Annotated in this window: 55 protein-coding genes and 1 riboswitch (2 of these 56 only partly in view); of the genes, 34 read left to right on the top strand and 21 right to left on the bottom strand. The window is 71.7% G+C overall.

Translation table 11 applies throughout. From position 1 onward, the window contains the following. Together rdgB and hemW are read left to right on the top strand one after the other, a co-directional pair. Positions 1–579: the 3' portion of an RdgB/HAM1 family non-canonical purine NTP pyrophosphatase gene (rdgB, locus tag G472_RS0127225; RefSeq protein WP_029010915.1), read on the top strand. The gene continues 27 nt to the left of window position 1, outside the view; 579 of the gene's 606 nt are visible here — the last part of the coding sequence; its start codon lies off the left edge, out of view; it ends in the stop codon at positions 577–579. Further along, complete coding sequence (gene hemW / locus G472_RS0127220) at positions 576–1,733, top strand: radical SAM family heme chaperone HemW (RefSeq protein ID WP_029010914.1); 1,158 nt, start codon at positions 576–578, stop codon at positions 1,731–1,733. Before rdgB ends, hemW begins: the two co-directional genes overlap by 4 nt. A gap of 7 nt (positions 1,734–1,740) precedes the next feature. Here the strand turns inward: hemW and phoB are convergent, their stop codons facing one another. The 9 genes from phoB to G472_RS0127175 form a co-directional block, all read right to left on the bottom strand. Then, on the bottom strand, positions 1,741–2,445 hold the full coding sequence (gene phoB / locus G472_RS0127215; RefSeq protein ID WP_029010913.1) for a phosphate regulon transcriptional regulator PhoB: 705 nt from the start codon (positions 2,443–2,445) through the stop codon (positions 1,741–1,743). 43 nt (positions 2,446–2,488) lie between these two features. After that, positions 2,489–3,214, bottom strand: a complete 726-nt coding sequence (gene phoU / locus G472_RS0127210) for a phosphate signaling complex protein PhoU (protein WP_029010912.1) — start codon at positions 3,212–3,214, stop codon at positions 2,489–2,491. A gap of 46 nt (positions 3,215–3,260) precedes the next feature. Beyond that, positions 3,261–4,085 carry a phosphate ABC transporter ATP-binding protein PstB gene (gene pstB / locus G472_RS0127205; RefSeq protein WP_029010911.1) on the bottom strand — a complete coding sequence of 275 codons (825 nt, stop codon included), beginning with the start codon at positions 4,083–4,085 and terminating at the stop codon, positions 3,261–3,263. Between the two features lie 5 nt (positions 4,086–4,090). Continuing rightward, positions 4,091–5,389, bottom strand: coding sequence for a phosphate ABC transporter permease PstA (gene pstA / locus G472_RS0127200; protein WP_156927268.1), 1,299 nt, complete (start codon positions 5,387–5,389; stop codon positions 4,091–4,093). 25 nt (positions 5,390–5,414) lie between these two features. Continuing rightward, positions 5,415–6,797 carry a phosphate ABC transporter permease subunit PstC gene (gene pstC / locus G472_RS0127195; protein WP_029010909.1) on the bottom strand — a complete coding sequence of 461 codons (1,383 nt, stop codon included), beginning with the start codon at positions 6,795–6,797 and terminating at the stop codon, positions 5,415–5,417. A 101-nt stretch (positions 6,798–6,898) separates the two neighbouring features. Beyond that, positions 6,899–7,942, bottom strand: a complete 1,044-nt coding sequence (locus G472_RS0127190) for a PstS family phosphate ABC transporter substrate-binding protein (protein ID WP_029010908.1) — start codon at positions 7,940–7,942, stop codon at positions 6,899–6,901. A gap of 184 nt (positions 7,943–8,126) precedes the next feature. Next, a complete protein-coding gene (locus tag G472_RS35945; protein WP_051341387.1) occupies positions 8,127–9,647 on the bottom strand; it encodes an ATP-binding protein in 1,521 nt (506 codons plus the stop codon). 145 nt (positions 9,648–9,792) lie between these two features. Further along, the gene (locus G472_RS0127180) at positions 9,793–12,069 is read right to left on the bottom strand and encodes an NADP-dependent malic enzyme (protein ID WP_029010907.1); all 2,277 of its coding nucleotides are present in this window, start codon (positions 12,067–12,069) and stop codon (positions 9,793–9,795) included. Positions 12,070–12,258: 189 nt separating this feature from the next. Beyond that, complete coding sequence (locus G472_RS0127175; RefSeq protein ID WP_029010906.1) at positions 12,259–13,005, bottom strand: creatininase family protein; 747 nt, start codon at positions 13,003–13,005, stop codon at positions 12,259–12,261. A gap of 178 nt (positions 13,006–13,183) precedes the next feature. Between G472_RS0127175 and G472_RS0127170 the strand changes: the two genes are divergently transcribed. After that, complete coding sequence (locus G472_RS0127170; protein WP_029010905.1) at positions 13,184–14,719, top strand: YifB family Mg chelatase-like AAA ATPase; 1,536 nt, start codon at positions 13,184–13,186, stop codon at positions 14,717–14,719. Positions 14,720–14,837: 118 nt separating this feature from the next. Continuing rightward, complete coding sequence (locus G472_RS0127165; RefSeq protein WP_029010904.1) at positions 14,838–15,050, top strand: hypothetical protein; 213 nt, start codon at positions 14,838–14,840, stop codon at positions 15,048–15,050. Positions 15,051–15,073: 23 nt separating this feature from the next. Here G472_RS0127165 and znuA read toward each other — a convergent pair whose 3' ends face one another. Then, positions 15,074–16,045, bottom strand: a complete 972-nt coding sequence (znuA, locus tag G472_RS0127160) for a zinc ABC transporter substrate-binding protein ZnuA (protein WP_029010903.1) — start codon at positions 16,043–16,045, stop codon at positions 15,074–15,076. 102 nt (positions 16,046–16,147) lie between these two features. On the opposite strand from znuA, the gene znuC reads away from it, so the two are divergent. The 8 genes from znuC to dapB all read left to right on the top strand — a co-directional run bounded on the left by znuC (position 16,148) and on the right by dapB (position 22,957). Continuing rightward, complete coding sequence (gene znuC, locus G472_RS0127155; RefSeq protein WP_029010902.1) at positions 16,148–16,936, top strand: zinc ABC transporter ATP-binding protein ZnuC; 789 nt, start codon at positions 16,148–16,150, stop codon at positions 16,934–16,936. A gap of 16 nt (positions 16,937–16,952) precedes the next feature. After that, positions 16,953–17,741 (top strand): zinc ABC transporter permease subunit ZnuB, encoded by a 789-nt coding sequence (gene znuB / locus G472_RS0127150; RefSeq protein WP_029010901.1) that lies wholly within the window; start codon positions 16,953–16,955, stop codon positions 17,739–17,741. A gap of 465 nt (positions 17,742–18,206) precedes the next feature. Next, positions 18,207–18,962: a (Fe-S)-binding protein gene (locus G472_RS0127135; protein WP_035693785.1), complete on the top strand. Its 756-nt coding sequence runs from the start codon at positions 18,207–18,209 to the stop codon at positions 18,960–18,962. Positions 18,963–18,975: 13 nt separating this feature from the next. Then, positions 18,976–20,403: a lactate utilization protein B gene (locus G472_RS0127130; RefSeq protein ID WP_029010898.1), complete on the top strand. Its 1,428-nt coding sequence runs from the start codon at positions 18,976–18,978 to the stop codon at positions 20,401–20,403. Next, positions 20,400–21,107 carry a LutC/YkgG family protein gene (locus tag G472_RS0127125; RefSeq protein ID WP_029010897.1) on the top strand — a complete coding sequence of 236 codons (708 nt, stop codon included), beginning with the start codon at positions 20,400–20,402 and terminating at the stop codon, positions 21,105–21,107. The genes G472_RS0127130 and G472_RS0127125 overlap by 4 nt, the downstream gene beginning before the upstream one ends. Positions 21,108–21,120: 13 nt before the next feature. After that, on the top strand, positions 21,121–21,684 hold the full coding sequence (locus tag G472_RS0127120) for a Smr/MutS family protein (RefSeq protein ID WP_029010896.1): 564 nt from the start codon (positions 21,121–21,123) through the stop codon (positions 21,682–21,684). Further along, positions 21,681–22,076 carry a helix-turn-helix domain-containing protein gene (locus G472_RS0127115; protein ID WP_029010895.1) on the top strand — a complete coding sequence of 132 codons (396 nt, stop codon included), beginning with the start codon at positions 21,681–21,683 and terminating at the stop codon, positions 22,074–22,076. The genes G472_RS0127120 and G472_RS0127115 overlap by 4 nt, the downstream gene beginning before the upstream one ends. 83 nt (positions 22,077–22,159) lie before the next feature. Continuing rightward, positions 22,160–22,957, top strand: coding sequence for a 4-hydroxy-tetrahydrodipicolinate reductase (dapB, locus tag G472_RS0127110; RefSeq protein WP_029010894.1), 798 nt, complete (start codon positions 22,160–22,162; stop codon positions 22,955–22,957). Here dapB and G472_RS35940 read toward each other — a convergent pair. Beyond that, positions 22,929–23,858: a bifunctional transcriptional activator/DNA repair enzyme AdaA gene (locus G472_RS35940; RefSeq protein ID WP_245593592.1), complete on the bottom strand. Its 930-nt coding sequence runs from the start codon at positions 23,856–23,858 to the stop codon at positions 22,929–22,931. The genes dapB and G472_RS35940 overlap by 29 nt on opposite strands. Before the next feature lie 86 nt (positions 23,859–23,944). Continuing rightward, complete coding sequence (locus G472_RS0127100) at positions 23,945–24,463, bottom strand: DUF2244 domain-containing protein (RefSeq protein ID WP_029010893.1); 519 nt, start codon at positions 24,461–24,463, stop codon at positions 23,945–23,947. Between the two features lie 56 nt (positions 24,464–24,519). Here G472_RS0127100 and nth point away from each other — a divergent pair, with 56 nt between their 5' ends. Continuing rightward, complete coding sequence (nth, locus tag G472_RS0127095; RefSeq protein ID WP_029010892.1) at positions 24,520–25,179, top strand: endonuclease III; 660 nt, start codon at positions 24,520–24,522, stop codon at positions 25,177–25,179. Between the two features lie 38 nt (positions 25,180–25,217). On the opposite strand, the gene G472_RS0127090 is transcribed toward nth, so the two are convergent. Continuing rightward, positions 25,218–26,042 carry a bactofilin family protein gene (locus tag G472_RS0127090; protein ID WP_029010891.1) on the bottom strand — a complete coding sequence of 275 codons (825 nt, stop codon included), beginning with the start codon at positions 26,040–26,042 and terminating at the stop codon, positions 25,218–25,220. 93 nt (positions 26,043–26,135) lie between these two features. Beyond that, complete coding sequence (locus tag G472_RS0127085) at positions 26,136–26,819, bottom strand: EI24 domain-containing protein (protein WP_029010890.1); 684 nt, start codon at positions 26,817–26,819, stop codon at positions 26,136–26,138. Positions 26,820–26,988: 169 nt separating this feature from the next. Between G472_RS0127085 and G472_RS0127080 the strand changes: the two genes are divergently transcribed. The 4 genes from G472_RS0127080 (at position 26,989) to G472_RS0127065 (ending at position 30,275) form a co-directional block, all read left to right on the top strand. Then, on the top strand, positions 26,989–27,984 hold the full coding sequence (locus G472_RS0127080) for an adenosine kinase (RefSeq protein ID WP_029010889.1): 996 nt from the start codon (positions 26,989–26,991) through the stop codon (positions 27,982–27,984). Positions 27,985–28,051: 67 nt separating this feature from the next. Further along, positions 28,052–28,972 (top strand): sulfite exporter TauE/SafE family protein, encoded by a 921-nt coding sequence (locus G472_RS0127075; protein ID WP_029010888.1) that lies wholly within the window; start codon positions 28,052–28,054, stop codon positions 28,970–28,972. Continuing rightward, the gene (locus G472_RS0127070; protein WP_029010887.1) at positions 28,969–29,751 is read left to right on the top strand and encodes a TIGR02186 family protein; all 783 of its coding nucleotides are present in this window, start codon (positions 28,969–28,971) and stop codon (positions 29,749–29,751) included. Before G472_RS0127075 ends, G472_RS0127070 begins: the two co-directional genes overlap by 4 nt. Positions 29,752–29,753: 2 nt before the next feature. Continuing rightward, positions 29,754–30,275, top strand: a complete 522-nt coding sequence (locus G472_RS0127065) for a universal stress protein (protein WP_029010886.1) — start codon at positions 29,754–29,756, stop codon at positions 30,273–30,275. A gap of 19 nt (positions 30,276–30,294) precedes the next feature. Here G472_RS0127065 and G472_RS0127060 read toward each other — a convergent pair whose 3' ends face one another. Beyond that, positions 30,295–31,737, bottom strand: coding sequence for a fused MFS/spermidine synthase (locus G472_RS0127060; protein ID WP_029010885.1), 1,443 nt, complete (start codon positions 31,735–31,737; stop codon positions 30,295–30,297). After that, positions 31,734–32,981 carry an adenylate/guanylate cyclase domain-containing protein gene (locus G472_RS35935; protein WP_084536922.1) on the bottom strand — a complete coding sequence of 416 codons (1,248 nt, stop codon included), beginning with the start codon at positions 32,979–32,981 and terminating at the stop codon, positions 31,734–31,736. The genes G472_RS0127060 and G472_RS35935 overlap by 4 nt, the downstream gene beginning before the upstream one ends. A gap of 112 nt (positions 32,982–33,093) precedes the next feature. Between G472_RS35935 and G472_RS0127050 the strand changes: the two genes are divergently transcribed. Continuing rightward, complete coding sequence (locus G472_RS0127050) at positions 33,094–33,645, top strand: NifU family protein (protein ID WP_029010884.1); 552 nt, start codon at positions 33,094–33,096, stop codon at positions 33,643–33,645. Between the two features lie 45 nt (positions 33,646–33,690). Here G472_RS0127050 and G472_RS35930 read toward each other — a convergent pair whose 3' ends face one another. Together G472_RS35930 and ddpX are read right to left on the bottom strand one after the other, a co-directional pair. Continuing rightward, positions 33,691–34,779 carry a polysaccharide deacetylase family protein gene (locus tag G472_RS35930; protein ID WP_051341385.1) on the bottom strand — a complete coding sequence of 363 codons (1,089 nt, stop codon included), beginning with the start codon at positions 34,777–34,779 and terminating at the stop codon, positions 33,691–33,693. Positions 34,780–34,952: 173 nt separating this feature from the next. Continuing rightward, positions 34,953–35,510, bottom strand: coding sequence for a D-alanyl-D-alanine dipeptidase (ddpX, locus tag G472_RS0127040; protein ID WP_029010883.1), 558 nt, complete (start codon positions 35,508–35,510; stop codon positions 34,953–34,955). Between the two features lie 76 nt (positions 35,511–35,586). On the opposite strand from ddpX, the gene tsaB reads away from it, so the two are divergent. Continuing rightward, on the top strand, positions 35,587–36,288 hold the full coding sequence (gene tsaB / locus G472_RS0127035) for a tRNA (adenosine(37)-N6)-threonylcarbamoyltransferase complex dimerization subunit type 1 TsaB (RefSeq protein ID WP_029010882.1): 702 nt from the start codon (positions 35,587–35,589) through the stop codon (positions 36,286–36,288). Beyond that, positions 36,285–36,764 (top strand): GNAT family N-acetyltransferase, encoded by a 480-nt coding sequence (locus G472_RS0127030; RefSeq protein WP_035693782.1) that lies wholly within the window; start codon positions 36,285–36,287, stop codon positions 36,762–36,764. Before tsaB ends, G472_RS0127030 begins: the two co-directional genes overlap by 4 nt. Here the strand turns inward: G472_RS0127030 and G472_RS0127025 are convergent. Beyond that, positions 36,761–36,967: a sulfurtransferase TusA family protein gene (locus G472_RS0127025; RefSeq protein ID WP_425388016.1), complete on the bottom strand. Its 207-nt coding sequence runs from the start codon at positions 36,965–36,967 to the stop codon at positions 36,761–36,763. The two genes, G472_RS0127030 and G472_RS0127025, sit on opposite strands and share 4 nt — an antisense overlap. A 139-nt stretch (positions 36,968–37,106) precedes the next feature. Here G472_RS0127025 and G472_RS0127020 point away from each other — a divergent pair, with 139 nt between their 5' ends. From G472_RS0127020 to G472_RS35910, 9 genes are all read left to right on the top strand, one after another. Continuing rightward, positions 37,107–37,523 (top strand): Ros/MucR family transcriptional regulator, encoded by a 417-nt coding sequence (locus G472_RS0127020; RefSeq protein WP_029010879.1) that lies wholly within the window; start codon positions 37,107–37,109, stop codon positions 37,521–37,523. A 222-nt stretch (positions 37,524–37,745) separates the two neighbouring features. Beyond that, a complete protein-coding gene (locus tag G472_RS35925) occupies positions 37,746–38,567 on the top strand; it encodes a GNAT family N-acetyltransferase (RefSeq protein WP_035693781.1) in 822 nt (273 codons plus the stop codon). Between the two features lie 25 nt (positions 38,568–38,592). Next, complete coding sequence (locus G472_RS0127010; RefSeq protein ID WP_029010878.1) at positions 38,593–39,435, top strand: lysophospholipid acyltransferase family protein; 843 nt, start codon at positions 38,593–38,595, stop codon at positions 39,433–39,435. Positions 39,436–39,632: 197 nt separating this feature from the next. Beyond that, on the top strand, positions 39,633–41,027 hold the full coding sequence (gene miaB / locus G472_RS0127005; protein ID WP_029010877.1) for a tRNA (N6-isopentenyl adenosine(37)-C2)-methylthiotransferase MiaB: 1,395 nt from the start codon (positions 39,633–39,635) through the stop codon (positions 41,025–41,027). Further along, a complete protein-coding gene (locus G472_RS35920; RefSeq protein ID WP_051341383.1) occupies positions 41,024–42,067 on the top strand; it encodes a PhoH family protein in 1,044 nt (347 codons plus the stop codon). The genes miaB and G472_RS35920 overlap by 4 nt, the downstream gene beginning before the upstream one ends. Then, entirely contained in the window at positions 42,064–42,618 is a 555-nt protein-coding gene (gene ybeY / locus G472_RS35915) for an rRNA maturation RNase YbeY (RefSeq protein WP_425388012.1), read from the top strand. Before G472_RS35920 ends, ybeY begins: the two co-directional genes overlap by 4 nt. A 20-nt stretch (positions 42,619–42,638) precedes the next feature. Then, entirely contained in the window at positions 42,639–43,532 is an 894-nt protein-coding gene (locus tag G472_RS0126990; RefSeq protein WP_245593591.1) for a hemolysin family protein, read from the top strand. A gap of 73 nt (positions 43,533–43,605) precedes the next feature. Continuing rightward, positions 43,606–43,685, top strand: a riboswitch (SAM riboswitch). A gap of 41 nt (positions 43,686–43,726) precedes the next feature. After that, complete coding sequence (metZ, locus tag G472_RS0126985; RefSeq protein WP_029010875.1) at positions 43,727–44,944, top strand: O-succinylhomoserine sulfhydrylase; 1,218 nt, start codon at positions 43,727–43,729, stop codon at positions 44,942–44,944. A gap of 425 nt (positions 44,945–45,369) precedes the next feature. After that, on the top strand, positions 45,370–45,909 hold the full coding sequence (locus G472_RS35910) for a phasin family protein (protein ID WP_051341381.1): 540 nt from the start codon (positions 45,370–45,372) through the stop codon (positions 45,907–45,909). 10 nt (positions 45,910–45,919) lie between these two features. Here G472_RS35910 and G472_RS0126975 read toward each other — a convergent pair whose 3' ends face one another. Together G472_RS0126975 and G472_RS35905 are read right to left on the bottom strand one after the other, a co-directional pair. Next, complete coding sequence (locus tag G472_RS0126975) at positions 45,920–46,834, bottom strand: GGDEF domain-containing response regulator (protein ID WP_029010874.1); 915 nt, start codon at positions 46,832–46,834, stop codon at positions 45,920–45,922. Between the two features lie 92 nt (positions 46,835–46,926). Then, complete coding sequence (locus G472_RS35905; protein ID WP_051341379.1) at positions 46,927–48,990, bottom strand: hybrid sensor histidine kinase/response regulator; 2,064 nt, start codon at positions 48,988–48,990, stop codon at positions 46,927–46,929. 325 nt (positions 48,991–49,315) lie between these two features. On the opposite strand from G472_RS35905, the gene G472_RS0126965 reads away from it, so the two are divergent. The 5 genes from G472_RS0126965 to G472_RS0126945 all read left to right on the top strand — a co-directional run. Continuing rightward, positions 49,316–52,201: a [protein-PII] uridylyltransferase gene (locus tag G472_RS0126965; protein ID WP_051341377.1), complete on the top strand. Its 2,886-nt coding sequence runs from the start codon at positions 49,316–49,318 to the stop codon at positions 52,199–52,201. 123 nt (positions 52,202–52,324) lie between these two features. Next, a complete protein-coding gene (locus G472_RS39900; RefSeq protein WP_029010872.1) occupies positions 52,325–52,816 on the top strand; it encodes a hypothetical protein in 492 nt (163 codons plus the stop codon). A 117-nt stretch (positions 52,817–52,933) separates the two neighbouring features. Next, the gene (gene murJ, locus G472_RS0126955; RefSeq protein WP_029010871.1) at positions 52,934–54,493 is read left to right on the top strand and encodes a murein biosynthesis integral membrane protein MurJ; all 1,560 of its coding nucleotides are present in this window, start codon (positions 52,934–52,936) and stop codon (positions 54,491–54,493) included. 106 nt (positions 54,494–54,599) lie between these two features. After that, on the top strand, positions 54,600–55,610 hold the full coding sequence (trpS, locus tag G472_RS0126950; RefSeq protein ID WP_029010870.1) for a tryptophan--tRNA ligase: 1,011 nt from the start codon (positions 54,600–54,602) through the stop codon (positions 55,608–55,610). A gap of 7 nt (positions 55,611–55,617) precedes the next feature. Continuing rightward, positions 55,618–55,675 carry the 5' portion of a pyroglutamyl-peptidase I gene (locus G472_RS0126945; RefSeq protein ID WP_029010869.1) on the top strand. It continues 569 nt past the right edge of the window, so only the first 58 of its 627 coding nucleotides appear in the window; its start codon is at positions 55,618–55,620; the stop codon falls past the right edge of the window.

The raw sequence follows: 55,675 nt of genomic DNA, 5'->3' as shown, positions 1-55,675 counted from the left end.
ACCGGCGACACGCTGGTCATCGCCAGCCACAACCCCGGCAAGGTGCGCGAGATCGCCGACCTGCTGGGCCCGTACGTGAAGCACTTCCCGTCCTGCATCGAGATCGGCCTGCCCGAGCCGGAGGAGACCGGGGACAGCTTCATCGCCAACGCCGAGCTCAAGGCACGCGCCGCGGCGGCGGGCGGGCACATCGCCCTGGCCGACGACAGCGGGCTGGTGGTGCCGGCGCTGGGCGGCGACCCCGGTATCTACTCCGCCCGCTGGGCCGGGCCGGCCAGGGACTTCCGCGCCGCCATGGAGCGGGTCGAGCGGGGGCTGGCGGGCGTCGCCGACCGCTCCGCCCGCTTCGTTTGCGCCCTGTCCCTGGCCTGGCCGGACGGGCATGTGGAGACGGTGGAAGGCCGGGTCGACGGCACCCTGGTGTGGCCGCCCCGCGGCCAGCGTGGTTTCGGATACGATCCGGTCTTCAAACCGGACGGGTTCGACATCACCTTCGGGGAGATGGACCCGGAGGCGAAGCACCGCATCAGCCACCGGGCCGACGCCTTCCGCCAGCTTGTGGAGCGATGCTTCCGATGACCCGCGATCCCGGCTTCGGGATCTACATCCATTGGCCCTTCTGCAAGGCCAAGTGTCCATACTGCGATTTCAACAGCCATGTGCGCGAGCGGATCGATCAGGCCCGCTGGCGCGACGCCCTGTTGCGCGAACTGGATCATTACGCCAACGCCACGCCCGGCCGCCGGGTCACCTCCGTCTTCTTCGGGGGCGGCACGCCGTCGCTGATGGAGCCGGCGACCGTCGAGGCGCTGATCACCCGGATCGCCACCCGCTGGCCGGTGGCCGAGGCGCTGGAGGTGACGCTGGAGGCCAACCCCACCTCGGTGGAGGCCGACCGCTTCCGCGCCTTCCGCGACGCCGGCGTCAACCGGGTGTCGCTGGGCATCCAGGCGCTGGACGACGGGGCGCTGCGCTTCCTCGGCCGGCAGCACAGCGCCGCCGAGGCGCTGGGCGCCATCGAGCTGGCGGCACGCACCTTCGAGCGGTTCTCCTTCGATCTGATCTACGCGCGGCCGGGGCAAAGCGTGGCGGCGTGGGAGGCGGAGCTGTCCCGGGCGCTGGACTTCGCGGTGGGGCACCTGTCGGTCTACCAGCTCACCATCGAGAACGGCACCGCCTTCTTCCCGCTGCACGCCCGCGGCGCGCTGGTGCTGCCCGACGAGGATCTGGCCGGCGACCTCTACGAGGCGACGCAGGCCCGCCTGGCCGCCGCCGGCCTGCCGGCCTACGAGATCTCCAACCATGCCCGCCCGGGCGAGGCGTGCCGGCACAACCTGACCTATTGGCGTTACGGCGATTACGTCGGCGTCGGCCCCGGCGCCCACGGCCGCCTCACCCTCGACGGCGGCAAGTTCGCCACCCGCGCCCACCGCGCGCCCGAGGTGTGGCTGGAGCGGGGGGCCGGTCACGGGCATGGTGCCCACGCCCCCGAGCCGGTTCCGCCGGCCGAGCGCGGCACCGAGCTGCTGATGATGGGCCTGCGCCTGGCCGAGGGGGTGGAGCGGGCGCGCCTGGTGGCGGAAAGCGGCCGCGACCTGCCCGACCTGGTGGACGGCGCGGCGCTGGACCGCCTGGCCGGGGCCGGCTTCCTGGAGGTGGACGACCGCACCGTGCGCGCCACCGACGCCGGGCGCCAGCGCCTCAACGCCGTCCTCGCGGCGCTTCTCGGGTAGATCCCCCTCAGACCGTCTTCATGTCCAGGGCGTAGCCGGCGGAGCGGACGGTGCGGATCAGGTCGGCGTCCGTCTCTTCGTTCAGCGCCTTGCGCAGGCGGCGGATGTGGACGTCGACGGTGCGCGGCTCGACGTACACGTCGTGACCCCACACCACGTCCAGAAGCTGCTCGCGCGAGAAGACGCGGCCGGGATGCTGCATGAAGTGGCGCAGCAGGCGGAATTCCGTCGGGCCCAGATGGATGTCGCGGTTGTTGCGGCGCACCCGGTGGGCCGCCAGATCCATCACCACATCGCCGAAGCGCAGCGTCTCCTCCGCCAGGCCGGGCGAGGCGCGGCGCAGCACGGCGCGCATGCGGGCGACCAGCTCGGTGGGCGAGAACGGCTTGGCGATGTAGTCGTCGGCACCGGAGTTTAGACCGCGCACGCGGTCCGCCTCCTCACCGCGGGCGGTGAGCATGATGATGGGGACGTCGCGGGTTTTGGGGTTCCGGCGCATCTGCCGGCACACCTCCAGCCCCGACATCAGCGGCAGCATCCAGTCCAGCAGCACGATGTGGGGCGCCTGCTCGTTGGCCAGCAGCAGCGCCTCCTCCCCGTCGCCGGCCGCCGCCACCCGGAAGCCTTCCTTTTCCAGGTTGTACTTCAGCAAGGTGACGATGTCCGCCTCGTCCTCGACGATGAGGACCAGCGGCTTCAACGCCGAATTCATGACTCCCCCGCCCTGTCGGCGCTCATCCTGCGCCCGCGTCTGCTCAAGCACCGTCTGTTGCCTCCGGCGTCACCACCGCAAAACTGCTGGCGTCGCTCTTGGGTCGATCCATCATCAGGGGCTCCCCGACGACGAGAAAATGGATCGTCTCCGCCACGTTGGTGGCATGGTCGCCGATCCGCTCCAGGTTCTTCGCCATGAACAGCAGGTGCGTGCACGGCGTGATGTTGCGCGGGTCTTCCATCATATAGGTGAGGACCTCGCGGAACAGGCTGGTGTAAAGGTCGTCCAGTTCCTCATCGCGCTGCCAGGCGCCGACGGCCTTGTCCACGTCGCGCTCGATGTAGGCGTCGAGCACGTCCTTCATGATCTCCTCGACCAGCCGTCCCATGCGCGGGATGGCCACCGCCGGGCGGACCAGCGGCACCTGGGCCAGCGCCAGGGACCGCTTGGCGATGTTGGCGGCGTAGTCGCCGATGCGCTCCAGATCGGCGGCGACCTTCAGCGCCGACACGATCTCCCGCAGGTCCCGCGCCATGGGCTGGCGCAGGGCGAGCAGCCGGATCGCCTCGGCGTCGATCTCCCGCTCGTACTCGTCCAGGCGCTGGTCGGTCTGCATCACCCGGGCGGCCAGGCCGACGTCGCGGCGGGCGACGGCCTTGACGGCGGAGGCGACCTGCGCCTCCGCCACGCCGCCCATCTGGGTCACCAGGTTGGAGAGGCGCTGCAGTTCCTGCGCAAAGGAACGGACGATGTGCTCGTTGCTCATGACGACCTCCCGGCCCGGCCGTTGCGACGATCGGCGCTGCCCCCGATCAGCCGTAGCGGCCGGTGATGTACCCCTGCGTGCGTTCGTCGCGCGGGTTGGTGAAGATCTCCTCGGTGTCGTCGCACTCCACCATGTCGCCCAGGTGGAAGAACGCCGTCTTCTGCGAGACGCGGGCCGCCTGCTGCATGTTGTGGGTGACGATGACGATGGTGTAGTTCTCGCGCAGCTCGTCGATCAGCTCTTCGATGTGGGCGGTGGCGATGGGATCGAGGGCCGAGCAGGGCTCGTCCATCAGGATCACCTCCGGGCTGACGGCGATGGCGCGGGCGATGCACAGGCGCTGCTGCTGGCCGCCGGACAGGCCGGTGCCCGGCTCGCGCAGGCGGTCCTTCACCTCGTTCCACAGACCGGCGCGCTTGAGCGAGGTCTCCACGATCTCGTCCATCTCGTCGCGGTGGGACGCCAGGCCGTGGATGCGCGGGCCGTAGACGATGTTGTCGTAGATCGACTTCGGGAACGGGTTGGGCTTCTGGAACACCATGCCGACGCGGGCGCGGAGCTGCACGGCGTCGATCCGGCGGCCGTAGACGTCCTCGCCGTCCAGGGAGATCAGGCCCTCGACCCGGCAGTTGTCGATGGTGTCGTTCATCCGGTTGAGGCAGCGCAGGAACGTCGACTTGCCGCAGCCGGACGGGCCGATCAGGGCCAGGACCTTGTTTTCCAGGATGTCGATGTTGATCCCCTTGAGCGCCTGCTTGGCGCCGTAGAAGACCTTGACGTCGCGCGCCACCATCTTGGCGGCCGGGGCGGCGGCGGCTTGCGGATTCGTGGCTTCGGCCGCCTTGACGTGGGTCCGGGTCTGGATGCTCATGGCTCTTACCACCGCCTCTCGAATTTCTTGCGCAGGAGAACCGCCACCGCGTTCATCGCGATGAGGAAGCCCAGCAGGATCATGATCGCCGCCGACGTGCGCTCCAGGAAGGCGCGCTCCGGGCTGTCGGCCCACATGAAGATCTGCACGGGGAGCACCGTGGCGCTGTCGGTGAAGCCGCCGGGGATGTCGACGATGAAGGCGACCATGCCGATCATCAGCAGGGGCGCCGTCTCGCCCAGCGCCTGGGCCATGCCGATGATGGTGCCGGTGAGGATGCCCGGCATGGCCAGCGGCAGCACGTGGTGCAGCACCGCCTGCAGCCGCGACGCCCCGACGCCCAGAGCCGCCTCGCGGATCGAGGGCGGCACCGCCTTCAGCGCGGCGCGGCTGGCGATGATGATGGTGGGCAGCGTCATCAGCGCCAGCACCAGGCCGCCGACCACCGGGGCCGAGCGCGGCATGCCGAAGACGCTGAGGAAGACGGCGAGGCCCAGCAGACCGAAGACGATGGACGGCACCGCCGCGAGGTTGTTGATGTTCACCTCGATCAGGTCGGTCCAGCGGTTCTTCGGCGCGAACTCCTCCAGGTAGATGGCGGCGGCCACGCCGATGGGTACCGACAGGGCGAGCGTGACCAGCAGCGTCAGGAAGGAGCCGACGATGGCGCCGCCGATGCCGGCCAGTTCGGGTTCGCGCGAGTCGCCGCCGGTGAACAGAACCGTGTTGAACTGCTTCTCCACCGCGTTGCGCGACGCCAGCGCGTCCACCGCACGGATCTGCAGGTCACTGACGCGGCGTGCACTCTCCGGAACGTCGCGGGAGATGTACCCCTTGATGAACTGGTCGACGTCGTCGGACGCGGTGAGCCACACCGACCGGGTGGTTCCGATGAGGCTCGGGTCGTCCAGCAGCATCCGGGTGAGCTGGAACGGCGCCCCCGACGACATGATGTCGTACAGCGCGCGGCGCTCCGCCCGTTCGGTGATGTCCGGGAACTGCGCCGCGAGGGAGTCGCGGACCAGCTTCATCGTGTTGGCGGTGGCCAGGACCGAGCGGTCCCGCGTGCCCTGCGGGTCGATCTCGGCCGGGTCGAAATGGATCTCCAGCCGGATCTGCGTCTGCCAGAAGGCGGTGTAGCCCTGCCCCACGATGGTGCCGAGCAGCACCACCAGCATCACCGCCGCCGCCGCGACCGCGGCGATGCCGTAGGCCTTGAACCGTTGCTCTGCGGCGTAGCGGGCGCGCAACCGAGCGGCATAGCCTTCGCTCAGGTAGTACGACCCGGGCCGGGCGATGGCCATGTTCCGGGTCCCTTGTTCGACCATGTCAGTCATACTTTTCCCGGTATTTCTGGACCACCCGCAGGGCGATCATGTTGAGCGACAGGGTGACGACGAACAGGACGAGGCCCAACCCGAAGGCGGACAGCGTCTTGGGACTGTCGAACTCCTGGTCGCCGACCAGCAGCGTGGCGATCTGGGTGGTCACCGTGGTCACCGCCTGCAACGGGTTGGCGGTGAGGTTGGCGGCCAGTCCGGCGGCCATGGTGACGATCATCGTCTCGCCGATGGCGCGGCTGATGGCCAGCATCACGGCGGCGACGATGCCCGGCAGGGCGGCCGGCAGCACCACCTGGCGGATCGTCTCCGACCGGGTGGCGCCCAGCCCGTAGGACCCGTCGCGCAGCGACTGCGGCACCGAGTTGATCACGTCGTCGGACAGGGAGCTGACGAACGGGATGATCATGATGCCCATGACGAAACCGGCGGCCAGCGCCGATTCCGACGAGACGCTCATGCCCATGGATTCACCCAGGCGCCGCACGAAGGGCGCCATGGTGAGCGCGGCGAAGAAACCGTAGACCACCGTGGGGATACCGGCCAGGATCTCCAGGACCGGCTTCATCGTCGCGCGCACCCGCGGCGGGGCGTACTCCGACATGTAGATCGCCGACATCAGGCCGACCGGCACCGCCACCAGCATGGCGATCAGGGTGATCAGCAGCGTGCCGGCGAACAGCGGCACCGCGCCGAACGATCCCGAGGAGCCCACCTGGTCGGCGCGGATCGCCGTCTGCGGGCTCCATTGCAGGCCGAACAGGAAGTCGAAGATGGGGTAGACGGTGAAGAAGCGCATCGCCTCGAAGACCAGCGAGAGGACGATGCCGGCGGTGGTCAGGATGGCGACCAGCGAGCAGCCCACCAGGAACACGTTGATCACGCGCTCCACCAGGTTGCGGGCGCGCAGATCGGGGGCGATGCGGCCGCGGGCGTAGGAGAGGCCGGCCACCGCAAGGGCGCTGCCGATCGCCAGCAGCATCCAGTCGCCGAGCGCGCGCAGCATGTTGTAGCGCTCCGCCGCGGCGAGGACGACGGGGTCGGGCTCGCGTCCGGTGGAAATGCCCGCCGCGATGTTGAGGATGTCGGCCTTCAGCAGGCTCAGCGACTGCTCGCTGCCGTCGGTCATGTTCTGCGGCAGGGCGCCCAGGACCATCTGCATGACGATCCAGTTCTCCGATGCCCCCCACACGAGGAACAGCAGGAAGGCGGGCAGCCCGGCCCACAGGGCGACGTAGACACCGTAATAGGCGGGAACCGAGTGGAGGGCTGCAATGCGCCCCCCCACCGCCCGCACCGCCGAGGCGCGCCCCATGTAGTAGCCGGCGGCGGTCAGGCCGACCAGCACCAGGAGGAGTACCGTGATCTGCATGCGAAACCCGCCATACGATCGGGTGAAAGAAAGGTCTTAAACGCAATCCCGAAAAGAACCGGCGGCCCCGTTTCGGGGGCCGCCGGTCCGCAACCCGGTGATCAGAGCTTCATCGGGGTCATGTTGACCGCCGAGGAGCGGACCCCGTCGCGCTCCGCCTTGGGCAGGGCGATCAGGCCCTTGTCGGCCAGGTAGCCTTCCTCGCCCATGGCGCGCTCCGAGGTGTACTCGGCCACGAACTCACGGATGCCGGGGATGACGCCGACGTGGGCGTTCTTGATGTAGACGAACATCGAACGCGACACCGGGTACTTGCCCGACGAGATGTTCTCGTAGGTCGGCGGCACGTCGTTGATCTCGGCCGCCTGCAGCTTGTCCTTGTTCTGGTCGAGGAAGCTGTAGCCGAAGACGCCGAAGGCGCTGGGGTTGGCGACCAGCTTCTGAACGATCAGGTTGTCGTTCTCGCCGGCCTCGACGTAGGCGCCGTCCTCGCGGATGGCCATGCAGGCCTGTGCAAGGGCTTTGGCGTCGGTCACGATGGCGGCGACTTCCTTCACTTCGTGGCAGCCGGCTTCCATGGCCAGCTCGTTGAAGGCGTCGCGGGTGCCGGAGGTCGGCGGCGGGCCGAGAACCTCGATCTCCACGTTCGGCAGGCTCGGGTCGACGTCGGACCAGCGCTTGTAGGGGTTGGCGACCATCTTGCCGTCGACCGGCACGTCCTTGGCCAGCGCCTTCCAGAGCTGGGCGCGGGTCAGGTCCATGTGCTGGCCGGCCTTGGAGGAGGCGAGCACGATGCCGTCGAAGCCGATCTTCAGCTCGGTGATCTCGGCGACGCCGTTGGCGGCGCACTGCTCGACCTCGGACTTCTTGATGCGGCGCGAGGCGTTGGAGACGTCGGGGTGGGCCGGGCCGACGCCGGCGCAGAACAGGCGGAAGCCGCCGCCCGTGCCGGTGGACTCCACGACCGGGGTCTTGAACGACCCGGACTTGCCGAACGCCTCGGCGACCGCCGTGGTGAACGGGAACACCGTGGACGAACCGACGGCGCGGATCTGGTCGCGCGACTGGGCGTTGGCGGCGCCGGCGAAGGCGACGGAAACGGCCACGGCCGCGGCGGCCGTGAGGGCGAGCTTCTTGGTGATCACGATGATCCCTCCTGAGAACCGGTTTGCCTGGAGCGGGTGCCTGGAGCCCGCGTGCGCCGCAACGGGGTAACCCCGCCGACGCTTGCGCCGGACGTTAGCCGCGGTTGGCGACCACCATATTGCAGTTTGATGACGGTTTTATGACGATGCCCGCCTTTTGTCATGCCCTATGCGGATGGCAGGATCAGCCGGCGCCGCCGGCCCGCCGCATCGTGGCAACCGGTGCGGCGGCCGGACGGCTGGCCGTGCCGTCGCCGCCGGCCGCCGCCTCGTCGGCCGCCGCGGGCAGATAGGCGGTGAAGGTGCTGCCCACGCCGACCTCGCTCTCGATGGTCAGGCGGGCCCGGTGGCGGTTCAGGATGTGCTTGACGATGGCGAGTCCCAGACCGGTGCCGCCCATGGCGCGCGACCGGGCGGCGTCGACGCGGTAGAACCGCTCGGTCAGGCGCGGCAGGTGGGTGCGCGCGATGCCCTCCCCGTGGTCGGTGACCGCCACCGACACCAGGCGCGACGACGGGCGCGCCGGCCGGCGGCCGGCCACCGACGCAAGCGCCGCCCCGCCGCCCACGGCCGCGCCGTCGGTCACCGCGACGGTGACCGTCACCTCGCTGTCGGAACGGGCGTACTTGATGGCGTTGCCGACCAGGTTCTGGAACACCTGGGTGAGCTGGTCGGCATCGCCCACCACCTCGGGCACGCGGTCCGGCGCCACCAGCCGCAGGTGGATGGCGCGGGCCTGCGCCTTCAGTTCGAAGGCGTCGAGCACGCTTTGCACGCGCTCCACCACGTCCACCCGGTCGGACGGCGGCATGTGCTCGTCCAGTTCGATGCGCGACAGGGACAGCAGGTCCTGGACCAGGCGGGACATGCGGCTGGCCTGGTCGTGCATGATGCCCAGGAAGCGGTCGCGGGCCTCGGTGTCGTCGCGGGCCGGGCCGCGCAGCGTCTCGATGAAGCCGATCAGACTGGACAGGGGCGTGCGCAGCTCGTGGCTGGCGTTGGCCACGAAGTCGGCGCGCATCTGCTCGGACCGGCGCAGCGCCGTGATGTCGTGCAGGGTGAGGATGGCGATGCGGCCGCCGGGCGAGGGGTGCGCCTGCCGCTGGAAGGGTTTCACCCGCAGCTCGAACTGGCGCTCGACCGGCACCGGCAGGCTGAACTCCACCGTGCGCGACGCCGCCCCGGCCAGCACCGCGTCCACCGCTTCCAGCACCGCCGGCGCGCGCAGGGCGGTGGCCAGGTCGCGGTCGACCATGCGCTCGCCGAACAGGCCGCGGGCCGCGGCGTTGGCCCGTTCCACCCGGCGCCCGGCGCCGACCAGGATCAGCGGGTCGTGCAGCGCGTCGAGGATCGCCACGTTGGCGTCCAGTTGAAGCTGCGCCTGCGCACAGCGCTCCGCCAGCGTCCGGTGCAGGCGCGCCACCGGGGCGGCGATGGAGCGCACCACGCCGGTCCCGTCCACGGGTGCCTCCCCCTCGGCACCATCGGCCAGCCCGTCGATCCAGGCGGCGACGGCGTCGGCGTCGCGCGCCGCGCGCCGCAGCAGGACCACGGCGACGGCGAGCGCACCGCCGCCGACCGCCAGCATGAGGACGGGCAGCGCCAGGGTGCGCCCGAACAGCGCCAGAGCCCCCGCTGCGGCCAGGAAGAGCAGCAGCAGGACGGCAAGAACCAGACGGGGGGTCGGCGAGACCAACGGTCCCATGGGCGGAAAGCCGGGCTGACGAACGGGGAAGCTACTCTTACACCAACACGGCGCGCCGTGCCGGTATTTCACAAAAGATTCATGGCCGCGGCGCGGAAGGGAGCGGGGGTACCCCGCCCCGCCTCCCCCGGCACCCGGCGTCCGTTCACCAGGGCAGCGAATCATGGGCGGCCAGAGCCGCCATGGTGACGAGATCGCTGACGGTGGCGCCCATCTGGACGATCTGCACCGGCCGGTCCAGGCCGATCAGCAGCGGCCCGACCACATGCCCGCGCGTCGTCTTCTGCAGCAGCTTGGCCGAGATGTTGGCGGCGTGCAGGCCGGGCATGACCAGCACGTTGGCCGGGCCGGACAGGCGGCAGAAGGGGTAGACGCGCTTCATCAGGTCGAAGTCCAGCGCCACGTCGGCCGACATCTCGCCGTCGTACTCGAAATCGACGCGGCGGGAATCGAGCACGGTGACGGCGTCGCGCACGCGCGACACGTTCTCGTGGTGCGCCTGCTGGCCGAAGTTGGAGTAGGACAGCAGCGCCACCCGCGGCTCGTGCCCCATCTGGCGGGCCTTGGCGGCGGCCTGGATGGCGATGTCGGCCAGAGTCTCGCTATCCGGCACCTCGTGCACGGTGGTGTCGGCGATGAACACGGTGCGCAGGCGGCTGACCATGGCGGTCAGGCCGAACACCCGCTCCCCCGCCCGCGGATCGAACACCCGACGGACCTCGTCGAAGCTGGCGGAGAAGGAGCGGGTCAGACCCGTCACCATGGCGTGGGCGTCGCCCTGGGCGACCATGCAGGCGGCGAAGACGTTGCGCTCCTGGTTCACCATGCGCTGGCAATCGCGGTAGAGGGCGCCGGTGCGCTGGAGTCGGCGGTACAGGAAGTCGCTGTAACGCCGGTTGGCGTCCGACAGACGGGCGTTGTGGATTTCCAGGTCGGTGACCGCGTGCTGGCCGATGGCGGCCAGGCGCTCGCGGATCACCTCCTCGCGGCCGACCAGGACCGGCGTGCCGTAGCCGGCGGCGCGGAACGCCAGGGCGGCGCGGATGGTGCGGTCCTCCTCGCCCTCGGCGAAGACGACGCGGCGGGGGTTGGCGCGCACCTTGTCGAGGATCAGCTCCAGCGAATCGGCGGTGGGGTCGAGGCGGGTGCGCAGCCCGTTGCGGTAGCCGGTCATGTCGACGATGGGCTTGCGCGCCACCCCCGATTCCATGGCCGCCTGCGCCACCGCCGGCGGCACCGTGACGATCAGGCGCGGGTCGAAGGGCACGGGGATGATGTAGTCTGGCCCGTAGCGCAGGCGGCGCCCGGAATAGGCGGCGTCCACCTCGTCGGGCACGTCCTCGCGCGCCAGTCTGGCCAGGGCGTTGGCGGCGGCCACCTTCATGGCCTCGTTGATGGTGGAGGCGCGCACGTCCAGCGCCCCGCGGAAGATGTAGGGAAAGCCCAGGACGTTGTTGATCTGGTTGGGATAGTCCGACCGCCCGGTGGCGATGATGGCGTCGGCGCGCACGGCGCGCACCTCCTCCGGAGTGATCTCCGGATCGGGGTTGGCCAGGGCGAAGATGATCGGCTTGTCGGCCATGGTCTTCACCATCTCCGGCGTCACCGCCCCCTTGGCCGACAGGCCGACGAAGACGTCGGCGCCCTTCAGGGCGTCGGCCAGCGTACGGGCGTCGGTGTCGACGGCGAAGGCGGACTTCCACTGGTTCATGCCGTTGGTGCGGCCGCGGAACACCACCCCCTTGGTGTCGCACAGGATGATGTTCTCGCGCGGCAGGCCCAGGGCGGTGAACAGCTCGGCGCAGGCGATGCCGGCGGCGCCGGCGCCGTTGACCACCATGCGCACGTCGCCCAGCCGGCGCCCGGTCAGCTCGCAGGCGTTGATCAGGCCGGCGGCGGCGATGATGGCGGTGCCGTGCTGGTCGTCGTGGAAGACCGGGATGTCGAGAAGCTCGCGCAGGCGCTGCTCGATGACGAAGCAGTCGGGCGCCCTGATGTCTTCCAGGTTGATGCCGCCGAAGGAAGCGCCGAGGAAGCGCACGCAGTTGACGAACTCGTCCACGTCCGACGTGGACACCTCCAGGTCGATGCCGTCCACGTCTGCGAAGCGCTTGAAGAGGACCGCCTTGCCCTCCATCACCGGCTTCGACGCCAGCGCGCCCAGGTCGCCCAGCCCCAGCACCGCGGTGCCGTTGGAGATGACGGCCACCAGATTGCCCTTGGCCGTGTAGTCGTAGGCGGCCGAGGGGTCCTCGTGAATGCGCAGGCAGGGCACCGCGACGCCCGGCGAATAGGCCAGCGACAGGTCGCGCTGGGTGGTCAGCGGCTTGGTGGCGGTGATCTCCAGCTTGCCCGGCCGCCCGGAGGCGTGCAGCAGCAGGGCTTCTTCTTCGGTGACGCGCTTGGTGTCGGTCTCGGCCATGGGTGTCCTCGGAAGTCAGACGCGTTCGGCCGGTTCTGTCGGGGCGCCGGCCTTGATGGGAGCGGGCGATGTTAGCCCTGTTGCACCGCAACCGCCAGCGCGCGTTGCTGCTTCCAAGTACGATTCGTGCAAAAAAGTGCTTTCGTGCGACAGATTCGCGCCGTCCAACGCGCCATTCGGAGCGGGTCCTTACTCCGCCGTCACGAACGTCCGATACTGCACGGAAATGGCCTGCACCGCCGCCTCCATCAGGCGGGCGCCGTGTTCGGGCCGGGCCAGGGACGGGGCGGAGCCGATTCGGCCGTCGGGGTAGCGGCGGCGGAAGTCGCGGGCGTCGAAGAAGGTGCCGGACGGGGCGACGTGCGGCTCCATGGCCGCTTCCTTGATCGCCTCGGGGTGCAGGTGTTGGGTGACCGAGACCTCCGACGGCGTGGCGTGGGAGCCTTCGGCGCTGCCGAACAGGTCCCGGGACAGGGCGGCCACGGCGGCGTTCTCCCACCAGTTGACGAAGTGGCAGCGCAGGTCCGGCGCCGCGTCGCCGTGGCGTTCGCGCCGCTCGGCGTAGATCTCGTAGAAGGCGGCGCGCAGGGTGGCGACGTTGCCGCCGTGGCCGTTGACGAAGAGGAACCGCTCGAACCCGTGCGCCGCCAGGGCGGTGACGTAATCCCTGATCACCGCGATCAGGGTGGAGGGCTTCAGCGTCATGGAGCCGGGGAAGGCCATGTGGTGGACCGCCATGCCCACCGCGATGGTCGGCCCCACCAGCGCCGAGGCCGCCTCCCCGACGCCGCGCGCGATCGCCTCGGCGCAGATGGCATCGGTGCCCATCAGGCCGTTGGGGCCATGCTGCTCGATGGAGCCGATGGGCATGACGATGCCCTTCGACGTCTTCAGATAGGCCTCCACCTCGGGCCAGGTGCACTGCGACAGGAGCACGGGTCTCTTCCCTCGTTCATGCTTGTGTGAGGGAAGAGAATAGGGCGGACCGGCCCCGGCACAAACCGGCGAGAACGAACGTCCCGGCCGTTTGCCCGGATGGCCCGCATCCGTCCCGCTGGCAAACATCCGCGCCGCGGCATACACTGGCGTGCATTGCAAGACGGGGTAATGCGGCGTGGTTGCGCGGGTCAACACGGTGACGTTCCAGGGCATCGAGGTCATGGACATCGACGTCCAGGTGCAGATGTCCGGCGGGATCGTCGCCTTCACGGTGGTGGGGCTGCCGGACAAGGCGGTGGGCGAGAGCCGGGAGCGGGTGCGCGCCGCGCTGCACGCGCTGGGGCTGTCGCTGCCGGCCAAGCGCATCACCGTCAACCTCGCCCCCGCCGACGTGCTGAAGGAGGGCAGCCACTTCGACCTGCCCATCGCGCTGGGCCTGCTGACCGTCATGGGGGTGCTGCCGGACGAGGAGATGGCGCGCTATTCGGCGCTGGGGGAACTGGCGCTGGACGGCGCGGTGACGGCGGTGGCCGGGGTGCTGCCGGCGGCCATCAACGCCCACGCCGGCGGGCGCGGGCTGATCTGCCCGGAGGCGTGCGGCGGCGAGGCGGCGTGGGCCGGCGAGGAGCTGGAGGTGCTGGCCCCGCCCACCCTGCTGGCGCTGGTCAACCACTTCAAGGGCACCCAGGTGCTGACCCCGCCGCGCCCGCGCCTGCAGGAGGACGACCCGCACGCCGTCCCCGACCTGCGCGACATCAAGGGGCAGGAGACCGCCAAGCGGGCGCTGGAGGTGGCGGCGGCCGGCGCCCACAACCTGCTGATGGTCGGACCGCCGGGATCGGGCAAGTCGATGCTGGCCTCCCGCCTGCCGGGCCTGCTGCCGCCGCTGGACCCGGCCGAGGCGCTGGAGGTGTCGATGATCCACTCCGTCGCCGGCCACCTGGCCGACGGCAAGCTGCTGACCCGCCGGCCCTACCGCGACCCGCACCACAGCGCGTCGCTGCCCGCCCTGGTCGGCGGCGGGCCGCGGGCCAAGCCGGGGGAGATCTCGCTGGCCCACACCGGCGTGCTGTTCCTGGACGAGCTGCCGGAGTTCCCCCGCCCCACCCTGGAGGCGCTGCGCCAGCCGCTGGAGACCGGCCGGTCCACCGTCAGCCGGGCCAACGCCCATGTCACCTATCCGGCGCGTGTCCAGCTCGTCGCGGCCATGAACCCCTGCCGCTGCGGCCATCTGGACGACCCGGCCCTGGCCTGCGCCCGCGCCCCGAAGTGCGCCGTGGACTACCAATCGAAGATCAGCGGCCCGCTGTTCGACCGCATCGACCTGCACATCGACGTGCCCGCCGTCGCCGCCGCCGACCTCAGCCTGCCGCCCCCGGCCGAGGGCAGCGCCGACATCGCCGCCCGCGTCGCCGCCGCCCGCGCCATCCAGGCCGCCCGCTTCGCCGCACTGGGGCCGCAGCCCGGCGGGCGCCCCCTGCGCACCAACGCCGACGCCGACGGCGAGGTGCTGGAACGGGTGGCCGCCCCCGACGCCCCGGGCCGCGCCCTGCTGACCGAGGCGGCGGAGCGGCTGAAGCTGTCGGCGCGCGGCTACCACCGCGTCATGCGCGTCGCCCGCACGCTCGCCGACCTGGACGGCGGCGGCGGCGTGCGCCGCATCCACGTGGCGGAAGCGCTGAGCTACCGCAGGGTAGCGCCGGGGCGGTAGGATCGGTCGGTCACCCCCCGCGGCCGCGCTGTCGCCGCGCCGGGGATCGTGCGAAGATCGTTGCGGCCGGCCGCCTCATGGCGGACGGCGCCCCCGGGTGACACGGACGGACGCGACGATGACCGACCTGATCGAAGCGCTGTGGACCATGGTGATTCAGAACAGCCTGCTGCGGTGGTTCTTCATCGGACTGCTGATCGGGCTGGTCATGGTCGGCTACCTGGCCGGCACCGGAACCCCCATGGACGGAGGAGACGCGGTCATGGGGATCGTCGCGTGCGGTGCCCTGGTGCTCGGGCTGCGCGTCCTGTGGTGGTTCGTGCGCGGGTGAGCGCCGTCGCCGCACCCCGTCCCTCACCCCTTCAGACAGCCCGCCAGCGACGCGGCGAGGTTGCGCAGCAGCGTCGGGTAGAGGTCGGGGCCGGCGGCGATGTCGGCGCCCAGGGGGTCGAGCACGCCGGTGCGCGCCCCGGTGCCCTCGACGATGGTGGCGACCAGCTTGGGCTCGAACTGGGGTTCGGAGAAGACGCAGACCGGGCCGAGGCCGCTGATGCGGGTGCGGATCTCCTTCAGGCGCTTGGCCGAGGGGCGCTGCTCCGGGTTGACGGTGATGGCGCCGACCGCGGACAGGCCGTAGCGGGCCTCCAGATAGGGATAGGCATCGTGGAACACCACGAAGGGCTTGTCCTTCACCGGCGCCAGCAGGGCGGCCAGTTCGGCGTCCAGGGCGTCGAGGCGGGCGGTGGTGGCCTCCGCGTTGGCCCGGTAGGCGGCGGCGTTGGCGGGGTCGGCCTCGGCCAGCGTCCCGGCGATCACCGCCACCATGGCCCTGGCGTTCGCCGGGTCGAGCCAGAGGTGGGCGTTCATCGCGTCATGGTCGTGGTCGCCCGCCTTGTGGTCGCGGGCGTGGCTGTGCCCCTTGTGGCTATGGCCGTGGCTGTGGCCGTGCCCGTGGTCATGCGACTCCCAGGCGCCGCCCTCGCGGGCCTCCAGCAGCGTCACGCCGGGGGCGTCCATCAGCTCCACCACCCGGGCCTTGCCGGCCAGCCCGGACAGCGGCTTTTCCAGGAATCCCTCCAGCCCCTCGCCGAACCAGAAGACCACCTGCGCCTGCTCCAGCGCGCGGGCGTCGGAGGGACGCAGGTTGTAGGTGTGGGGAGACGCGCCGCCGCGCACCACCAGCCCCGGCTCCCCCACCCCCTGCATCACCGACGACACCAGGGAGTGCAGCGGCTTCACCGACGCCACCACCCGCGGCGCGTCGGCCAGGACGGGGGCCGTCGTCAGCAGCAGGGCGGCCAGGGAAGAGACGAGCAACGGGCGCATGGCAGGTCCTTTTCGGGTCGGAACAGACGGCGCGGGCTGGACAGCCGCGGCTTTTCAGCGCATAGCAGAGGCACACGCATGAGTGTGACGTTATATCGTAACATGTCAAGCCCTTACGACTCCTCCGCCGTTCCCCTTCTGGACGTCCGTGGCCTTTCGGTGATGCTCGGCGGCCGGACGGTGCTCGACGCCGTCGACCTGACCGTGACGCCGGGCGAAATCGTCACCCTGATCGGCCCCAACGGCGCCGGCAAGACCACCCTGGTGCGCGCCGTGCTGGGGCTGGTGCCGGTGCAGGCGGGCGCGGTGCGGCGGCGGCCGGGGCTGCGCGTCGGCTACATGCCCCAGCGCATCGCCGTCGACCCCACCCTGCCGCTGACGGTGCGCCGCTTCCTCGGCCTGTGGCGGCCGGTGCCGGCGGCGCGGATCGTCGCGGCGCTGGAGGAGGCCGGGGTGACTCATCTGGCCGCATCGCCGGTGCAGGCGGTGTCGGGGGGCGAGATGCAGCGGGTGCTGCTGGCCCGCGCCCTGCTGGCCGACCCCGACCTGCTGGTTCTGGACGAGCCGGACCAGGGTGTGGACGTGCACGGCCAGGCGGACCTGTTCGCCCGCATCGACGCGGTGCGCAAGGCGCGCGGCTGCGGCGTGCTGCTGGTCAGCCACGATCTGCACACGGTGATGGCGCGCACCGACCGCGTGCTGTGCCTGAACCGGCACGTCTGCTGCTCCGGCTCGCCCGAAGACGTCCGGCGCCATCCCGAGTATCATGCCCTGTTCGGCCGCCACGCCGACGCGCTCGCGGTCTACGTCCACCGGCACGACCACGCCCACGCCGAAGACGGCAGCGTGGTGCCGGGACCGGCCGACGGCCGGGGCTGCTGCGACCACTGACGGGGTAAGGGTCTCTATGGACGATTTCATGATCCGCGCCCTGGTGGCCGGGTGCGGCGTCGCGGCGCTGGCCGGGCCGCTCGGCTCCTTCGTGGTGTGGCGGCGGATGGCCTATTTCGGCGACACGCTCGCCCATTCGGCGCTGCTGGGGGTGGCGCTGGGCTTCCTGCTGGGCGTCGACCCGATGATCGGGGTGGTGGCGGTGTGCGTGGTGCTGGCCCTGCTGCTGGTGGCCCTGCAACAGCGCCGGGCGCTGGCGTCCGACACCCTGCTGGGCATCCTGTCCCATTCGTCCCTGTCCCTGGGGCTGGTGGCGGTGGCCTTCCTGGAAACGCTGCGCATCGACCTGATCGCCTATCTGTTCGGCGACCTGCTGGCGGTGACGCCGGGGGACATCGTGCGCATCTATCTGGGCGGCGGGGTGGCGCTGGCCGGGCTGGCGCTGCTGTGGAACCGGCTGCTGGCCGTCACGGTGGATGAGGACCTGGCGCGGGTGGAGGGCATGCCCGTGGTGGCCCTGCGCCTGGCCTTCATGCTGCTGATCGCGCTGGTGATCGCGGTGGCCATGAAAATCGTCGGCATCCTGCTGATCACCTCGCTGCTGATCATCCCCGCCGCCGCCGCCCGCCGCTTCGCCCGCACGCCGGAGCAGATGGCGGCTCTCGCCTCCCTCTTCGGCATCGTTGCGGTGCTGGCGGGCATGTACGCCTCCCTGCACTGGGACCTGCCCGGCGGCCCCGGCGTGGTGGTCGCCGCCGCCGGCCTGTTCCTGGTCTGCACGCTGGTGCCGGCGCGGGCCGGGTGAGGCGGCCGGCCGTCATCGGTCGTGATCCATTTACGGCCTATCGGATGCCGGGGTCCAAACCGGGCAGCCGGGACGTTTCCACACCGTCGACCTCCGACGGGATGTCGATGATCGACGGATCGGGATGCCGCCGGGCGGCCGGAAGCACCTTCACTCGGGCCTTGGCTCGGCTCCCGGCAGGGCGGCCACGATGCGCGCCTCGATCGCGACGGCGCGCTTTTCCTCCTTCGTATCGGATTTGGCGAGCACGTACGCCACGAGGGCGTCGGGGTCGCGGGGATCCCGGCCCTGTGCGCGTATCCACTCCCGCCGCGGCGGCATTCTCTTGCGGACCATCTCCCCGAGCCGTGCCGACGGGACGCGTATAATGCCTCCGCCCCGTCCGCGGCACCTTTCTTGCCGATTCCCGGGGCACCACGTATTGTCCGACCGTCGCACCCCACCATTCGGGATACCCCCTGCCCCATGCCCGCCGTCGGTCTGTTCGTCACCTGCCTCGTCGACCTGTTCCGGCCGACCGTCGGCTTCGCCGCGGTGAGGCTGCTGGAAGACGCCGGCTGCACGGTCGCGGTGCCGGACGGCCAGACCTGCTGCGGCCAGCCCGCCCACAACGCCGGCGAGCGCGGCACGGCGCGCGACCTGGCGCGGCGCACCATCGCCCTGTTCGAGGGCTTCGACGCGGTGGTCGTACCGTCGGGGTCCTGCGCCGGCATGATCCGCGTCCATTACCCGGAGCTGCTGGCCGACGATCCGGAGTGGGCGCCGCGGGCGAGGCGGCTGGCGGCCCGCACGCACGAGCTGGTGTCGTACCTCACCGACGTGCTGGGGGTGGCGGCGGTCACGGCCCGCCACGACGGCGCGGTGACCTATCATGACTCCTGCTCCGGCCTGCGCGAACTGGGCATCCGGGAGCAGCCGCGCCGCCTGCTGGCCTCCGTCGCCGGGCTGGAGCTGCGGGAGATGGCGGACACCGGGGCGTGCTGCGGCTTCGGCGGCACCTTCTGCGTCAAGTACCCCGACATCTCCGACCGCATGGTGGCGGACAAGGCCGCCGCCATCGCGGCGACCGGTGCGGACACCGTGCTGGCCGGCGATCTCGGCTGCCTGCTGAACATCGCGGGGAAGCTGTCGCGCGACGGCTCCCCCATCGCGGTGCGCCACGTGGCGGAGGTGCTGTCGGGCCTGGCCGGGGGCACGCCACCCATCGGCGCCCGGACCTGACGGGAGCGCGACCATGCAGCCGTCCTCCCGCCACTTCCCCGAGAACGCCCGCCGCGCCCTGGCGGATGACCGCCTGCGCGCCATGCTGGACAAGTCGGCTTCGGGCTTCCGGCTGCGCCGCCGCATGGCGGCCGACCGGCTGCCGGAGTTCGAGGCCCTGCGCGACCGCGGCCGGGACATCAAGGACCATACCCTGGCCCACCTGGACCTCTACCTGGAGCGGTTCGAGGCGCAGGTGCGCGCCGCCGGCGGCACCGTCCACTGGTGCGCCGACGCGGCCGGGGCGCGCGACGCCATCCTGGCCATCTGCCGCGCCGCCGGCGCGAAGACCGTGACCAAGGGCAAGTCGATGATCGCCGAGGAGATCGCGATCAACGACCACCTTGAGGCCCACGGGCTGGTGCCGGTGGAGACCGACCTGGGGGAGTACATCGTGCAGCTCCGCAAGGAGCCGCCCAGCCATATCATCGCCCCCGCCTTCCACGTGTCGAAGGAGCAGGTGGCGGAGTCCTTCCGCGCCGCCCACACCGCGCTGGATCCCGCCCGCCCCCTGGACGAGCCGAGCGCCCTGCTGGCCGAGGCGCGGGCCATGCTGCGCCGCCGCTTCCACGAGGCCGACGTCGGCATCACCGGGGCCAACCTGCTGATCGCCGAGACCGGCCAGACCGTCATCGTCACCAATGAGGGCAACGGCGATCTGACGCAGACCCTGCCCCCGGTCCACATCGTCCTGGCCTCCATCGAGAAGGTGGTCCCCACCCCGGAGGACGCCGCCACGGTGCTGCGCCTGCTGGCGCGCTCCGCCACGGGGCAGGAGTTCTCCGCCTACACCACCTTCTCCGCCGGGCCGCGGCGCGCCGCCGATCCGGACGGGCCGCGCGCCTTCCATGTGGTGCTGCTGGACAATGGCCGCTCCGCCCTGATGGACACCGAGTTCCGGGAGGTGCTGCGCTGCATCCGCTGCGGCGCCTGCATGAACCACTGCCCGGTCTATGGCGCGGTGGGCGGCCACGCCTACGGCTGGGTCTATCCGGGGCCGCTGGGCGCCGTGCTCGACCCCGCGCTGATCGGGCTGGCGGAGGCGAAGCACCTGCCCAACGCCTCCACCTTCTGCGGCCGGTGCGAGGAGGTGTGCCCCATGCGCATCCCGCTGCCGGCGATGATGCGCCACTGGCGCCGGCGGGAGGCGGAGCAGGGCCTGCAACCCGCGGTCACGCGCCGCGGACTCGCCCTATGGGCGTGGTTCGCCCGGCGCCCCGCCCTCTACCACGCCGCTGCCCGGCTGGCGGCGCGCCTGCTGCGCCGGCTGGCCCGCCGCAGCGGGACGCTCGCCATGCTGCCGGGGGCCGGCGGCTGGACCCGCCACCGCGACCTGCCCGCCCCCGAGGGCCGGACCTTCCGGGAGCTGTGGGCGGAACGGCGGACGGGGGACGGCCCATGAGCGGGTCGCGGGAGCGCATCCTCGGCGGCTTGCGCCGGCGGCTCGGCCAACCCGGCGGCGACGACGCCCGGCGCGACGCGGTGGAGCGCCGCCTCGCCGACCACCCCCGCAACCCGGTGCCCGCCCGCGCCCTGGTGCCCGAGCCGGAGCGGGTGGCCCTGTTCGTGGCGATGGCCACCGAGGCGGCGGCCACGGTGGAGCGGCTGCCCGACACGGCAGCCGTGGCCGACGCGGTGGCCGACCTGCTGGCGTCCCGCAACCTGCCGGCGGCGGTGCGGACGGCCCCCGACCCGCTGCTCGCCGCCGTGCCCTGGCACACCCGCCCGGCCCTGACGGTGAGCCGTGGACCCGCCGGAGACGACGACCCCGTGTCGGTGACCGGGGCCTTCGCCGGCATCGCCGAAACCGGCACGCTGATGCTTGTTTCGGGTCCGGAACATCCTACCACCCTGAACTTCCTGCCCGACACCCACATCGTCGTGCTGCCGCGCCGCCGCATCGTCGCCACCTACGAGGACGCGTGGGATCTGTTGCGACGCCGGTCCGATGCCGGCGGATCTTGGATTCCGCGCACGGTGAACCTGGTCACCGGCCCCTCCCGCACGGGCGACATCGAACAGACCATCCAGCTCGGCGCCCACGGGCCGCGCAGCCTCCACATCCTGCTGGTCGAGGACGCCGACACCGCGTCCGCAGCCGGCTGACCGGGGGGCGACGATGACCCGCAAGCGGACGCTGAGCGAGGAGGAGCGCCGGCTGTGGCGCATCGCCATGCGCGACGCCGCCCCCCTGCCCGGCCGCACCCTGGCGGAGGAGATGACCTCCGCCCCGCCGCAGCCGCAGCCGGAGCCGGCGGCGCCCGTCCCCGTCCCGGCCCCCGCCGTGCCGGCCCCGGCGCGGCGCGCCGCGCCGGCCCTGCGGCCCCTGCGGGCGGGGGAGCTGGCCGACATGGATCGCCGCTCCGCCGACCGGCTGCGCAAGGGCCGCATGGAGATCGACGGGCGCATCGACCTGCACGGCATGACGCAGGACCAGGCGCACGGGGCATTGGCCGCCTTCATCCACCGCTGCCGGCACGAGGGGCGGCGCTGCGTTCTGGTGATCACCGGCAAGGGCAACTTCAGCCCCGACGGTGGCATCCTGCGCCGGGTGGTGCCGCGCTGGCTGGCCGAGCCGGCCCTGCGCCCGCTGATCCTGGCGGTGCAGGCGGCGCAGCCCCGGCACGGCGGCGACGGCGCCCTCTACGTCCTGATCCGCCGCCGCCGGGACGCCGGGCCGTGACGCCGTTCGGCGAGCGGGTCCGCGCCCTGCGCGCCGCCAGGGGGGTGACGCTGAAGCAGATGGCGGCTGACCTGCACATCTCCTCGGCCTATCTGTCGGCGCTGGAGCACGGCAAGCGCGGCCAGCCCTCGCCCCAGTTGGTGCGGCAGGTGTGCGGCTATTTCGGCATCATCTGGGACGAGGCGGAGGAGCTGGAGCGCCTGGCCGCCCTGTCGCACCCCCGGGTCACCGTGGACACCGCCGGCCTGACGCCCAGGGCGACCGAACTGGCCAACCGTCTGGCCGAACGCATCCGCAGCCTGGACGAGCGGACGCTGGACGCCCTGCTGGGCATCCTGGACGAGACGCCGCCGCCCGGCGGCGGCCGGCCGCGCCGCAACGGGCGGCGCTGAGGGGCCGCCGACCGGGTAGTCGGCCGCCGCCGGGTGTGCTACAGCCGGTTCCGGCAGGCAACGGGTCGAGGCGGGAGGCGGAGATGAAGATCGGCGTCGTCGGATGCGGCGGACGGATGGGCCGGATGCTGGTGCAGGAGATCGTCGCCACGCCGGGCTGCACCCTGGCCGGCGGCACCGAGCGGGTCGGCGGTCCGCTGGTGGGCCAGGACGTCGCCGTCATCGCCGGGCTGGAGCCGTCGGGGGTGCTGGCCATCGACGACCCCGTGCCGCTGTTCGCCGAGGCCGACGCGATCATCGACTTCACCACCCCCGACGCCGCCGAACGCCACGCCGCCCTGGCGGCGCAGAGCGAGACGGTGCTGGTGGTCGGCACCACCGGGCTGAACCCGGCGCAGCGCGAATCCCTGGCGCGGGCGGCCACCCACACCCCCATCGTCCACGCACCGAACATGTCGGTGGGCGTGAACCTGCTGTTCGCGCTGGTGGAACGGGTCGCCGGGGTGCTGGCCGAGGACTACGACATCGAGATCGTCGAGATGCACCACCGCCACAAGGTGGACGCCCCCTCGGGCACGGCGCTGGGGCTGGGGCACGCCGCCGCGCAGGGCCGCGGGGTTGACCTGGACCGGGTCTGGCAGAAGGTCCGCGATGGCCACACCGGCCCGCGCACCCCCGGCTCCATCGGCTTCGCCACCCTGCGCGGCGGCGACGTGGTGGGCGACCACACCGTCGTCTTCGCCGCCGAAGGGGAGCGGATCGAGCTGACCCACAAGGCGTCCAGCCGCCAGGTCTTCGCCCGCGGCGCCGTGCGCGCCGCCATGTGGGCCAACGACAAGCCGTCGGGGCTGTTCACCATGCGCGACGTGCTGGGGATGTGACTCCGGCGCCGTCCGCGGCCGGGGACCGGCGGGCCTGTTCCCAGGCCAGCAGGGCGCGCTTGCGCGGCACACCGTAGCGGTAGTTGTGGATGATCCCCGATTTCTGGATCACCCGGTGGCAGGGGATCAGCACGCACACGGGGTTGCGGCCGACGGCGGCGCCGACGGCGCGCGATGCGGTGGGTTGGCCGATGGCGCGGGCAACGTCCTCGTAGCTGGCGACGGCGCCCTCGGGGATGCGCAGCAGCGCCTCCCACACCTTGATCTGGAAGTTGGTGCCGCGCAGCAGCAGGCGCAGCGGCTCGCCCGCCCCGGCCGGCGCGGCGGGGCCGAACACCCGCGCCGCCACCGGTGCCGTGGCGGCGGCGTCCTCCACCAGCCGGGCGGCCGGCCACGCCGCGGTGAACTCGGCCAGCGCGTCGCCGGCGTCGTCCCGGTCGGAGAAGCTGAGCCAGCAGACGCCGCGCGCGGTCAGCCCCACCAGCGCCCGGCCGAAGGGACAGTCGTGCAGGCCCCACCGGATGGTCAGGCCGTCGCCCAGCGCCTTGTACTCCCCGGGCGTCATCCCCTCGCAGGCGACGAACAGGTCGTGCAGCCGGGACGGCCCCGACAGGCCGACGTCGAGGGCAGTGTCGAGGAGGCTGCGGTTGTCGTCCAGCAGGCGCCGGGCGCCATCCAGCGTCAGGTATTGCACGAACCGCTTGGGGCTGATCCCCACCCAGCGGGTGAACAGGCGCTGGAAGTGGAACGGACTCATCCCGGCCAGCCCGGCCAGGTCCTCCAGGGTCGGCTGTTCGGTCCAGCGTTCCGCCACGTGGCGGATGGCGGCGGCCATGGCGCGGTGGTGGCGCGCATCGACGGGGTCGCCGATGGCGTCGGAAACGGAGTCGAGGCCGGTCACGGGCGGTCTCCCGGTTGGTGGACACCGGCGAGTCTGGCGCGTCCCGGCCCGGCCACCAACCCGAATCTTGCGCCCCCGACCCCGCTCTACACGGGGTTGGGGCGGCAGGGCGGCCGGCGCCAGGCATCCAGTGCCCGGCGCAGGGCACGGGCGAAGTCGGCCCGCTCGTCCGGGCTGAGGAAAGAGCCGACCACCACCGACCGGCCGTGGGACGACAGGGTCACCTGGCTTTCGTGGCGGGGCGGATCGTCCATGGAGACGCGCAGCCAGTGCGGCTGGAAGCGCCAGGTGCGGTCCGGCTGCTTCCAGGCGACCCGCTGCACCGTCAGCTCCCGGTCGGTCAGGCGCACCCGTTCATAGCGGCGGGCCGAGCGGTAATTGGCGCGGAACGCCCACCACAGGAGCAGCACGTCCAGCCCGAAGAAGCCGGTCACCGGCCACGCCCCCTGCACCAGGAAGGCCGTTCCGACCACGGCGCTGACCAACACCACCGCCGCCATCAGCACCAGGAACCCGGTGCGCCCCAGGCTGCGGTGGGGGTGGAGGATCGCGTCGAAGAAGACCCGCACGGGGGTGGGCTGCGGCGGTTGCTCGTTCGGCTGCATGGTCGTCGATCCTGGCCCGGATTGCGTTTCCCGTAAAGCCGGCTACAGTCGGCCTCATGAAAACCCGCGACACAGAAGAACTGTTCCGCCGCCTCGCCGCCGCCAACCCCGAACCGAAAAGCGAGCTGGAGTACGTCAACCCCTTCACGCTGCTGGTGGCGGTGGTGCTGTCGGCGCAGGCCACCGACGCCGGCGTCAACCGGGCCACCCGCGCCCTGTTTGAACGGGTGCGCACGCCGCGCGCGATGCTGGAGCTGGGGGAGGAGGGGCTGCGGCAACACATCCGGACGATCGGCCTGTTCAACACCAAGGCCCGCAACGTCATCAAGCTGTCGGAAATCCTGGAGCGGGACCACGGCGGGGAGGTGCCGCGCGACCGCGAGGCCCTGCAGGCGCTGCCCGGCGTCGGGCGCAAGACGGCCAACGTCGTCCTCAACGTCGCCTGGGGCGACGAGACGATGGCGGTGGACACCCACATCTTCCGGGTCGCCAACCGCACCGGCCTGGCGCCAGGCAAGACGCCGGATGCGGTGGAGAAACGCCTGCTGGAGGTGGTGCCCGGCCCCTATCGCCGTCACGCCCACCACTGGCTGATCCTGCACGGCCGCTATGTCTGCAAGGCGCGGCTGCCGGACTGCCCCGTGTGCCCGATCCGCGATCTCTGCGCCTATCCGGACAAGACACAGCCCGGCACGGCGCTGGCCGAGCCGGGCTGAAGCCCTTGCGTCACGCCGGACGGATCACGCCGGACGGATCACTCCGCCGGGATCGCTTCCGGAGCCGGAGCCGGTGCGACCGCCGCGGGAGCGGGAGCGGCGGCGGGTTTGGACGCCGCGGAATAGACCTGGATGTCGCCGATGAGCTGGCCACCCGCCTCGACCTCCAGTTCGCCGTAGCGGATGGAGCCGTTGATCTTGCCGGTGGAGCGCACCCGCAGGCGGCCGCGCACCTGGATGTCGCCCTCGAAGCGGCCGCCGATGTCGGCCTCGTCGATCTCCACCGAGCCCTTGAACAGGCCGGATTCGGCGATCTCGATGTTGCGGCCGTCGCGCAGCTTGGCCTCCACCGTGCCTTCGACCACCAGCACGTCGCACGACGCGATCTCGCCCGACAGCGAGATGTCGCGCCCGACGATCAGCCGGCGCTGCTCGACCGCCGCCGGAGCGGCGGGAGCGGCGGTGGGGGCCGCGGCGGGAGCGGCGTCGGGACGGCGCGGCACGGCGCCGGGCATGTCCACCATGCGGCGCGGGATGTCGGTCTTGAAGGCGGCGGCCGCGGAGGGCGGAGTCGGCGGCTTGGGCGGGGTGGTGTTCATCTCGGGTCCCTTGTCGGAATAGGGCGAGCGGAGCGTCGGCCCCGGGGCGGGCTGCGGCGGCACCGGCGAAAGCGCGGGGCCGGGGGCGTGTGACGGCGCCGCCGGCACGGCACCCTGGTCCGCGGGGGCCTCGCCGGGGAAGGCCCCGGTAAGCGGCGGCGAAGCCGGCGCGACGGCGGCCGCGTCCGGCGCGGCGGCTGCGGCCGTGTCGGCGCCCGCGGGCTTGGGCGCACCGGCCGGCGGGTTCTTTCGTCCGAACAGCATGCAGGAAGTCCCCTGGTTCAGGTCAGGCGGGATGGACGGCCTCACCGGATGCCGCGCCGCGGTCCTTCGCGAAGATCCATCCCTTGCGGGTTATCACGGTCGTCCGGCCGGCCGCAAGCGCCCATTCATGGTGTGGTAGACGTGGGCCATGAAGGCGGTCGCGACGACCGGGACGAACAGATTCAGCAGCGGGACGGTGGAAAGGAAGGCGATAATGGCGCCGGCCGCAAAAGGTCTCAGTCCGGCCGCCCGGCGGGCGTCCGCGGCACCGCGCCGCCCCAGCCGGCGGATCGCCACCAGCTCGAAATACTCCCGCCCCAGCAGATAGCCGTTGACGGTGTAGTAGACCGCCAGGTTCAGCCCCGGCAGGGTGAGGTAGAGCGGCAGCGCCACCACGTTGACCGCCACCACCACGGCCAGGAAGCGCAGCGCCGTCGCCACCTCGGCCAGCAGGCCGGGCGGGCGCGGCGGCGGCAGGTGCGGGTAGTGCCGCCGCTCCACGTCGTCCAGCACCCGGTCCAGCACCAGGCTGGACACCGCCGCCACCACGCCGGGAAACAGGATCCAGGCGGCGACCAGCACCAGCAGGCCGCCCAGCACGTCGATCGCGGTGTCGACCCACGCCAGGCCGACCAGCGGCGTGCCCAGCAGCAGCCACTGCACCAGCACGAACAGGCCGATGAAGGCCGCCGCTGCCCCGACGACGCCGAACAGGACGACCCGCCGCGACGCGGGATCGGACAGTTGCGCGAACCCAAGCACCAGCGCGCGGATCATGCGGACGGCTCCCCTTCGGACCGGATGGACCCGCCCGGTTCTATCCGCGACACCGTGCCGCGGCAAGAACGGCGGCCGGCGGCCGCCCCGCCGCGCTTGTGGCCGGAAGCGCCGCCGCTATACTCGCCCCCGCCCGCCCCCTCGGTCTTCCCAACAGTCAGGAGTGTTCATGGCCGCCGCATCCTACGACGTCACCGGCATCGGCAACGCCATCGTCGACGTCATCGCCCACGCCGACGACGCGTTCCTCGCCGCCAACGGCATCGAGAAGGGTGCGATGACCCTGATCGACGCGGCGCGCGCGGAGGAGCTGTACGGCCGCATGGGGCCGGGCATCGAGGTGTCGGGCGGCTCGGCCGGCAACACCATGGCGGGCTTCGCGTCGCTCGGCGGCGCCGGCGCCTACATCGGCAAGGTGTGCAACGACCAGCTCGGCGCCGTCTTCCGGCACGACATCCGCGCCGCCGGCGTCCATTTCGCCACCGACCCGCTGCACGGCGGCGCCCCCACCGCGCGCTGCCTGATCCTGGTCACCCCGGACGCCCAGCGCTCCATGAACACCTATCTCGGCGCCTGCGTGGAGCTGGGGCCGGAGGACATCGACGAGGACCTCATCGCCGCCTCGCGGGTGACCTACATGGAAGGCTATCTGTGGGATCCTCCCCGCGCCAAGGAAGCCTTCCGCAAGGCCGCCGCCATCGCCCACGGGGCCGGCCGCGCGGTGTCCCTGTCCCTGTCGGACTCCTTCTGCGTCCATCGCCACCACGCGGAGTTCCGCGACCTGGTGGAGAACCATGTGGACGTGCTGTTCGCCAACGAGCACGAGATCGGCGCGCTCTACGGCACCGACCGCTTCGAGGACTCGCTGGAGGCGGTGCGGCGTCTGGGCAAGGTGGCGGCGCTGACGCGCAGCGAGAAAGGGGCGGTCGTCGTCGCCGGCGGCACGGTGGTCGAGGTGGCGGCGGAGCCGGTGGAGCGGGTCGTCGACACCACCGGGGCCGGCGACCTCTACGCCGCAGGATTCCTCTACGGCTACACCCGCGGCCTGGCGCCGGCGGTGTGCGGACGCCTGGGTGCGGTGGCCGCGGCGGAGATCATCGCCCATGTGGGCGCCCGCCCCGACGTGTCTCTGGCCGAGCTGGTGCGCGCCCGCGGCGTGCTGTAGCCCCTTGGGCCGGCGGGGTGCCCCGGGGTAAGCTGCGGCCGCCCCCTCCCCCGCCGGACCCCGCCCGATGCAAGTCTACCTGCCGATCGCCGAAATGTCGGTCAACAGCCTGGGCGTGCTGATCATGGGCTGGCTGGTCGGATTCCTGTCCGGCATGTTCGGGGTGGGCGGCGGATTCCTGATGACGCCGCTGCTGATCTTCATCGGCGTGCCGCCGGCGGTGGCGGTGGGGACCCAGTCCAACCAGCTCGTGGCCGCCAGCGTGTCGGGGGTGCTGGCCCACTGGCGGCGCGGCAACGTCGACGTGAAGCTGGGCACCGTCATGCTGGTCGGCGGCCTGGTCGGCACCTCGATCGGGGTGTGGATCTTCGGCGTGCTGCAGCGCCTGGGCCAGATCGACGTGGCCATCGGGCTCAGCTACGTGTTCTTCCTCGGCATCATCGGCTCGCTGATGCTGGTCGAGAGCGTGCGCGCCATGCTGCGCCGGCGCGCCCCCGCAGCGGGGCGCGGCAAGCTGCACCACCACATATGGCTGCACGGCCTGCCGCTGAAGATGCGCTTCCACCGCTCCAAGCTCTACATCTCGGCCCTGCTGCCCGCCGCCATCGGCGCCGTCGGCGGCATGCTGGTGGCCATCATGGGGATCGGCGGCGGTTTCCTGCTGGTGCCGGCCATGATCTATCTGCTGAACATGCCCACGGCCCTGGTGGCGGGCACGTCGCTGTACCAGATCATCTTCACCACCGCCATCGCCACTCTGCTGCACGCCGCCACCAACAACACGGTGGACGTCATGCTGGCCCTGCTGCTGCTGATCGGCGGCGTGATCGGGGCGCAGGTCGGCACAAAGGCGGGCGGCTACCTGCGCGGCGAGCAGGCGCGCGCGCTGCTCGGATTCCTGGTGGTGGCGGTGGCCGCGCGGCTGGCCTGGGACCTGGTCGTGCCACCGGCCGATCTCTTCACCGTGGCCACGGGGGTGCCGCGGTGAGCGCTGCCGCCGGACGGCCGGCGCGGCGCGGTGCGGTGGCCGGCATCGCCGTGATGGGGGCGGTGCTGGCGGTCGCCGTCGCGGTCGCGGTGACGGCACGGGCGCAGCAGCTCGTCGCCGACCTGTCCAGCCACCTGATCGCCATCACCACCGGCTTCACCGGCACCGAGGTGGTGCTGTTCGGCACCACCGGCGGCGAGGGGGACGTGGCCGTGGTGGTCACCGGGCCGCGCCTCAGCGCCACGGTGCGCCGCAAGGGCCGCATCGCCGGCATCTGGGTCAACCGCGACAGCGCCGTGTTCGATCAGGTGCCGAGCTTCTACACCGTGGCGACCAGCCGGCCGCTGGAGGATTTCGCCGGCGACCCCGTGCTGGAACGCCATCAGATCGGTGCCGCCAACCTGGACCTGACGCCGGCGACGCCCCTGGCGCCGGCCGATCTCGTCGCCTTCCGCGCCGCTCTGATCCGCAACAAGCAGCGCGAGGGGCTGTACGGCGTCGCCATGGGCCAGGTGAACTTCCTTGGCGAGCGGCTGTTCCGCACCAACATCTACTTCCCGGCCAATGTCCCCACGGGTCTCTACAATGTAGAGGTGTTCCTGATCCGCGACGGCGAGGTGGTCAACGCCCAGACCACCCCGCTGGTGGTGTCCAAGGTGGGTTTCAGCGCCGAGGTCTACGACTTCGCCCGCGGCCAGCCCGTGCTGTACGGGGTCGTTGCGGTGATCGGCGCGGTTGCCGCCGGCTGGCTTGCCGGCGCCTTCTTCCGAAAGGTGTGATGATGAGCGAACCGACCGCCCCCGACGCACCTGGTCCCGGCCCCGACGCCGGGCAGCCGGCTGCGCAGCGCATCTTCCTGGTCGTGGTGGACGAAAGCCCGGAACTGAAGGTGGCGTTGCGCTACGCCTGCCTGCGCGCGAAGAAGTCCGCCGGCCGCGTCGCCCTGCTGTACGTCATCGAGCCGGGGGAGATGCAGCACTGGCTGGCGGTGGAGAACCTGATGCGCGAGGAGCAGCGCACCGAAGCGGAACAGAAGCTCCAGAAGCTGGCGCGCGACGTCGTCGCCATCACCGGCACGCTGCCCGTTCTCTACATCCGCGAGGGCGACCGCCGCGACGAGCTGCTGGCCCTGATGCAGGAGGAGCCGGGCATCTCCATCCTGGTGCTGGGCGCCGGTGTCGGTCCGGAAGGGCCGGGTCCGCTGATCTCCTACTTCACCAGCCGCGGCATCGCCCGGCTGGGCATCCCCCTGACCGTCGTCCCCGGTGGCCTGTCGGACGCCCAGCTCGACGCCATCACCTGACCGGACCCCGGAACAGCCGTCAGCGGCTGCCGTACAGGGCCCGCAGGCTGCGCAGGTCGATGTCGCTGCGGTCGTCGGTGAGGACCGGGTGGCCGGCCGGGTCGGCGGCGTCGAGGGTGTCGGCGAGGCGGCGCGCGGCGTACAGGGCCGCCGGCGGCGCGGCCTCCAGGCGTACACGTACGGCGGCCGGCGTACGGTCGTCCTTGGTCGCGATCACCAGATGGTTGCCGCGCCCCGCATCGGCGGTGAAGACGGCGGGAAACACCGCCGCCATGGTGGCGGCCAGCGGCCCCACCAGCGCGTCGCGGTCGGCCGGCGCGGCCACGTTCATCATCACCACCCCGCCGGGGGCGAGCCGCCGCTCCACCGCCGCGAAGAACTCCCGCGTCGCCGTGAAGAAGGGGATGATGGCGGTGGCGTACAGGTCGACGATGATCACGTCGTACAGGGCGGACGAGCGGTCCACGTAACGCCGGGCATCGCCCACCACCACCTCCACCCCGTCCAGGGCGAAATGGTCGCGCGCCACCTCGACCACCGCGGGGTCCAGTTCCACCCCCACCACCGCGGCGTCCGGCCAGGCGGCGGCGATCTGCGTGGCGGCCACCCCGCCGGCCAGGCCGAGCACCAGGACACGGCGCCCGTCGGCCAGCGCCGGACCGGCGGTGAACAGGTCGTAATAGCTGCCGGTGGGGCCGCCGTCGCGGCGCAGGCGCGACTGCACGGCCCACAGCACGTTGAGGTGCAGGCGCACCTCGTCGGCGTCCTCGCGCACATAGATCGTGTTGTGGGGGGTTTCCCGGTAGACGGCGACGTCACGGCCCCGGGCGGGCTCGGCGATCCACGCCGCGGCGGCCACGACCGCCACCGCCGCTCCCGCCCGCAGGCCGCCGGGCACGGCGGCGCAGCCCAGCGCCAGCACCGCGGCGGCGACCGCATAGCCGGCCGACACGCCGATGGCGGGGATGGCGTAGAACGCGGCGAAGAAGGTGCCGCCGATGCTGCCCAGCGTGCTGACGGCGTAGATCCGGCCGGCCCGCGCCGCGACACCGCCGGTTCCCGACAGGCCGGCGCCGATGGGCGACACGGTGGCCAGCGCGAAGGAGGGGAGTCCCAGCAGCAGGACCGCACCGACCACCGACCCCGCCTCCGGCCCCATGCCGGCCGACGTTCCCGTCAGCAGCGCCGGGCCGACCCGGGGCGTGGCGGCGGCCCAGACGGCGCTGGCCGCCAGAGCGGCGCGCAGGAAGGGCACCGCCGCCGCGGTGTCGCCCACCGCCCCGCCCTTCCAGTAGCCGGCGGCCATGAAGGCGAGCACCACCCCGATGATCGCGCCCCATTGGTAGACCGAGTAGCCGTAGAGGGGCGCCATCAGCCGGCCGCCCAGGATCTCCAGCATCATCAGCCCCCAGCCGGCGCAGAAGGCCGCCAGGGGAAGGCCGAAGCGGGTGCGTGCGCTCACGGCACCGGCTCCGCGGCGAGGCCGTAGACCTCCACCGGTTCGGCCAGGCCGCGCACGGGGTGCCAGCCCAGCGACCGCAGACGGTCGTCGCAGCCGGCGGCGACGGCGGCGGACGCGAGCAGCGGCCGGTCCAGGCGCTTGCACAGGCTTTCGATCCGGCTGACCAGGTTGACCGCCGGGCCGATGACGGTGAAGTCCAGCCGGTTCGGCGACCCGATGTTGCCGTACATCACGTCTCCCAGGTGCAGGGCAATGCCGCAGCGCAGCGTCGGCTGGCCCCAGGCGGCGCGCTCGGCGTTGAGACGCCGCATGCCCTCCAGCGCCGCCTCGGCGGCGTCCAGCGCCCGCCCGCACGCCAGCCGGTCGGCGTCCGCCCCGGCTGCGCCGTCGGGCAGCGGGAAGACCGCCAGCAGCGCGTCGCCGATGAACTTCAGGATCTCGCCGTCGCTGTCCTCCACCGCCCCGCCCATCACCTCGAAATAGCCGTTCAGCAGGGCGATCAGCTCCTCGCGCGGCAGCCGGTCGGCCAGCGCCGTGAACCCGCGCAGATCGCACTGCCACAGCACGGCGCGCAGGGCCGCCCCGGTGCCGCGGCGGATGTCCCCCGACAGGATGCGCGCCCCGGTGCGCCGCCCGACGTAGGTGTCGAGCACGGTGGTGGACAGGCGGTGCAGCGCCTTCAGTTCCAGCACCGCCGCGAAGGCCGGCAGCATGCCGTCGATCAACTCCAGGTCGGCGGTGGAGAAACCGCCCGGCCGGCCGGTGGCGAAGGTCGCGACGTTGAGCCGCCCGTCGGAGAAGCGCATGGCCATCGCCGCGTAATCGGTCAGGCCCTGATCCCTGAGTTCCCCCAGCACCGGATAGGGCCAGGGCGGGGTCAGCCGTTCCAGCCGGAAGCGCATCGCCTCGGCGCCCTGGTCCATGATGGCGGCGACGGGGCTGGCGAGGTAGTCGGCGGAGGTTTCCACGCCGTGTGCCCGCTCGATCGCCTCCACCGCGCCGGTGCCGCGCCAGTAATAGCTCATGGCGCGGATCTGCGGGTGCAACAGGTTCAGCGACAGAGAACAGCGCCCCAGCGGCACGCCGGCATCGTTGAGCCGCCGGCAGAGCGCGTCGAGGAACGCCGGAATGTCCGCGTGCCCGCGCCCTTCGGTCAGCAACCAGTGGACGATCGCCGGGCCCTTGCCGTCGCACGCCGCCGCCGTGGTGCCCGCCCCGAAGGCGTCCGGATCCACCGGCCCCATATGTGACGACACTGCCCCCATGGATCCCACGCTTGATCTTCCCCTCGATTCTGCCCAAGTTTCCGGAGCGCCGCCAGTGATCTTCGGCGCCTTGCGATAAGGACCCAAGGCCATGTTCATTCAGACCGAGCAGACCCCCAATCCGGCCACCCTCAAGTTCCTGCCGGGGCGTGAGGTGCTCGGACACGGCACCGCCGATTTCCCCGCGGCCGCGGCCGCAACGGGCCGCTCGCCTCTGGCCGAACGGCTGTTCGGGATCGAGGGGGTGGAGGGCGTCTTCCTGGGCGCCGACTTCATCACCATCACCAAGGGCGAGGGGCGCGACTGGTACCTGCTGAAGCCGTCGATCCTCGGCGTCATCATGGAGCACTTCACCGCCGGCCGTCCCGTCCTGACGGGCGAGGCGGATGACGCCGGCGCCGACGAGGAGGATGACGAGATCGTCGCCCAGATCAAGGAGCTGCTGGACACCCGGGTGCGCCCGGCGGTGGCCCAGGACGGCGGCGACATCACCTTCCACGGCTTCGAGCGCGGCATCGTCTACCTGAACATGAAGGGAAGCTGCGCCGGCTGCCCCAGCTCGACCGCGACGCTGAAGGTCGGGATCGAGAACATGCTGCGCCACTACATCCCCGAAGTGCAGGAGGTCCGCGCCGTCCGCTGACGGCGCGGAATGCAAGGACCGGCCGTCCGCTGACGGCCGCGACGGTCAGGGGTTGGCCGGCTGCCCGGTCTCCGGATCGGCCTCCGGATCGGGGTCCGGCGGCTCGGGCACCACGAACTGCATGCCGAACCAGCGCCAGCGTCCGTCGGCGGTGGGCAGAGTGCAGTTCAGGCGGGCACGGCCGGGTGCGAACGGTTCGGCCACACGCACCTCGATGCGGTCGTCGGCGACGCGCTCCAGCGTCGCCCGCCCCTGGCCCGACGCGAAGCAGGCGAGTTGCGACAGGTCGCCCACGTCGGCGGCCACGGTGAACCCCGGCAGCGGCGGGTTGACGGTCAGCACCGGATCCTCCGGCGTCATGTCCATCACCGGCAGGGGCAGGGCGTTGGCAGCCAGGCGGAACCGCTCGACGCTGCCGAACGCCTCGGTCATCACGAAGCGGGGAAGGGCCTGCCGGTCGGCACCGCCGTACACCACGCCGGATTGCAGGCCGAAGGCGGCGGCCACCTCCAGCTCCTCCGCCACCAGCGCCCGGACCGCCGTGGAATATTCCCCCTGCGGATAGGCGAACAGGGTCGGCCGCACGCCCAGTTCGGCGCGCAGGCGCCCGGCCATGCGGCGCAACTCGGCGCGCACCTGGTCGGCGGGGCGGTCGACCAGCGGCATCGCCGTGGCCCCCAGGGCGCCGATGGTGACGCCCGGCTGCCCGGCCAGCCGGCGCAGCTCATCCCAGGTCATGTGGGTGGCGGCGCGGCGGTCGACGGGGTCGGTGGCGACGAACAGGGTGAAGGGCAGGCCGGCCTGGCGCAGCCGCGGCCATGCCTCGGTCAGGAACGAGCGGCTGGCGTCGTCGATGGTGATGGCCACGGCACGGTCCGGCAGCGGCCGGCCGGCGCGCAGCGCCTCGACGATGGCCGGCAGCGGCAGCACCGTATAGTCGTCCGAGGTCAACTCGTCCAGGTGCGCCTCGAACTGGTCGAGGCGGATGCTGCTGGCCGGCGTCGGGTCCTCGCCGAAGCGGTTGTAGGCGAACACGACCGCAGCGTCCGGATCCGCCGCGCGCGGCGCAACGGGCGCGGCGAGCACGGCCCAGGCGGATGCGAGCAGCAGGAGAGCGGTGCTACGGAACGGCATCTGGACAGACGACTCCGGTGGCCGGCGCGCAGCACCGGCCTTCTCGCCCGGATGTCGCACGACCCGCGGGTGGCGAACAAGCGACGAACCGTAACGCCGACGCTTCCGTTCCGCTCCGGTGCGAATCGGCAACAGTCAGGTGTGTCCCGGAGGTGACGCTTGCCGTCACCCCCTCATCCGGGGCCCATCATCCGCGACCCGGCCGCCCCGTCGGTCAACAGCGGGTAGCGCCCGGCGTCGGGAAGCTGATAGTGCCACCACTCGTAAGGATAGTGCTGCCAGCCCGCGGCGGTCATGACGCCCAGCAGCAGGGCCCGGTTGCGCCGGGCCGCGGGGTCCAGGTCGGTGCGGCCGTGGTGGGACCGCTCGGTCATCGCGTCGAAGGCGGTGCCCATGTCCAGCGGCCGGCCGGCGGCGTCGGCCAGCGTCAGGTCGACGGCGACGGCGCGGGTGTGGACCGAGCCGACGCGGGGATCCGCGACGTACATCGGGTCGGGGAAGGCATGCCACAGCGTCCATTGCGCCTCGACCGGGCGGAAGGCATCGTACACCCGCAGCCGCAGGCCCAGCCCGCGCGCCAGAGCGGCGGCGCGGGCCAGGCAGGCGGCGGCATCGGGGTGCAGCAGGCAGACGGGGCGGCGGTAGACCGGCCGCCCGGTCAGGTTGGCGGTGCCGGCGTAGACAAGGTCGATGTCCACGTCGAAGGCCGGAGGTGCGATTTCGGTCAGCATGGTCCGGGATGCGGCGGCGTGATGGACAGACGGACCGTCCCTACCATGGGGGCGGTGCGAACGGAAGGCGGGGACGATGAGGATACTGGGTCTCGACACGGCGACGTCCGGCTGCTCGGCGGCCCTGTGGGATGACGGCCGCGTCACGGCGCGGCGCGCCGACCCGAAGGCGCGCGGCCAGGCCGAGGCCCTGGTGCCCATGGTGCAGGCCGTGCTGGACGACGCCGGCGCCGGCTTCGACGGGCTGGACCGCATCGCCGTGACCGTCGGGCCCGGCGCCTTCACCGGGCTGCGCATCGCGCTGGCCGCGGCGCGTGGCTTCGCGCTGGCCGCCGGCGTGCCCGTCGTCGGCATCACCACCTTCGAGGCGGTGGCCCGCGGCGTCCCCGCGGCCGAGCGTGCCGGCCGCTTCCTGCTGGTGGCCGTCGACTCCCGCCGCACCGAGCCGTTTCTTCAACTGTTCGACGCCGACCTGTGTCCGGTGGGGGAGCCGGTGGCACCCGACCCGGCGGCGGTGCCCGCCTGGCTGGCCGCCGGGCCGGCCTCCGGGCAGCCGCTGACGGTGGCCGGCGATGGCGCGCCGGCCCTGGCAGGGCTCCCGGCCGACCGCCCCGACACCCGTTTCGCCACCGGACCGGGCCTCCCCGACGCGACCTTTGTCGCCATGCGGGCGGCGGAACTGGTGGCGGAGGGTGCGGAGGGTCTGCCGCCGCGGCCGCTCTACCTGCGGGCACCCGACGTTACCCTGCCCAAGGCACGGTCCGCGGCGGGATCATGAGCGATCCCGTCGCCCTGCGTCCGGCCGGACCGTTCGACGCCGCGGTCGTCGCGGCGCTCCAGCACGTCTGTTTTCCCGAGGAACCCTGGTCGGCGGGGTTCATCGCCACCCTGCTGGGCCAGCCCGGCACCTTCGGCCGGCTGGCCGTGGCGGACACCGGTGGCGATCCGCGGCCGGCCGGCTTCGTGCTGGCCCGCGTTGCCGGAGAGGATGGCGAGATCCTGGCCATCGGGGTTCCCCCCGGCACCCGGCGCGCCGGGGTCGGACGCCGGCTGATCGGCGAAGCATTGCTCGAAATGCAACGGCTCGGCGCGACCGCGGTTTTCCTGGAAGTGGCGGAAGACAACATGCCGGCGCGCGCGCTTTACAAGGCCGCGGGCTTCGTCGCGGTCGGGCGCCGGCCCGGATACTACAAGCGCCCGAACGGCCGGGTCACCGCGCTGGTGCTGCGCCACCCGCCTCCGCCCGTCCCTTAAGCCTTGCGCACCCACAGGCGGTGGATGCCGCCGGGGTCGCCGGCGTCCTCCGCCTCCACCGCCAGCACAGCATGGCCGAGTTCGGCCAAGGAGCGGGGCACGTTCTCCAAGGGCTCGCCCGCCCGCAGGCGCACTTCCAGGATCTGGCCGGCCGCCATGCGCTCGACCATCAACTTCGTTTTGACGAAGGTCAACGGGCACACCTGCCCGGTGATGTCCAGAAAAAAGTCCGCGGTCCTTTCTTCGTACACAAGGTCCTCTTCGGCGAAAAGATTGGATATTGCAACCGGCCGCGAAGCACTTTATATGGTGTTCGAACGCCAAGCCGTGGAGCAATCATACATGAGCAGTGGGTCCCCTTCCACCGAGCTGTTGTCTCTGACGACGGAGATCGTTGCGGCGCACGTCTCCAACAATACAGTGGCTCCGGGCGATCTTCCGACCCTGATCGAACAGGTGTACAGGTCGCTCGCCAGCGTCGGTGCCGAGCCCGCTCCGGCTGAGGAACGGCCCCAGCCGGCGGTGCCGATCAAGAAGTCGGTGACGCCCGATTACATCGTCTGCCTGGAGGACGGCAAAAAGCTGAAGATGCTGAAGCGCCACCTCAAGACGGCGTACAACATGACGCCCGAAGAGTACCGGGAGCGCTGGAGCCTGCCGGCCGACTACCCGATGGTGGCGCCCAACTACGCGCGCCAGCGCAGCTCGCTGGCCAAGCAGATCGGGCTGGGCACACGGGCGCGCCGCGGCGCGGCCTGACATCGCGGCCGCGGGTCCCACCGTCCCCCGGGGCGTGCCGATGACGCACCCGCGGGGACGCGGCCCGTGCCAAACGTCCGGCCGGATTGTGACGTTCCGATGAACCGCGAACCGGCGGTTGACGGGCATCCGGCGCTTCGTGGTATCCCTGTCGTCCTGGATCCCCCGGCCCTGTCGCGGGCGGGTCGGTCCGCCCCAGTCGCGACCAGAATGATCCGGAGCATGTCGGACACCATCATGGACCAGGACAGCGCGGGCGATGTTCGCATGGGCACCCTGGAGGTGCGCCTGGCGCAGTCGTCGGCCGAGGTGGACAGCGCCCAGGCCCTGCGTTACCGCGTGTTCTACGAGGAGATGACCGCCAACCCGTCGCCGGAGATGGCGGCGCAGCGGCGCGATTTCGATGCGTTCGACGCGCACTGCGACCACCTGCTGGTGATCGATCACGCCCGCGGCTCCGGGCCGGAGGCGGTGGTCGGCACCTACCGGCTGATCCGCCGGCCGATGGCCGAGCGGGCGGGGCGTTTCTACTCCAGCAGCGAGTACGACATCACCCCCCTGGTGTCGCTGCCGGGCGAGGTGCTGGAACTGGGACGGTCCTGCGTCGACGCCGCCTACCGCACGCGCGGCTCCATGCAGTTGCTGTGGCGGGGCATCGCCGCCTATGTCTTCCACCACCGGATCGAACTGATGTTCGGCTGCGCCAGCCTGCCCGGCAACGACGTGCAGGCGCTGGCGCAGCCGCTGTCCTATCTCTACCACCACCATCTGGCCCCGCCGGCTCTGCGCCCCGTCGCCCTTCCCGGGCTGCGCGTCGACATGCGCCTGATGGAGCCCGACGCCATCGACGCCAAGCGGGCGCTCAACGACCTGCCGCCGCTGATCAAGGGCTATCTGCGCCTGGGCGGCTTCGTCGGCGACGGCGCCGTCATCGACCCGCAGTTCAACACCACCGACGTCTGCGTCGTGGTGAAGACCGACCAGGTGACGGACAAGTATTTCAAGCACTACGAACGGCGCAGCCGCGACGGCAGCGGTGCCTGATACGGGCGGCGAAGGAATGCGCAGCATGGGTTCGCCGATCGTCGGCTTCGTGCGGCTGGCCGTGTACGTGGCCTGGACGCTGCTGCTGATCCCCGTGCAGGCGGTGGCGGTGGCGTTGCGCCTGCCGCTGCGCCACAGTCTGCCGGTGTTCTACCACGCGTCCTGCTGGCGCATCATCGGCTTCGACGTGGTGGTGCGCGGCACGCGGGCGACGGACCGGCCGGTGCTGTTCGTCTCCAACCACTCCTCGTACCTGGACATCACCATCCTGGGCGGCCTGATCCCCGGCTCCTTCGTCGCCAAGACGGAGGTGGCGGGCTGGCCCTTCTTCGGCCTGCTTGCCAAGCTGCAGCGGACGGTGTTCGTGGAACGCCGCAACCGCGCCACCGCCGGACGCCAGCGCGACGACATGCGCTCGCGCCTGGAGGCGGGCGACAACCTGATCCTGTTCCCCGAGGGCACCTCGTCGGATGGCAACCGCACCCTGCCGTTCAAGACCGCCCTGTTCGCCGTGGCGTCGACCCGCATCGACGGCCGCCCGCTGACGATCCAGCCGGTCAGCGTGACCGCCACCCGCCTGGACGGCATCCCTATGGGGCTGGCTTTCCGCCCCGTCTACGCCTGGTACGGCGACATGGACCTGGCCCCCCATCTCTGGCAGGCGTTCATGCTGGGCCGCATCACCGTGGAGGTGGAGTTCCATCCGCCCGTCACCGTGGATGCCTTTCCCGGACGCAAGGCACTGGCCGAGCATTGCGAGCGGGCGGTGGCCGCCGGCGTCGCCCGCGCCGTCTCCGGCCGCCACCCGGCGCCGACGCGCGCCGCCGAACCGCACGCCGCCGACGCGGTCGAGGCGACGGCGACCTGACGAAAGGGAGCAGGGCTCAACGCCCCGCCCGCATCCTGCGCGAAAGGCGATGAGGCGTGCGATGCGATTGACTGTTCACCGGGGCCTTGCGATACCATATCCCCCGGCACAGTCATCGGCCGGTTCACCGGCAGGGCGCGCCGGGCCCCGGGAAGGGGCCGGCGTGCCCGCTTCTATTGGCGCGGAAGGTAAAGGGGTTGAGTAAAAAGCTCTTCATCAAGACCTGGGGCTGCCAGATGAACGTCTACGACTCCGCCCGGATGGCGGATGTCCTGGCTCCCCTGGGTTTCCGTCCGGTCGGCGAACCGGACGGCGCCGATATGGTGATCCTCAACACCTGCCACATCCGCGAGAAGGCGTCCGAGAAGGTGTTCTCGGAACTGGGCCGGCTGCGCGCCCTGAAGGACCGCAAGGAGACGGTGGAGGGCGGGCGCATGATCCTGGCCGTCGCCGGCTGCGTCGCCCAGGCGGAGGGCGAGGAGATCGTCGCCCGCGCCCCCTATGTGGACATCGTCTTCGGCCCGCAGACCTACCACACCCTGCCGGAGATGGTGGCGCGCGCCCACCGCGCCGCCGGCGCGGTGCTGAACACCGATTTCCCGGCGGAATCCAAGTTCGACTTCCTGCCCGACGAGGCGGCGGCCCCGGGGGTCACCGCCTTCCTGGCGGTGCAGGAGGGCTGCGACAAGTTCTGCACCTTCTGCGTCGTCCCCTACACCCGCGGGGCGGAGTTCTCGCGCCCGGCCGCGCAGGTGCTGGCGGAGGCGCGCCGGCTGGTGGCCGCCGGCACGCGGGAGATCAACCTGCTGGGCCAGAACGTCAACGCCTGGCACGGCGCCGGGCCGGACGGCGGGGCCTGGACGCTGGGCCGGCTGATCCGCGCCCTGGCGGAGATCGAGGGGCTGGAGCGCATCCGCTACACCACCTCGCACCCCCGCGACATGGACGACGACCTGATCCGCGCCCACGGGGAGGTGCCGCAGCTCATGCCCTATCTGCACCTGCCGGTGCAGGCGGGCTCCGACCGGGTGCTGGCGGCGATGAACCGCAAGCACACCGGCGACGACTACCGCCGGCTGGTCGACCGGCTGCGCGCGGCGCGCCCCGACCTCGCCCTGTCCGGCGACTTCATCGTCGGCTTCCCCGGCGAGACCGACGCCGACTTCGCCGCGACGCTGCGCCTCGTGCACGAGGTCGGCTACGCCCAGGCCTATTCGTTCAAGTACAGCCCGCGCCCCGGCACCCCGGCCGCCACCGACGCGGTGCAGGTCCCCGAAGGGGTGAAGGGGGAGCGGCTGGCCGCCCTCCAGCAGCTTCTCGACGCCCAGCAGCAGGCGTTCAACCGGGGCTTCGTCGGCCGCACGGTGCCGGTGCTGTTCGACCGGCCGGGCAAGCGGCCGGGCCAGCTCCTGGGGCGCAGCCCCTACATGCAGGCGGTCCATGCCGACGCCGGGGACCGGCTGCTCGGCGCCATCGTCGACGTGGCGGTGGACGCCGCCCATCCCAACAGCCTGGCCGGACGGGTCGCCACGGGGGTCTACGCCTCCGGCACCGGCGGCAGCGCCGCAGTGACCATGGAGATGCCGGCTTGACCGATCTGCCGGACCAGCGCATCGACCTCCGCTTCGACGACAACCGGCTCGTCCCGTTGCTCTATGGCGAGCACGACCGGAATCTGGCGCGCATCGAGACGCAGCTCGGCGTGTCGCTGATCTCGCGCGGCAACGCCCTGACCGTCGCCGGTCCGGCCGGGGCGGCGGATGCCGCCCGTTGCGCGCTGGAGGCGCTCTACGCCCGCCTGCAAGGCAACCTGCCGGTCGGCGCCGGCGAGGTGGATGCGGCCATCCGCATGGCCACCGCCGCCCCGGACCCGCTGGCCCGCGACCAGGGCCTGGCGTCCATCAGCCGCCCCGACTTCACCGTGCGCACCCGGCGCAAGGGGGCGATCACCCCGCGCTCGCCGGTCCAGGCCACCTATCTTCAGGCGCTGGCGGAGAGCGAGCTGGTGTTCGGCCTGGGGCCGGCGGGTACCGGCAAGACCTATCTGGCGGTGGCGCAGGCGGTGGCCATGCTGACCACCGGGCAGGTCGACCGCATCGTGCTGTCGCGCCCGGCGGTCGAGGCGGGGGAGCGGCTGGGCTTCCTGCCCGGCGACCTGCGCGACAAGGTGGATCCTTACCTGCGCCCGCTCTACGACGCGCTGCACGACATGCTGCCGGCCGAACAGGTGCAGAAGCGCCTGGCGTCGGGCGAGATCGAGGTGGCGCCGCTGGCCTTCATGCGCGGCCGCACCCTGGCCGACGCCTTCGTCATCCTGGACGAGGCGCAGAACACCACGCCCATGCAGATGAAGATGTTCCTCACCCGCCTGGGCGAGGGCGGCCGCATGGCGGTGACCGGCGACGTGACGCAGATCGACCTGCCGTCGGGCGTGCGCTCCGGCCTGAAGGACGCCATCGACATCCTGGGCGGCAACCCCGGCATGCAGCCGGTGGAGGGGGTGCGCTTCGTGCGCTTCACCGACGCCGATGTGGTGCGCCATCCGCTGGTCAGCCGCATCATCCGGGCCTACGACGCCCATGAGACGGGACGCGGCGGTGCGAAGCCCGCCGACCGCGGGGGCACGCCGTGACCGTGCCCGCACCGCTCGCCGTGGAGGTGATCGTCACCCGCGAGGCCGAGGGCTGGGCCGGGGACGCCGAATGGCTGGCCGAGCGGGCCGCACTGGCCGCACTGGCCGGGGCGCAATACGACGACGGCCCGGCCGAGCTGTCGGTGGTGCTGGCCGACGACGCGCTGGTCCACCGCCTGAACCGGGAGTACCGGGGCAAGGACAAGCCGACCAACGTGCTGTCCTTCGCCCTGACCGAGGCCGAAGGGCCCGACCCCGATCCGGCGGCGCCGACGCTGCTGGGGGACGTGGTGCTGGCCCGCGAGACGGTCGAGCGCGAGGCCGCCGCGCAGGGCAAGTCCGCCGCCGATCACCTGGTCCACCTCGTGGTGCACGGCACGCTGCACCTGCTGGGCTACGACCACGAGGAGGACGCGCAGGCCGAGGCGATGGAACGCCTGGAGGTGACGGTGCTGGCCGGCCTCGGCATCGCCGACCCCTACGCAAGCGATTCCCCGGACGGTTCGACCGATCCGCCGAATTCCCCGCAACCGCACACACCAGGACGATGAGCGAGACCTCCGACAGTCGAATGCCCCGTGACGACGGGGCGGAAGACCAAAGCACGCTGGGCCATCTTTTCCGGGGATGGCTGCGCTCCGTGATCCGGGGCCGTGGCGATACGACGCTCCGCGACACCATCGAGGAGCTGATCGAGGAGGAGGATGAGACCGAAGGGTCCATGGCCGCGAGCGAGCGCGCTCTGCTGGCCAACATCCTGAAACTGCGCGACCGCACGGTGGTCGACGTCATGGTTCCCCGGGCCGACATCATCGCCGTCGACGTCGACACCGACATCCCCACCCTGATCCGGCGCATGTCGGAGGAACAGCATTCCCGCATGCCCGTCTACCGCGAGACGCTGGACGAGGTGGTGGGCATGATCCACATCAAGGATGTGGTCACCTGCATCGCCGGCGACCGCGGCTGCGCGCTGCGCGACCTGGTGCGCGACGTGCTGATCGTCGCCCCCTCCATGCCCGTGGTCGACCTGCTGGTGCAGATGCGCCAGGCGCGCCAGCACATGGCGCTGGTGGTGGACGAGTTCGGCGGCATCGACGGGCTGGTCACCATCGAGGACCTGGTGGAGGAGATCGTCGGCGAAATCGAGGACGAGCACGACGAGGCGACGCAGCCGCGCCTGGTGGAGCGCCCCGACGGTTCGCTGATGGCCGACGCCCGCCTTTCCATCGAGGATTTCGAGGAACGGGTGGGCCCCGTGCTGACGGAGGAGGAGCGCGAGGACATCGACACGCTGGGCGGCCTGGTGGTGTCGCTGGCCGGCCGGGTGCCGGCGCGGGGCGAGCTGCTGAAGCACCCCTCCGGCCTGGAGTTCGAGATCGTCGACGCCGACCCCCGCCGCATCAAGCGCCTGCGCGTGCGCAACGTGCCGGTGGAGGCCAGGCTGCTGGCCGCCACGGGGTGACGGGCCGGCTTCCCCTTCCCCTCGCGCGGGGAAGGGGCGCCCCCTTGACGAACCCCGCGGCGGGGCCGTAAAACACGCGCCACGTGGTGATTTGACCGACCGGCTTGCGGACCACGCTAAAGAAACCGCTAAAGAGGTCCTGGCCGTCCCGCGCCTCGACCCCCGGTCTTTCGGCGCCAGGAGATTCCGCGGCCATGAGCACGTCCGACACCCCCGCCCACCGCATCCCCGACGTTTCCGACCTGCGGCCGCGCTCGCAGCTCGTGCACGGCGGCATCCGCCGCTCCTCCTTCGACGAGACGGCGGAGGCGCTGTACCTCACCTCCGGCTTCGTCTACGGGGCGGCGGAGGAGGCGGAGGAGGCGTTCCGGACGGACGGGCTGCGCCATGTCTATTCGCGCTTCCGCAACCCCACCGCGGCCATGTTCGAGGACCGGCTGGCCTCCTACGAAGGGGCGGCCTGGGCCTACGCCACCACCACCGGCATGGCGGCGGTGTTCGCGGCGCTGATGTGCCACCTCAAGGCCGGCGACCGCATCGTGGCACCGTGGGGAATGTTCGGGTCCTGCCTGCACATCATCAAGACCATCGCCCCGCGCTACGGCGTCACGCCCGTGCTGGTGGACGGGCCGGACCTCGAACAATGGCGCGCCGCCCTGGCCGAACCGACGGCCATGGTGTTCCTGGAGACGCCGTCCAACCCGACGCTGGAGCTGGTGGACCTGAAGGCGGTGTGCGATCTGGCCCACGCCGCCGGCGCCCTGGTGGTGGTGGACAACGCCTTCGCCACGCCGGTGCTGCAACGCCCCTTCGAGTCCGGCGCCGACGTGGTGGTCTATTCCGCCACCAAGCACATCGACGGCCAGGGCCGCTGTCTGGGCGGCATGATCCTCGCCGCCGACGCCCGCTACGGGGCGGAGGTGATCCACCCCTTCGTGCGCAACACCGGCCCCACGATCAGCCCGTTCAACGCCTGGGTGCTGCTGAAGGGGCTGGAGACGCTGGAGCTGCGGGTGCGCGCCCAGACCGAGGCGGCGACCGCCGTCGCCCGCTTCCTGGATGGCCACCCCGGGATCGCCCGGACCGTCTACCCGATGCTGGACAGCCACCCCCAGCGCGCCCTGGCGGAGCGCCAGATGGCCGGCGGCGGCACCATGGTCAGCTTCGAGGTCGCGGGCGGCAAGGCCGAGGCGTTCCGGTTGATGAACGCATTGCGGATGGTGCTGATCTCCAACAACCTGGGCGACGCCAAGTCGCTGATCACCCACCCCGCCACCAGCACCCACGCCCGTCTGACCGACGAGGACAAGGTCCGGGCGGGCATCCGCCCCGGCCTGATCCGCCTGTCGGTGGGGCTGGAGGATCCCCTGGACATCATCGACGACCTGGACCGGGCGCTGAAGGGGATGTGATGCAGGCCAACGGGGTGAACGGCCGGCAAGTTGAACACGGATTGCGCGGATTTGGACACGGATGACACGGATTGATCCCCCGCCCGGCAAACGGACACGTCAGGGGGAAACCGGGCATGGCATCCGCGCAATCCCTTCAAATCTGCGCCATCCGTGGAGATCTTGTTCCCGTGGACCGCACGTCCGGTGCCGTCGGTATGATCAAAAGGTGGTCGCAGGGAAGGATGCTTCCATAGACGATCTCAACGCCCTCCGATCCCCTGCATCCAGTTCCCCGGGGATGTAACGGGGTCGGAGTTGCTGTTGCATCCCCTGCCCTTTTGGTCTATGCCGCCGCCTTCCGGACGGCGTGCATGGCTCGTGCGCCGGAACGCCGGGGTGCCGCGCGGCGTTGGCGTCGGGCATGGTGCAGCAGGAGAACAGGCATGGCGGGTTCGGGTATCGGGTTCGGATCATTCCCGGTGGCGGCGATGATGGACGGGCTGATGCGCACGGCGACGATCCAGGGCGAGCTGGGGGTGGCCGCGGCGCGGACCATCGGCTATCGCACCGCCATGATGGCCGGCGCCTTCCAGGACCCGCGGGCGCTGACAGATCCGGAGTTCGTGCGCATGGGCGCGGAGAAGGTCGAGGCGGCGGCGGAATCCGCCACCGCCCTGGTGGCCGGCTTCGCCGACATGCAGGAAGCCTGGATGTCGCTGCTGACCGGCCCGGTGCAGGCGGCCGCCCTGGCCTTCGGCGGGATCGGCACCTGCCGCACGCCGATGGACCTGATCGATATCCAGCGCCGCTGCGTTCAGGACAGCGTCACCGCGGGCATGGCGGCGGGCATGCGCTTTGCGGAATCGGCGGCCGCACTGGGCGGTGCCGCCCTCGGCCCGCTGCACCGCAAGGCCAGCGCCAACGCCCGCCGCCTGGAGCGGCGCCAGCATCGCCTGTGGGGCACCCTGCCCGGCCTGACCTGACGGCTCCCTCTCAGCCGGGGCCGGTGGTGGTGGCCGTCGGCTCCTCCACCTCCACGCGGTTGCGGCCGCCGCGCTTGGCGCGGTAGAGCGCCGCGTCGGCGCGGGCCAGCAGGGTTTCGACGCTGCGGTCGTCCGGGTGCAGGACGCCGACGCCGATGCTGACCGTGAAGTGCAGCGGCCCGCCGGCGGGCAGCACCACGCCGGTGATCGCCATGGCGCCGCGCACGCGATTGGCCACCAGCACCGCCCCGGCCCGGTTGGTTTCGGGAAGCAGGGCGGCGAATTCCTCGCCGCCCAGGCGGCCCAGCAGGTCGCTCTGGCGGACCATCGCCCGGCAGGTCCTGACGCAGGTGCGGATCGCCTCGTCCCCCACGGCGTGGCCGTGGGTGTCGTTGATCGCCTTGAAGTGGTCGATGTCCAGCATGATCAGCGACAGGTCGCGGCCGTGGCGGCGCGCCCGCTGCAACTCCTCCGTCCCGCGTTCCAGGAAATGGCGGCGGTTCAGGGCGCCGGTCAGGCCGTCGGTGGTGGCCAGCCGCTCCAGCTCGCGCTGCATGCGCACCACGCGCGACGCCGCCAGCAGGCGCGCCTGCAGCCAGGACTCGTCCAGCGGCTTGCGCAGCAGCTCGTCGGCGCCGTTCTCGATGATCTCGGCGAACTGGCCGGTGATGCTGCCCGGCACCATCAGCATCAGATAAACGTGGTGGGTGCCCGCCTGGCCGCAGCGCAGGTGCCAGCACACCTCCTGCCCTTCCATGGCGCCGGCCTTGAAATCCACGAGGACGACGTCGAACCGCTCCTCCCGGCAGCGGGCGAGGGCTTCGCTGCCTTCGGCGATGCCGACGACCTCATGCCCCAGCTTGGCCAACTGGTCGCACAGGACCCGGCGGCTGATCCGGGAATCGTCGACCACGAGAATGCGCATGCCACGCCTTCCGTCGCTTGTTCGGCCCGTCGCCTGTTCGGCCCGGCGTTGCGGCGGCGCATCCTACAGCGGCCTTCCGGCCGATGCCAGCGTCAGGCGACACCTGTCGCGAGAACGTCATTGACCCGCCGCACCAGGGCGTCGGGGGTGAAGGGCTTGGGCAGCACATGCTCGCCCGTCACGGTTTCGCCCCCCGGCACGATGCCGGCGTAGCCGGTGACGTAGACGACCGGCAGCCCCGGCCGGCGCCGCCGCGCCCGTTCGGCCAGATGGCGGCCGCTGCCGTCGGGAAGGCCGATGTCGCTGACCAGAAGGTCGATGGCGCCGTCCGCCTCCACCACCGCCAGCGCGGCGGCCGCGTCCGCCGCCTCCACCACCTCGAACCCGGCGCCGCGCAACGCCTCGGCCGAGACGTCACGGACGATGGCCTCATCCTCCACCAGCAGGATGCGCGCCGGGGAACCGCCGGGCGGCCGGGCGAGGGGGATGGCCGCAGGGACGGGACGGGCCGGCGCGGGGTCGGGTTCGGAGATCGGAACGGGGCCGTGATGGCGCGGCAGATAGAGTTCCACCGTCGTCCCCTCCCCCGGTGCCGAGCGGATGCGGGCGCCGCCGCCGCTCTGGCGGACGATGCCGTAGACCTGGCTGAGGCCCAGCCCGGTGCCGATGCCCACGGGCTTGGTCGTGAAGAACGGGTCAAAGGCGCGCGCCCGCACTTCCGCCGGCATGCCGGTGCCGGTGTCGGCAACGGCGAGCATCACGTAGTCGCCCGGCGTCAGGTCCCCGGCGTCGGCATCGGCGCCGTCGAGGCTGACGTTGGCGAGGCGCACCGTCAGCGTGCCGCCGTCGGGCATGGCGTCGCGCGCGTTGATGACCAGGTTGAGCAGCGCCGATTCCGTCGCCAGCGGGTCGCACAGGGCCGGCCACAGGTCTTCGGGACAGGCGATGGTCAGCCGCACCCGTTCACCGGCGGAGCGCCGCATCAGCCCTTCCATGCCGCGCACCAGCGCGCCGGGGTCCTGCGGCCGGGGGTTGAGCGGCTGCCGGCGGGCGAAGGCCAGCAGGCGCCCGGTCAGCGACGCCGCCCGGTCGGCCCCCTGGAGCGCCACCGCGATGGGCTTCTCCAGCTCCGGAAGGCGGCCTTCGCTGCGCCGCCGGATCGTGTCCAGGCTGCCGACGATGGCGGTCAGCATGTTGTTGAAGTCGTGGGCGATGCCGCCGGTCAGCTTGCCGATCGCTTCGAGCTTCCTGCTTTCCAGCAGCGCCGCCTCCGCCTGTTCGCGCCGCACCGCCTCCTCCTCCAACCGGAGCAGCGCGGCGCGCTCGCGCCCGGCGCGGCGCAGGGCCACCAGGGTCATCACGAACAGGGCCGCCGCCGCGGTCCCGCACAGCAGCCCGTAGGTCAGGACGTGCTGGCGCCAGGGGGCCAGCACGGCGTCGACACCCAACGCCAGCAGCACATAGACCGGATACCCCTCCACCTTGCGGTAGGCGACCAGGCGCTGCACGCCGTCGATGGCGGAGACGCCGGTGAAGATCCCTCCCCGGGGAGCCGTCGCGACGGCCCTGTGGAAGCTGGGGCTGGCGAGCTGCGGCGCCCCGTGCGGCGGTGGCACCGCGGCGTCCCGGATCAGGAACACCCCGTCGGTGCGCAGCAGCCCGACGGAATGGTTGAGGTGCGGCACGGCGCGGCGATACAGCTCCAGCAGTCGTTCGGCGCGGATCGACACGGCGATCAGCCCGTTGTGGGTGCCATCCGGGCTGCTGCGCCGCCGGGCGACGACGAACACCAGATCCCCGGCGCGTTTGGTGCTGAAGGCGCGGGACAGGGCGATCTCCGCCGATTCCTCGCGCAGGGCCGCCACATGCTCCCGGTCGGACACATCCAGCGGTTCCAGGGGAAAGGACTGGGAGCTGGCGACGGTCCACCCGTCGGGCGTGGTCAGCCAGATCTGGTCCACGCTGTCCAGGTTCACGCGGAACCCGCGCAGCTCCGCGTGAACCTCGGGGGAGCGGGCGATCTCCTCCCACGGCAGACCGGCGATCCGACGATCCACCTCGTGCAGGACGAGATCCTGGATCTCCAGCAGCCTCAGGGCATGTTCGTGCAGAATATCGGTGGTCCGGCGGATCGAATCCTCCGCCTGTGCAAGCACTCGCTCCCGCTCATAGGCCGACAGGCCTATGAATATCAAGAAAGGCAGCAAGACGCTGGCGGCGAGTACACCCTTCAGGCTGCGCAGCGGTGATGTCGCAGAGCGTTTCAATTGAATTAACCGGCGCAGAACCGACACGGAACGGCTGTGGCTCACCCTAATGCATTTCCCTATGCCGTAAAAGGGAGATATGCAGCGGCCGCCGGTCCCGGCCGCGCGTCGGCCGTGCGCCACCGGGCATTACCGTCTATAGTCGGGACGGTTCCGCGCACTATACTCGGGACCCTTCCCGATCCGCCCGTATCGCAGCGAGAAGGTCCCGGCGATGCTCTCCCCCCGCGTTCCCGCCCCCGGCGATGCCCCGGCGCCGGAGATTCCGAACCGCCGCGCCATCATCTCGCGGCGCAAGCTGATCGGCCAGCTCGACGAGCTGGTGGAACGGCACGGCGCCGGGGAGAAGCTGCGCCCCCACGTCATCGCCTGCCTGCGCGAGGCGCTGAACGCCGGCCGCGCCGAGGTGCGCGCCCGCTTCGAGGCGGGCGGGACGGGAGAGGACTGCGTGCGCCAGAACTGCTACCTGGCCGACCGGCTGGTGCGCACGCTGGCCGATTTCGCCGTCACCCACATGTTCCCCAGCGCCAACCCCACCACGGGCGAGCAGTTCGACATCGCCGCCACCGGCGGCTACGGCCGCGGCGAGCTGGCCCCCTTTTCCGACATCGACCTGCTGTTCCTGCTGCCCTACAAGCGCACGGCCCGGGTGGAGCAGGTGGTCGAATACATGCTCTACATCCTGTGGGACCTGGGCATCAAGGTGGGCCACGCGGTGCGCAGCGTGGACGAGTGCATCCGCCAGTCCAAGGCCGACGTCACCATCCGCACCGCGGTCCTGGAAGCCCGCTTCCTGTGGGGCCGACACACCCTGTTCCACGAACTGAAGAAGCGCTTCGACAAGGAGGTGGTGGCCGGCACCGGCCCGCAGTTCCTGGAGGCCAAGCTGGCCGAGCGCGATTCCCGCCACCAGAAGCTGGGCGACAGCCGCTACGTGCTGGAGCCCAACCTGAAGGACGGCAAGGGGGGCCTGCGCGACCTGCAGACCCTGTTCTGGATCGCCAAGTACCTCTACCGCGTCGACGGCGTCGAGGAGCTGGTCGAGAAGGGCGTGCTGATGCGCGAGGAGGCGCAGCGCTTCGCCAAGGCGCAGAACTTCCTGTGGACGGCGCGCTGCCACCTGCACTACCTGACCGGCCGCATGGAGGACCGCCTGACCTTCGACGTCCAGGCGCAGATCGGCCTGCGCATGGGCTACACCGAGCACGCCGGCACCAAGGGGGTGGAGCGCTTCATGAAGCACTACTTCCTGGTGGCCAAGGACGTGGGCGACCTGACCCGCATCTTCTGCGCCGCGCTGGAGGCGGAATCCCGGCGCCCTCCCCGGTTCAACCTGCTGCGTCTGGCCGCGGTGGCGCGCCGGCGCGACGTGGAGGGCTTCGTCGTCGACGGCGAACGCCTCAACGTGCGCCACGAGAAGCAGTTCAAAGAACAGCCGGTCGACATGATCCGCCTGTTCCACGTGGCCCAGCGTCACGACATCGACATCCACCCCAGCGCGCTGCGGGCGATCACCCGTTCCCTGTCGGCCATCGGGCCGAAGGTGCGCAACGACCCCGAGGCCAACCGCCTGTTCCTGGAGATGCTGACGGGGCGCAAGGATCCGGAGCTGGCCCTGCGGCGGATGAACGAGGCCGGCGTGCTGGGCCGCTTCATCCCCGACTTCGGGCGCGTCGTGGCGCAGATGCAGTACGACATGTACCACGTCTACACCGTCGACGAGCACACGCTGTTCGCCATCGGCATCCTGCACCGCATCGAGGCGGGGAAGCTGACCGACGAGCTGCCCCTGAGTTCGGAGGCGATCCACAAGGTGGTGTCGCGCCGGGCGCTCTATGTGGCGCTGCTGCTGCACGACATCGCCAAGGGGCGCGGCGGCGACCATTCGGTGCTGGGCGCGCGGGTGGCGGAGAAGCTGTGCCCGCGCCTGGGCCTGTCGGCGGAGGAGACGGAGACGGTGGCCTGGCTGGTGCGCTGGCACCTCGCCATGTCCTACACCGCCTTCAAGCGCGACCTGGAGGACGACAAGACCGTGCGCGACTTCGTGGCGCTGGTCCAGTCGCCCGAGCGGCTGCGCCTTCTGCTGGTGCTGACGGTGTGCGACGTGCGCGCCGTCGGCCCCGGGCGCTGGAACAATTGGAAGGCCACGCTGCTGCGTGAGCTGTACAACCGGTCCGAAGAGCTGATGTCCGGCGGGCTGACCGCCGAGGGGCGCGGGCGGCGCATCGCCGCGGCCCAGGCCGCCCTGCGCGAGGAGCTGAGCGACTTCACGGCCGACGAGTTCGAACAGCATCTCGGCCTCGGCTACCCCGCCTACTGGCTGGCCTTCGACCGCGAGACACTGGCCTACCACGCCCGCCTGCTGCGCACGGCCGAGCGGGAGAAGCGCGCCCTGTCGGTGGAGACGCGGGTCGACCGCGGCCGCGCGGTGAGCGAGGTGACGATCTACACCACCGACCATCACGGCCTGTTCTCCCGCCTGGCCGGGGCGTTCGCCGCCTGCGGCGCCGACATCGTGGACGCCAAGATCTTCACCATGACCAACGGCATGGCGCTGGACGTCTTCTCGGTGCAGGACGCGGTGGCCGGCGGCGCCTTCGAGGGCGGCGACAAGCTGGCCCGGCTGGCCGTCGTCATCGAGAAGGTGCTGGGCGGCCAGCTCCGCCCGTTGCAGGAGCTGAGCGCCCGCCGCACCTCCCAGCCCAGCCGCACCCGCGTCTTCCACGTGCCGCCGCGCGTGCTGATCGACAACAACGCCTCCACCACCCACACGGTGATCGAGGTGAACGGGCGCGACCGGCCGGGGCTGCTGTACGACCTGACGCGCGCCTTGTCGAACCTGTCGCTGCAGATCTCCTCGGCCAAGATCGCCACCTACGGCGAGAAGGCGATCGACGTCTTCTACGTCAAGGACGTGTTCGGGCTGAAGGTCGGTCACGAGGCCAAGCTGGCGCAGATCCGCGAGCGGCTGCTGCACGCGCTGGCCGACCCGTCGGGCGAACCGCCGACGGTCGCCGGATCCCGTGCGGCCGGCGCGGCCGGCGGCGCGGTGCGGGCCAAGGTGTCAGCCAGCCGCAAGGCGGCCAAGGCGGAGGACTGAAGGCCGATCGCACCGGTCAATCGCATCGGTCGAGGGAACCCCGGCGGTGTCCGGCGGTTGGGGCGGTGGTCGGCGCGCATGCGCCGGACCCGAAACAACGCCACGACTTCCGCGAGGATTGCGATGAACGCCATCGACCAACGACGCTCCGCTCCGCTGCTGCGCGCCGCCTTCATGGGCACGGTCGCCCTGGGGCTGCTCGCCGCGTGCGGTGACGACACCGAGGTCACGCAGAGCCCGACCGCCATCGAGGAAGACACCGCGACCGCCCCCGGCGGCACCTACGACACCGCTCCGGGCGCCGGAACGGGAACCGGCATGGGCACCGACACCGGGATCGGGACGGGCACCGCGGGCGGGTCCGGCATCGGCGCCGACGATACCGCCACCGGCACCGGTACCGGGACCGGCATGGACGCCGACACCGGGATCGGAACGGGCACCACGGGCGGCACCGGAACGGGCACCACGGGCGGCACCGGCACCGGCACGGACGGCAACGTGACGGTCGTCCCGCCGCAGTCGGACCCCGACGTGACCATCACCGAGCCGCCGGCGGCCGGTGCCGGAGGCACTGCGACCGACGACGCGCGGCCGGGCGGCACCGCGCAGTAACGCCCCCCGGCAGCCGGCCCCGCCCACACCCCCCGGGCGGAGCCGGCCGCCCCACCGGCCACCCCGCCCGCCGGGGCGCTTCCCAACAGCAGCCGGCCGGGCTATACCCCCGGCCCCATGAGCTTCGCGCGTTCCGTCGCCACCGTCGGCGGCCTCACCATGCTGAGCCGGGTGGCCGGTTTCGCCCGCGACGTGCTGACCGCGTCGGTGCTCGGCGCCGGGCCGGTGGCCGATGCCTTCTTCGTCGCGCTGAAGCTGCCCAACTTCTTCCGCCGCCTGTTCGCCGAGGGCGCCTTCTCGGTCGCCTTCGTGCCGCTGTTCTCCGAACGCCTGCAACGGGACGGCCGCGCCGCCGCGCTGGCCTTCGCGGGCGAGGCGCTGGCGGTGCTGCTGTGCGTGCTGGTGCCCTTCACGGTGCTGGCGGTGGCGGCCATGCCGCACCTGATGACGGTGCTGGCGCCGGGCTTCACCGGCGATGCCGGCCGCTTCGACCTGGCGGTGGACTACGCCCGCCTGACCTTCCCCTATCTGATGCTGGTGTCGCTGGTGGCCCTGCTGGGCGGCGTGCTGAACGCCCTGGACCGCTTCGGCCCCTTCGCCGCTGCCCCCGTCGCCTTCAACCTGACGCTGATCGCCGCCCTGCTGCTCGCCCCCCGCATCGGCCTCGACCGGGGTGCAGCGATGGCGGCGGCGGTCAGCCTGTCGGGGATCGTGCAACTGGTGTGGATGGCGTGGGCGTGCCGCGCCGCCGGTGCCACGGTCGCCCTGCCGCGCCCGCGCCTGACGCCCGGCGTGCGCCGGCTGTTCCGTCTGGCGGGGCCGGCGGCGATCGGCGCCGGGGTCATGCAGATCAACCTGTTCGTCGACGTCATCCTGGCCTCGCTGCTGCCGTCGGGTGCGGTGTCGTTCCTCTATTACGCCGACCGGCTGAACCAGTTGCCCCTGGGCATCATCGGCATCGCCATCGGTACGGCGCTGCTGCCCCTGCTGTCGCGCCACGTCGCGGCGGGCGACCACGCGGCGGTGCGCCATGATCTCAGCCGGGCGCTGGAGTTCAGCCTGCTGCTGGGCCTGCCGGCGGCGGTGGCCCTGGTCGCCGTCGGCCACCCCATCGTCGCCGTGCTGTTCGAGCGCGGCGCCTTCGGCCCGGCCGAGACCGCGGCGACCGCACACACCCTGGCCGCCTACGCCGTGGGCATCCCGGCCTACGTGGTCACCAAGGTGCTGAGCGCCGCCTTCTTCGCCCGCCAGGACACGGCAACGCCGGTGCGCATCGCCATCGCGGTCACCGTTGCCAACGGCCTGCTCGCTTTTGCCCTGCTGCACGTCATCGCCCACGTCGGCATCGCCCTGGCCACCGGGCTGACCGCCTGGCTGAACGTGGCGCTGCTGGTAGCGGCCCTGCGCCGGCGCGGCCTATTGGAGGTGGACGAGCGCGCCCGCCGGCGCGCCCCGCGCATCGTGCTGGCGTCCGCCGGCATGGCGTTCGGCCTGGCGGGCGCCGCCGCCCTGCTCGACCCCTGGCTGTTTGCCGCCCCCGGCGCCGTGCGGCTCGCCGCTCTGGCGGTGCTGGTGGCGGGCGGCGGGGCGCTGTACGCCGGCCTCGCCCACGCCCTGGGCGCCGCCCGCCTCGGCGAGGTCAGGGACCTGCTGCGCCGCCGACGGGGGCAGGGATGACAAGGGATCTCCGCGCCGCGCCCCGACGCGGCTTGACCCGTCCGGCGTCCGGCGCGATAACACCGGCCTTTCCCGTTGGTCGCGACAGACGCGCGAGGACCGTGCCTTGAACCGCATTTTCTCCGGCATGCAGCCGACCCGCCAGCTTCACCTCGGCAACTACCTCGGCGCGCTGCGCAACTGGGTGGCCCTGCAGGACCGGTACGAGTGCATCTTCTGCGTCGTCGACCTGCACGCCCTGACCCAGAACCAGGAGCCGGAGGTCCTGCGCAACAACATCCGCGAGGTCGCCGCCGCCTACATGGCCGCCGGCATCGACCCGGAGCGCAACATCCTCTTCAACCAGTCCTACGTGCCGCAGCACTCCGAACTGTCGTGGATCCTGTCCTGCCACACGCCCATCGGCTGGCTGAACCGGATGACCCAGTTCAAGGAGAAGGCGGGCAAGCAGCGCGAGATGGCCAACCTCGGCCTCTACGCCTACCCGGTGCTGATGGCCGCCGATATCCTGCTGTACAAGGCCACCCACGTGCCGGTGGGCGAGGACCAGAAGCAGCACCTGGAGCTGGCCCGCGACATCGCCGGTGCCTTCAACCGCCATTACGGCGTCGACCTCTTCCCCCTGCCCGAGCCGCAGATCCTGGGCGAGGCCACCCGCGTCATGTCGCTGCGCGACGGCACGAAGAAGATGAGCAAGTCGGACGAGTCCGAGTACTCGCGCATCAACATGACCGACGACGCCGACACCATCGCCCAGAAGATCCGCAAGGCGAAGACCGACCCCGAGCCGCTGCCCGGCACGGTCGAGGACCTGGAGAAGCGGCCCGAGGCCGACAACCTCGTCACCATCTACGCCGCCCTGTCGGGCGAGAGCCGCGCCGCCACGGTGGAGCGGTTCGCCGGCGCCCGGTTCTCCGACTTCAAGTCCTCCCTGGTGGACGTGGCGGTGGAGACGCTGGCCCCCATCACCGCCCGCATGAACGCCCTGATGGCCGACAAGGGCGAGATCGACCGGCTGCTGCGCGCCGGCGGCGAGCGCGCCGCCGCCATGGCGGAGACGCACCTGGCCGAGGTCAAGGACGTCATCGGCCTGCTGCGGCCGGGCGCCGGGTCCTGACCCGGCCGTGGGCGGGCCCATCCTCCTCACCGGCTTCCAGCCCTTCGACGGGCACGAGGCCAACC

This window comes from Azospirillum halopraeferens DSM 3675, from assembly GCF_000429625.1.
Classification (GTDB): Bacteria; Pseudomonadota; Alphaproteobacteria; order Azospirillales; family Azospirillaceae; genus Azospirillum; species Azospirillum halopraeferens.
The sequence above is the reverse complement of the archived record's forward strand: the minus strand, read 5'-3'. Positions and strand labels throughout refer to the sequence as shown.

What these genes read in the sequence shown, in the direction of transcription:
- znuA (WP_029010903.1), bottom strand. Translation starts at nt 16,045, where the DNA reads ATGCGCCCGTTGCTCGTCTCTTCCCTGGCCGCCCTGCTGCTGACGACG.
- G472_RS0127030 (WP_035693782.1), top strand. Translation starts at nt 36,285, where the DNA reads ATGAGCGATCCCGTCGCCCTGCGTCCGGCCGGACCGTTCGACGCCGCG.
- G472_RS0127085 (WP_029010890.1), bottom strand. Translation starts at nt 26,819, where the DNA reads ATGATCCGCGCGCTGGTGCTTGGGTTCGCGCAACTGTCCGATCCCGCG.
- znuC (WP_029010902.1), top strand. Translation starts at nt 16,148, where the DNA reads ATGTCAAGCCCTTACGACTCCTCCGCCGTTCCCCTTCTGGACGTCCGT.
- G472_RS0127065 (WP_029010886.1), top strand. Translation starts at nt 29,754, where the DNA reads ATGAGCGAACCGACCGCCCCCGACGCACCTGGTCCCGGCCCCGACGCC.
- G472_RS0127100 (WP_029010893.1), bottom strand. Translation starts at nt 24,463, where the DNA reads ATGCAGCCGAACGAGCAACCGCCGCAGCCCACCCCCGTGCGGGTCTTC.
- G472_RS0127120 (WP_029010896.1), top strand. Translation starts at nt 21,121, where the DNA reads ATGACCCGCAAGCGGACGCTGAGCGAGGAGGAGCGCCGGCTGTGGCGC.
- ddpX (WP_029010883.1), bottom strand. Translation starts at nt 35,510, where the DNA reads ATGCTGACCGAAATCGCACCTCCGGCCTTCGACGTGGACATCGACCTT.
- G472_RS0127075 (WP_029010888.1), top strand. Translation starts at nt 28,052, where the DNA reads ATGCAAGTCTACCTGCCGATCGCCGAAATGTCGGTCAACAGCCTGGGC.
- G472_RS0127020 (WP_029010879.1), top strand. Translation starts at nt 37,107, where the DNA reads ATGAGCAGTGGGTCCCCTTCCACCGAGCTGTTGTCTCTGACGACGGAG.
- G472_RS39900 (WP_029010872.1), top strand. Translation starts at nt 52,325, where the DNA reads ATGAACGCCATCGACCAACGACGCTCCGCTCCGCTGCTGCGCGCCGCC.
- G472_RS0126990 (WP_245593591.1), top strand. Translation starts at nt 42,639, where the DNA reads ATGCCCCGTGACGACGGGGCGGAAGACCAAAGCACGCTGGGCCATCTT.
- znuB (WP_029010901.1), top strand. Translation starts at nt 16,953, where the DNA reads ATGGACGATTTCATGATCCGCGCCCTGGTGGCCGGGTGCGGCGTCGCG.
- G472_RS0127125 (WP_029010897.1), top strand. Translation starts at nt 20,400, where the DNA reads ATGAGCGGGTCGCGGGAGCGCATCCTCGGCGGCTTGCGCCGGCGGCTC.
- G472_RS0127180 (WP_029010907.1), bottom strand. Translation starts at nt 12,069, where the DNA reads ATGGCCGAGACCGACACCAAGCGCGTCACCGAAGAAGAAGCCCTGCTG.
- phoU (WP_029010912.1), bottom strand. Translation starts at nt 3,214, where the DNA reads ATGAGCAACGAGCACATCGTCCGTTCCTTTGCGCAGGAACTGCAGCGC.
- G472_RS0126965 (WP_051341377.1), top strand. Translation starts at nt 49,316, where the DNA reads ATGCTCTCCCCCCGCGTTCCCGCCCCCGGCGATGCCCCGGCGCCGGAG.
- phoB (WP_029010913.1), bottom strand. Translation starts at nt 2,445, where the DNA reads ATGAATTCGGCGTTGAAGCCGCTGGTCCTCATCGTCGAGGACGAGGCG.
- pstC (WP_029010909.1), bottom strand. Translation starts at nt 6,797, where the DNA reads ATGCAGATCACGGTACTCCTCCTGGTGCTGGTCGGCCTGACCGCCGCC.
- G472_RS0127165 (WP_029010904.1), top strand. Translation starts at nt 14,838, where the DNA reads ATGACCGACCTGATCGAAGCGCTGTGGACCATGGTGATTCAGAACAGC.
- metZ (WP_029010875.1), top strand. Translation starts at nt 43,727, where the DNA reads ATGAGCACGTCCGACACCCCCGCCCACCGCATCCCCGACGTTTCCGAC.
- G472_RS35935 (WP_084536922.1), bottom strand. Translation starts at nt 32,981, where the DNA reads ATGGGGCCGGTGGATCCGGACGCCTTCGGGGCGGGCACCACGGCGGCG.
- G472_RS0127010 (WP_029010878.1), top strand. Translation starts at nt 38,593, where the DNA reads ATGGGTTCGCCGATCGTCGGCTTCGTGCGGCTGGCCGTGTACGTGGCC.
- dapB (WP_029010894.1), top strand. Translation starts at nt 22,160, where the DNA reads ATGAAGATCGGCGTCGTCGGATGCGGCGGACGGATGGGCCGGATGCTG.
- G472_RS0127050 (WP_029010884.1), top strand. Translation starts at nt 33,094, where the DNA reads ATGTTCATTCAGACCGAGCAGACCCCCAATCCGGCCACCCTCAAGTTC.
- hemW (WP_029010914.1), top strand. Translation starts at nt 576, where the DNA reads ATGACCCGCGATCCCGGCTTCGGGATCTACATCCATTGGCCCTTCTGC.
- murJ (WP_029010871.1), top strand. Translation starts at nt 52,934, where the DNA reads ATGAGCTTCGCGCGTTCCGTCGCCACCGTCGGCGGCCTCACCATGCTG.
- G472_RS35930 (WP_051341385.1), bottom strand. Translation starts at nt 34,779, where the DNA reads ATGCCGTTCCGTAGCACCGCTCTCCTGCTGCTCGCATCCGCCTGGGCC.
- G472_RS35910 (WP_051341381.1), top strand. Translation starts at nt 45,370, where the DNA reads ATGGCGGGTTCGGGTATCGGGTTCGGATCATTCCCGGTGGCGGCGATG.
- G472_RS35945 (WP_051341387.1), bottom strand. Translation starts at nt 9,647, where the DNA reads ATGGGACCGTTGGTCTCGCCGACCCCCCGTCTGGTTCTTGCCGTCCTG.
- pstB (WP_029010911.1), bottom strand. Translation starts at nt 4,085, where the DNA reads ATGAGCATCCAGACCCGGACCCACGTCAAGGCGGCCGAAGCCACGAAT.
- G472_RS35925 (WP_035693781.1), top strand. Translation starts at nt 37,746, where the DNA reads ATGTCGGACACCATCATGGACCAGGACAGCGCGGGCGATGTTCGCATG.
- pstA (WP_156927268.1), bottom strand. Translation starts at nt 5,389, where the DNA reads ATGGCCATCGCCCGGCCCGGGTCGTACTACCTGAGCGAAGGCTATGCC.
- nth (WP_029010892.1), top strand. Translation starts at nt 24,520, where the DNA reads ATGAAAACCCGCGACACAGAAGAACTGTTCCGCCGCCTCGCCGCCGCC.
- G472_RS0127080 (WP_029010889.1), top strand. Translation starts at nt 26,989, where the DNA reads ATGGCCGCCGCATCCTACGACGTCACCGGCATCGGCAACGCCATCGTC.
- tsaB (WP_029010882.1), top strand. Translation starts at nt 35,587, where the DNA reads ATGAGGATACTGGGTCTCGACACGGCGACGTCCGGCTGCTCGGCGGCC.
- G472_RS0127130 (WP_029010898.1), top strand. Translation starts at nt 18,976, where the DNA reads ATGCAGCCGTCCTCCCGCCACTTCCCCGAGAACGCCCGCCGCGCCCTG.
- G472_RS0126975 (WP_029010874.1), bottom strand. Translation starts at nt 46,834, where the DNA reads ATGCGCATTCTCGTGGTCGACGATTCCCGGATCAGCCGCCGGGTCCTG.
- G472_RS0127135 (WP_035693785.1), top strand. Translation starts at nt 18,207, where the DNA reads ATGCCCGCCGTCGGTCTGTTCGTCACCTGCCTCGTCGACCTGTTCCGG.
- G472_RS0127090 (WP_029010891.1), bottom strand. Translation starts at nt 26,042, where the DNA reads ATGCTGTTCGGACGAAAGAACCCGCCGGCCGGTGCGCCCAAGCCCGCG.